The following is a 48,065-nucleotide window of genomic DNA, read 5'->3' on the forward strand; positions in this document are numbered from 1 at the left end:
TAACTGATAACTGATAACTGATAACTGATAACTGATAACTGATAACTGATAACTGATAACTGATAACTGATAACTGATAACTGATAACTGATAACTGATAACTGATAACTGATAACTGATAACTGATCAATGACTTCACAGGAACTTACCGAACAAATTTTCAAGAAAAAGTCATTTTTATGTATAGGCCTGGATACAGACCTGGAGAAAATTCCAACCTACCTATTAACTGAAGAAAATCCTATCTTCAGTTTTAATAAAGCAATTATTGATGCTACGCATGAATTTTGCGTTGCCTATAAACCCAATATCGCCTTTTACGAAGCGGCTGGGGAAAAAGGCTGGACGGCCCTTCGCAAAACTATCCAGTATTTACATGAGAAACATCCGGATATTTATACGATTGCCGATGCCAAACGCGGCGATATTGGCAATACTTCCCGTATGTATGCGAAAGCGTTTTTTGAAGATCTGGGCTTTGATAGTATAACGGTTGCGCCATATATGGGTAAAGACAGCGTAGAGCCCTTTCTGGAATTTGAAAACAGGCACACGATTTTACTGGCTTTAACATCTAATGAAGGAGCATTTGACTTTCAGACTTTAAAGTCTAACGGAGAGGATATTTATAAAAAAGTAATTAAAACTTCCCGAAAATGGAAAAATTCTGAGAACCTGATGTATGTAATTGGTGCCACTAAGGCAGAATATCTTCAGGAAATTAGAAAAATTATTCCCGATAGTTTTCTTTTGGTGCCTGGAGTAGGTGCGCAGGGAGGAAGTCTTGAAGATGTTTGCAAATACGGAATGACTAAAAATGTTGGTTTGCTGGTGAATTCTTCCAGGAAAATAATCTATGCTTCCCAATCTTCAAATTTTGCTGAAATTGCCGCGGCTAAGGCATCTTCCATACAGGCTTTAATGCAACAGGAACTGGAGAAAATCCAATAAAGAGTATGATTATTCAGGACCAGTTAGGTAGGAAGGTTGAACTGGATAAAGTTCCTGAACGGATTATTTCCCTCGTTCCCAGCCAGACTGAACTCTTAGTGGATCTGGGATTAATAGATCAAATCGTTGGGATTACAAATTTTTGTGTTCATCCTAAAGAGTTGAAAAATATAAAAACTTCAGTAGGGGGTACAAAAAAAGTCAATTTTCGAAAAATACGAGATCTAAAGCCCGATATCTTTTTTTGTAATAAGGAGGAAAACACTCCTGAAATGATTGAGGAATTACAAAAAATCGCCCCGGTTCATATTTCAGATGTATCTAATCTTAAAGAAGCCTATAAAATGATTTCCCAGTATGGACATATATTTTCCAGGGAACTGGCGGCGCAGGAAATTATTGATACAATTGAGAAAAAGGTTCTAAAAATGAAAGAATTGAAAAGGCCAAGAAAACGAGTAGCCTATTTTATCTGGAAAAAGCCTTTTATGGTTGCCGGCAGAAATAATTTTATCGATGCAATGTTGGCATTAAATAATTTGGAAAACGTGATACAGAAATCCAGATATCCGGTGGTAGATCTCAAAGAATTGCCGCAAATAGATCTTTGCCTCCTTTCTACAGAACCATTTCCATTTTCAGAAAAGGACAAAAAAAATTTCAACTCGCTAAATTGTCAAATTGAAATTGTAAATGGGGAATATTTTAGTTGGTACGGCAGTCGTCTAATAAAGGCGATGGATTATTTCAAAAATTTAAATATCCATTAAACTGCACTGCATCCTCTGAAGTTCCTGTTTAATTTTGCAAGCTCTTTCATGCAATTTTTCACTCTCCTCTTTATTCAATAAAGCTGCTTTATATGATCTAAACATCAAACGCGAATATTTTTCGCATAATAACTCCTCGCGGCTTTTATTCTCAAAAATTCTAAACATTTGTGTATTTATTATTCTCACTTCATTTTCCTACAACTACAAATGTATATTGTAATTGTGGAACTAAAGTTTAAAATCAAGTTAACACTTACTTAAAAAACACTGTTTTTTAAGTAAAAACGTTAAAAAAACGGGTTTATTAATATTCGTACTAATTAATCCTGCAATGAAAAGACCCGCTTTAGTAGATCTGTAGTTCGGGCTACTATGTTATTTCGGATCTCCTTTTCCTCTTCAGCGATCATAAAATAAACCCCCTTTAGGGCTTCATTTGTGACATAATCTGGTAAATCTGGATTTACCTTAGAAGTTAAGGGAAGTGTATTATATTTAGCAATAATATTGCTCCAAACCTCGGTGGCTCCCACTTTATTCAATGAATTGGTGATAATGGGATTGAATTTTTGATAAAGTGGTTGTTCCGTTTTTCCGGTTAAGTAAACAGTTGCCGAGTTATCTCCACCCAGTAGAATATTACGGGCATCAGTAAAAGTTATTCCCTTAACCGCATCGGTAAAAATGGGTATAGCTTCCTGCACAGCGTCTTCGGCAGCACGGTTTAAAACTTTTAAACCTTCATCTGCCAGGGAACTTAAACCAACATCCCTTAAAGTTTTATCTACTTTTTGCAGTTCCGGTGGAAGGCCTATTCGAATCAATTCATTTTTAAAAAATCCATCCTGTTCAGCCAGTTTGGTGACTTCTTTTTCTATCCCGAATTGTAAAGCCTGGCGTAATCCACTCCCAATTTCAGCATCGGTCACTCCGTAGGTTTGGGGCAGCTGTCCGGCGATGGTTTGTAATTCGGCACAGGAGGACATGAGTAAAATGAGCCCAAGGGCGATGAACTTTTTCATAATGAGTATTTTTCAAATATAAAGACTGAAAGTCTAAACATCCATTGCTAAAAGTTATATTAATACTAAAACAATCAGTTTTAATCAAAAGAATTCCCGGAGGCTCTGCCTCGGGTGTCGCGTAAAGATATGTAGATTTGTGGATATGAGTGAGCATCTCCATAAGAGTCATAATAAAAGCTTGTTGTTGTACCATTTTGTTTGTCCAATAAAATATAGGCGTAGTGTTCTAACCGAATCGGTTTCAAAAACTTTCAAAGAGGTGTGTTTGGAGATAGAACAACGATATGAGATGAACTTTTTGGAAATAGGTCTTGATGGAAATCACGTACATTTTTTGATTCAAGGCGTTCCAAATGATGCTCCGAAACAAATTATCAGTGCAGTAAAAAGCATCACGGCAAAAGAAATTTTCAGGCTTCACCCTGAGGTAAAACAACAGCTTTGGGGCGGAAAATTTTGGACAAGTGGGTATTATGTCAATACTGTTGGACAATATGCCAATGAGGATGTCATAAAGAAGTATTTACAGAATCAGGGGAAATCGGATTACGAAAAGTTGCATTCAGGTCAACTACGGTTGTTCTGATTGGGATACCCCGATGGCTCTGCCTCGGGGTAGTTCATTTATAGGTTGTTAGTATACTTTCCCCGAACAACCCCCGGGAAATTATATATGCCGATTAGATAAAAACGATCGTTTTATTATTATAAACCAGCGTTTTGCGATCCAGATGAAGTTTAATTCCCCTGGCTAGTACGATCTTTTCCAGATCCCGGCCTTTTAAGATAAGGTCTTTTACTGAATGGCTATGCGAAATTCGGGTAATGTCCTGTTCAATAATAGGTCCGGCATCAAGCTCTTCGGTTACATAATGACAGGTTGCTCCGATAATTTTCACGCCTCTTTTGTAAGCAAAATGATAAGGTTTTGCTCCCGCGAAGGCCGGTAGAAAGGAATGGTGAATATTGATAATTCCGTTAGGAAAGGTTTTGATCAGTCTTTCGGAAATAATTTGCATATAGCGAGCCAGAACAATAACGTCTATTTGATTTTCTTTTAGCAGCTCCAGTTGCTGGGCTTCGGCTTCTTCCTTTTTACCTTTAATAACAGGAATATGATAAAATGGGATATCAAAACTTTTGGCAATTGGTTCTAGATCCGGATGGTTGCTTATGATCAATGGGATTTCTACATTTAACTCACCAGACCTGTACCTTCCCAGAATGTCATAGAGGCAATGCTCATACTTTGAAACGAAAACTGCCATTTTTAGCTTCGCTTTGGCTGGGAATAAATGCCAGGACATGTGATAAGGATCACCAATCCTATTCCTGAATTCATTTTTAAAACTATCAGAATTTATTAGATTTTTGAATTCACATTCCAGCCGCATAAAAAAGATCTTATTTTCTACATCTACATATTGATCGATATAGATTATATTACCTTTATTTTCATAAAAAAAAGAAGTGACTGCAGCTATAATCCCCGAGGTATCCGGGCAATGGATAAGCAATGTAATTTTAGACATGCAATGTGTTTTGCAGCCTAAAATTAAACATTTTCAGGTATTTGTGTAAGCCAGTGATTAATATTATACTATTCCTAAAGAAGACTGCTAACTTTTACAATTTTCGTAAATTGCAGCTCCAAAATTTAGACTCTATTAAAAATGGAACAACAAACTCCCTATAAACCTAAAAATAAAATAAGAATTGTAACTGCAGCTTCCCTTTTTGACGGACATGATGCAGCAATCAATATCATGCGGCGAATCATTCAGGCTACAGGCGTTGAGGTAATTCATTTAGGTCATGACCGCGGCGTGGAAGAAGTGGTGAATTGCGCTATCCAGGAAGATGCCCAGGCGATCGCGATGACTTCCTATCAGGGCGGCCATAATGAGTATTTTAAATATATGTATGACCTGTTACATGAAAAAGGAGCGGGCCACATCAAAATCTTTGGAGGTGGGGGCGGAGTGATCCTTCCTGAAGAGATCCAGAAATTGATGGATTATGGAATTAATCGTATTTATGCTCCAGATGATGGTAGGGAAATGGGGCTGCAGGGCATGATCAATGATATGATTAAAAGAGTGGATACTGAAGTTCCACCTCTTCAGGAACCAGATAAGGTTTCAGAAAATCTCAAAAATAAAAATGTAAATACCATTTCCAGACTTATTTCCCTGGCTGAAAACAGGCATGAAGAATTTTTAGAGTTTTTTCCCAAATTGGAAGAAACGAAAAAGGGGGAAACTCCTGTTCTGGGGATTACCGGAACCGGCGGGTCTGGAAAGTCAAGTCTGGTAGATGAGTTGGTGCGAAGATTTTTGGTAGATTTTCCTGAAAAGCATATTGGGATAGTTTCCGTAGATCCTTCTAAGAAAAAGACCGGTGGGGCCCTGTTAGGTGACAGGATTCGTATGAATTCTATCAATCACGAGCGGGTTTATATGCGTTCTCTGGCTACAAGACAGGCGAATCTGGCCCTGTCTAAATATGTAGCGGAAGCCGTTGATGTTTTAAAAGCTTCAGGATTTGATCTTATTATTTTGGAAACTTCCGGAATTGGTCAAAGCGATACCGAAATTTTAGATCATTCAGATGTATCATTATACGTAATGACCCCGGAATTTGGTGCAGCCACTCAATTGGAAAAGATTGATATGCTTGATTTTGCAGATCTGGTAGCGATCAATAAATTCGACAAACGAGGGGCACAGGACGCATTGCGCGACGTGAAAAAGCAATACCAGCGCAACCACCAGTTATGGCATACCGATGCTAAGACACTTCCGGTTTTTGGGACTATTGCTTCCCAATTCAACGATCCCGGGATGAATACGCTTTATAAGCATTTGATTGATGCGGTTGAAGAAAAAACAAAATCTGGCCTTTCTTCCACTTTCGAGATTTCGAAAGAAATGAGTGAAAAGATCTTTGTGATCCCGCCAAAACGTACGCGTTATCTTTCAGAAATAGCTGAAAATAACCGGAGCTATGATGAAAAAGCGAATACTCAGGTTGAAGTTGCGCAACGACTTTATGGAATTTATAAAACCATACTTTCTGTAGCTAATGTCACGTCAAGCGCAGTCGAGACGTCCCATCTTGAAAAAAATGGCCTGAATGCAGATGAAATTCTGAAACAGGTTCAGAATGATGAGAATGATGATTTTTTAAAGCTTCTTTTTGCTGAATTTGATAAAACCAAAATGGATCTTGACCCCTATAACTGGGAAATAATTATTGGCTGGCAGGAAAAAGTGACTAAATACAGGGAGCCAGTCTATAGTTTTAAAGTACGCGATAAAGAGATCAAAATAAAAACGCATACCGAGTCTCTTTCCCATTCACAAATTCCCAAGGTAGCGCTGCCAAAATATAAAGCCTGGGGAGATATTCTTTTATGGTGCCTTCAGGAAAATGTACCGGGAGAATTTCCATATACCGCCGGTCTTTATCCTTTTAAAAGAACCGGCGAAGATCCCACCAGGATGTTTGCCGGCGAAGGCGGACCCGAACGTACGAACAGGCGCTTTCATTATGTAAGCCAGGGATTGCCTGCAAAACGTTTGTCTACGGCTTTTGATTCGGTGACGCTCTACGGAAACGATCCCGATCACCGCCCGGATATTTATGGTAAAATTGGTAATTCCGGAGTATCTATTTGCTGCCTGGATGATGCCAAGAAATTGTATTCCGGTTTTGACCTTGCCGATACGATGACTTCTGTGAGTATGACCATAAATGGTCCTGCACCCATGTTGCTGGGATTCTTTATGAATGCAGCGATAGACCAGAACTGCGAAAAATATATCAAAGAAAACGGTCTTGAAGATAAAGTTGAAGCAAAGCTGAAGGAACTTTATGATGATAACGATATAGATCGTCCATCTTATAAAGGCGATCTTCCCGAAGGAAATAACGGTCTTGGGCTCATGCTCTTAGGATTGACCGGTGACCAAATCCTGCCGGAAGATGTTTATAAAAATATCAAAACGGAAACCATCAACGTAGTTCGGGGTACGGTTCAGGCTGATATTCTAAAAGAAGATCAGGCGCAAAATACCTGTATTTTCTCTACTGAATTTGCCCTGAGATTAATGGGTGATGTTCAGGAATATTTTATTGAAGAAAAGGTAAGGAACTTTTATTCGGTTTCCATTTCAGGATATCATATTGCGGAAGCAGGGGCGAACCCAATTACCCAGCTGGCGTTTACGCTGGCGAACGGATTCACTTACGTGGAATATTACCTGAGCCGGGGGATGGATATCAATAAATTCGGACCCAATTTATCCTTCTTCTTTTCTAACGGGGTAGATCCCGAATACGCGGTAATTGGTCGTGTGGCCAGACGGATCTGGTCCAAGGCTTTAAAATATAAATATGGGGCGAATTCACGTGCTCAAATGCTGAAATATCATATTCAGACTTCTGGTAGATCGCTCCATGCCCAAGAGATCGATTTTAATGATATTAGAACAACGCTTCAGGCGCTCTACGCGATTTACGACAACTGTAATTCATTGCACACCAATGCGTATGATGAAGCGATCACCACTCCAACAGAAGCTTCCGTAAGAAGGGCTATGGCCATTCAACTGATCATCAATAAAGAATTGGGTCTTACCAAAAATGAAAACCCGATCCAGGGATCATTCATCATTGAAGAGCTTACAGATCTTGTGGAAGATGCTGTACTTACCGAATTTGATAGGATTACGGAAAGAGGCGGGGTTCTTGGGGCGATGGAAACCATGTATCAGCGGGGGAAGATCCAGGAAGAAAGCCTTTATTATGAAACATTGAAACATAATGGTGATTATCCTATTATTGGAGTAAATACGTTCTTAAGTTCTACCGGTTCTCCAACCGTGACGCCCGGAGAAGTAATCAGGGCTACAGAAGAAGAAAAAGAAGCTCAAATTAAAACGCTGGAAACCTTACATAAAGCGAAAGAATCAAAAGCCGAAGCGACTCTTGAGAAGATCAAGAAAGCAGCGGTGAATAATGAAAATCTTTTTGAGCAACTTATGGAAGCCACTAAAGTTTGTTCCCTGGGACAGATAACGCATGCCTTGTTTGAAGTAGGAGGGCAGTACAGAAGAAATATGTAAGCAGAGAGCCAACTTTTTCTGCTTAAGCGGAAAAAGTTGTGCGAATCGCTTATCCCGATAAGCGTAGCGATATCGGGATCTCTTTTTAATCAAGTATATGATAAGAAGTTGTGAGCAAAAAAATCCGCCCTGAACGAAGTCGAAGGGTTTATCTCGATAAGCGCAGTGATATCGAAGTTAATTTATAAGACCTTGCAGGTTTTAAAAACCTGTAAGGTCTTTTTTTAGTTTTATTTATAGTCTTTAATCTTCCGCTTAAGACGTTGCACCGCCCGGAAAACCGTCATGTCTGAAACTTTATAATTCTCTGCGATTTTTGATATAGGAATTCCTTTTCTTTGACTAACTAATGCAGAATAGGTTTGATCTTTGGTAAGTTTACTCAACTTCAAGTCATTTTCGAACTTTCTTTCCGGTGAGATTAGATGCTTTTTGCTCCAATAAAGATTGTTTGGATGGAGGTTTTCTATATTGCCGTCTTTGTAAGTGGCATAGTGCCGTCCTTCCGGAATGGGGCCTCCATAGGTTTCCAGTATTAATTTGGGCACCGAATATTGGGAATGATTGAAATAAACAATCTTCAGTATTTTTCCTGTTTTTCCCCTGTGATCCTTAATATTTAATGATTTTTCGTTGTACTTAACTTCAGATCCGTCTGCCTTGATCTGTAAATCACGGAATTTAGGGTGTCGCTTCCATTGGTTGCTCATTCTTCATCAATTAAAGTAAACTTCAGTTTATTAGGGGGTTGGTAAAACTAAGCAAAGATAAGTAATGAGTTTTAAATATTATTTCACGAATTTTCAAAGGCTAAATCCTCTCGTGCAAAGGATTTCAGTATTCAATCATTTTCTGTATTGAAAGGTTATGTAATCGCTATCATTTCCACTGACCTTTTACTAGATGGGCATTTTTTAGGAGCAAAATTTTTTAATAATCTGAAGTTATTAAGGGCAAAGAAAATAAGAAGCACCAATTATTAAATAGCTACCGATAAATTTGTGCGGAGAATTAGCAGAATGTTATAAGGATTTATAAACTAAGTTTCCAAACATATTGCAATTTTCTAAATTTTTTCAACTCTCTACGCAAAAGTTTTACGAAATCGGTTCCATTGCAACTGGAAAGCTCTAATCTTTCACAGTTCTTGTATAGGATATCTGTAAGCCGACCAACTGTTGCGGCGTAATTCAATTTAGAATCAGATAGATTTGCTTTCTCTGCATTTTCAATATTAGGTATAAGGGAAAGTGACTGGCGAATGATATCGCCGGTAAAATAAATTTTAGAATCTTCGGTTTCCCTTTCATTCAAAACTGCCATTTCAGGAATAAGATAATCAGAAATATTTCGGGTAAGATGAATTATTTCCTTTGCTTTTCTGTACAATGGTGAATAATAAAGCTCCGAACTGGAAAATTTATAGGCCATAGCTTTAATTTTTATTTAAAAGTAATTGTAATTCAATAAACTTGAATTTAAATAATAAGGAAGAATCGAATATTTTATTTTAAATTTAAAGAATAATAGATTTAATACTTTAATATGCAAATTGATTCCATTAATTGGGCGATACTCGAATCACTTCAGAAAAATGCACGGGAGTCTTTTTCAGAAATTGGAAGAAAAGTAGGATTGTCTTCTCCTGCAGTAGCAGAAAGGGTGAAAAAGATGGAAGATGCCGGGGTGATTTTATCCTATCGAACCAAAGTTTCTGCACATAAGACGGGATATCAACTTAGGGCAGTAATTACGTTAAAAGCCTTTACGGGTAGATTAAAGGCTTTTCTGGAAAACATTAAAAACTTTAAAGAGGTAAGAAATTGTTATCGAATCACCGGTAATGAAAATATAATTATGGAAGTAGTACTTCATGACCAACTTCATTTAGAAAGGCTTATTGATAAGCTTATTACCTATGGGGAAACGAGGACTAATATTGTTTTGTCGAATGTCATTGAAGATCAGCCTATTCAGCAAAGAATATTATAAATATGAAAAGTCTCTTTGCTAGTTTTTACATAGTTTTAAGGTTAAACAATTCTTTCAATTTTTAACGAATGCTTACCTACAAATTATTTTTTAGTTAAATCAACTCTAATTGTAATTTTTTTAAGATGTACACGACAATTACTGAAGTACATTTGTACCATAAAAGAATTTAAAAATTATTATGAAAAAGAAAACTCTGTTATTTTTTATTTTAACGTTGATATCAGGATTGATTGGATTTACAGGATTGTCTTTTTCAGGAATCGAAGTTATAAGAGTATTATTCCTTGTTTTTGCTGATTTATTGATTATTTCATTAATCTCAAAATGGTTCTTTCCTGAAAAACCAAAAGTGAAATTGCAAACAATTCAAAAATAAAATATCGAAAAAATTAGAAAAAGAAAAAGATTAAACCCTGTATGCTAGCCATACAGGTTTTTTTTTGGAATAATTAATGATTCAATTCTTATATTTAGAAAACAACTTATTTCCATGAAAAACTTTCTGCTAAGCATTTTTGTGATTTCTTCTTTCCTTGCCAATGCCCAGGACTTTCGATTTATAAAAGGATCGGTTACAGATTCCCTTCCTATAAATCTTGAAAAAAGCGCAACTTTTGCACTATTTGCACCCTCAAATTATACTTCAGAAAAAGAATGGCCGGTACTATTTGTTTTTGATCCTTTGGGAAGAGGTAAGTCAAGTGCTAATCTTTTTAGGAACGTAGCAGAAAATCAGGGTTACCTAATAATTTCTTCAAATATCAACATTAAAGAAAAACCACTAGATAGCGTAGTAAATATGGCTACCACGATGTTTAATACCGTTTTTAAAAGTCTCCCTGTTAATAAGCAAATGGTCTATTCTGCTGGTTTGAGCGAGGGGGCACAAATAGCTTCAAGCCTTCCTATATTCTATCCAGATGTTTCAGGGGTATTAGCGATTGGGAATTCACTTTTAGATAGAAAATCCATAAATAAGAAGAAACCTTTTATGTTTATTGCGATGGGGGGGAAAAGGGATTATATGATCTATGAAATGGAACTTTATCTAAAGTTTTTTGATGATATCGATTTTCCAACCGATGTTTATTATTACGATGGGAAGGAAGATGAATGGCCTGATCCTCAAATTTTGGAGAATGCAGTATCGTCTTTCAGTTTACAGGCGGTGAAAGATGGCCATAGAACAAAAGATGAAAACTTCGTGGCAATCCTTTACAAATCTCAGGTAGACTATGCCGAAAGATTAAGAAGGCAGCTCAATTATTATGATTCTTATGAGGTTTTGGAAAGAATTGAAAAAAGGTTTGAAGATTTTGGCTACGAAGATCAAACTGAAGATATGCTTAAGGAATTAAAGCGGAGTGACGGTTTTAAAAAGCAACGCAACAACTTCAGGCAAATCACCTCTTATGAAAGAACGCAACAGGATGAATACGAATATCTTTTGAAAAATGATATTTATAATGCCGATTTTCAAAATATTGGATGGTGGGCTTATCAAATTGATGAGATTGATAAAATTATAGATAATTCCGATGCCTTAAAGTCGAATATGGCTTCCCGTTTAAAAGGATATTTGGATTTTATAACTAAAAAGAATTTCGACCAGATAATAGCCAGCAATGCAGGCATAGATTATAAGATATATATAAGTGTTCTTAGAACAGCCATCAATAAAAGTGATCCTGAAGCTTACTTAAAAATTATTTCCCTTGCGGGTGCAGATGGCGATGATCAAACTGCTTTATTATATCTGGAGGACCTCTTAAAAACCGGGTTTTCAGATATAGAAGCACTTTACAATATCCCGGGGGCATTGAATCTCACTTTTACAAAAGAATACAATGCACTGATCAAGCAATATTTGGGAGAGTCAAAATACTTTAACGACTAATCTCGATAGTTTCTTTTTCCAACTTCTTCCGAAGAATTAAAAGCAACAATATCCCAATAATTGCTAATCCTAACATGATATACCAGGTGAAGGCAAATCCAAAATTACCTATTAAGTGCATTCCTGAATTATGCCCAAAGATATGGCTTATAGAAAATGCAATACTATATAAAGCCATATAGGAACCTTTCTTCTTCCCATCAGACCTGCTCAGGGCAAAAGTGTTTGAAAAGGGAAATGCGATCATTTCTCCGATAGTCAGGAAGAGCATTCCAACGATTAAAATTCCTATCCAACCGGTTAAATTTAGGAGCAAAAAGCTGATTCCGCAGAGAAGAAAGCCTAAAATCACATTCATTAACGCTGATAATTTTGTGTTTTCCAGATATTTGATCAAAGGCATTTCGAAAAGGAAAATGATAAGACCATTTAAACCCATTAATAATCCAATATGAAATTCATCTAATTGATGGACTTCAGCATAAAATAATGGCATTGTTGAAAAATACTGCACGAAAATAAAACCGAAGAGGATCATCGTGAAAATGAACAATAAATAAGATCTATCTGAAAATGCGGATTGACTGCTGGTAATAGGTGCCTCTACCTCCTCTACAGATTTTTTAGGATGCAAAAGTTTAAGCAATAATAATCCTGCGATAAGACAGGTGATCCCATCTACCCAGAATAATCCCCCATAACCAATATGGGCAATAATCAATCCGCCAACGGCAGGACCTGCGGAAAAACCAAGATTAATGGCAAGTCGAATTAAAGTGACAGATCTTGTCCTATTTTGAGGTTTGCTATATGCGCTAATCGCCACGAATACTGCGGGTCGAAACATATCTGCGACGCACATTACCAGGTATATCCCCAGGCAAATCGTCCAGAAAGTATCCGGAACCTGAAGCAAAACGAAAAAAAGCGACGAACCAATCAAACTTATCGCCATAGTGCGATAATGGCCAATTTTGTCGGTTAGCCACCCGCCAATCCAGGAACCGGTAACCGAGCCAAGTCCAAAAAAGCTTAAAATCCAACCTACCTGTTCCAGGCTAAAATCCAGGCTTTTGGTTAGATAAAGGGATAAAAAAGGAATTACCATAGTTCCTGCCCTGTTGATCAAAGTAATCAAAGAGAGCAGCCAAATTTCCTTGCGGAGTCCTGTGAATGAACCCAGATAGGATTGGTAAAGTTTATTCATGAATGCCGTTATACCCCAAAATTAGATTAATTTTGAACTTTATGATGACTATTTTTAAACACTTTCTAAAAAATTGCCATGAGACATTATAAGCTTCAGGTATTTATCACTTTACTTTTTATGGGAACCTTGGTTTATGCCCAGCATTCTGACTATACTCTTTCTTCGGAAGAATTTCAGAAGCAATTAAATGAATCCTATTATGATGCGGAAGAATCTCCTTTAGAGCCCGAAGACCTGAAGAATTTTGAAGGTCTTGAATTTTTTGAAATCGACGAAAAGTATAAAGTGAAAGCCAAATTTGTAAGAACCCCTGCGGAACCTCCTTTTGTCATGAAAACGAGTACAGATAGACTGCCGATCTATGTGAAATATGGAGAGCTTTATTTCAGCTTAAACGGAAAGGATCTAAAACTAAATGTTTATCAAAGTCAGGATTTGGGCAGAGATCCAGAATATGCCAATTATTTGTTTATTCCCTTCACCGATCTGTCGAATGGGGATCTCACTTATGATAATGGCAGATATCTGGACTTTCAAATTCCGGAAGGAGAAGATATCACTTTAGATTTTAACAAGGCTTATAATCCTTATTGCGCCTATAGCGGCAGGTATTCCTGTCCCGTTCCCCCGAAGGAAAATTTTCTTGAAACAGAAATACTTGCCGGCGTAAAGGCTTATAAAGAGCATTAAAAGGCGTAAATAGCAGCTACCAGAAAGGAAGCAAGATTGCTATCCGGATTTAAATCATTATCCAAAAATGCAGGAAAATCATCAGAAACACTATCAAGTCTTAACTCGGGTTTGATCATCAAACTTCCCACGGTGTAATTTCCGGTTAAGGTAAACGCGGTAATGCTGGTATTAGCGTCATAGATAACCGCGCCATCTTCCAATCCTTTAAAATATTCCGCTCTTAGGCCCAGCCCAAAACTATCTGTAAGGGAAACCTGGGGATATAGGGCAGCTCCATAAAAACCAGTCCCATCTGTGGTTTGGTAGGTTGTATTTAAGCCAAGATAGAAAGCATCAGTTAAATTCCATCCCGTGGTTAGATCTACCTGGAATAACGCATCGTCTGAAAGGCTTTGTTCCCCGTATAATAAATTCAGATAAGCACTACCACCATCATTACTGTATCCCAATTGTCCTCCAAAAGAATATTTTCCAATGGGATTATATTCAGTATAATCTGTTGGGTTCATCACGGCCAGCATCCCCGTCCAGTTATCATCAAAACTGAAATCAGCTTTTAATCCCGTATGGGAAAAAGGTCCGTAAGAGAACATATAAGAAGTAGAATAATTAAAATTCCCCACGGGTGAAATCACTTCGTATCCCAAAAATGTATTCCAGTTTCCCAGGGTAAATTTCAAGGCATCGTTCACTTTATAATATACATACAACTGGTTTACAATATTGGTTGAGGGAGCTGAAAGGAATACGGCATCTTCACCGCGAGGCCCAAAAACAAGGTCGGCCACAAAACCAACTTTATCGTTTTCATAGCCAAGTATAACATTGGCCATTCCAAAGGAGAAGCCGGGATCATTGGCGAATGATGTGGCTGGTGCTTCTGGTGAGGCAACGAGTAAGCTAGGTTCAGCAGGATTATATACATCTTCATTTAAACCATTGAAATTGGTTCGGAAATAAGCATCCACACTACCGTTAATACTAAATTTTGGTGTGTCCTCTTCAGGTGTTTCCTGAGAGAGGGCATTGGTACAAAGGGTAAATAGACCCGAAAAAACGATAAATTTCCCTAATTTTGAAAAGTTAATTGCTTTCATAATTCAATTGGTTAATTGTTATTTATTTGTTTAGAAGCGAATGATTAATTGTAGTTAATCAAATTTGGAAGTAGTTAATAAAACGGAGCGTTCTGCAAAACGCTCCGTTGTCATTTTAAGAATTCCTAAAATTTATTGCTGATTTAAGCCAAAATCAGGATACGCATCCATTCCATGTTCATGAATATCAAGGCCTTCAGTTTCTTCCTTCGCTGAAACCCTGAGGCCAATAGTAATTTTTAATATGTAGAAAATGAGGAAGGAACTTACCACGCATATAGCGGCATAGCATCCAACTCCAATAAGTTGGGTTACAAATTGATCTACTCCTGCAAGATTTCCGAAGATTCCAACGGCGAGGGTTCCCCATATTCCGCAAATAAGGTGAACGGCCACAGCTCCCACAGGATCATCTAATCTTAATCTATCAACAAGGGCAACTCCAAGTACAATAATCACCCCTGCGATCACCCCGATAAGAATGGCATCTGTAGGAGACATTTGATCTGCTCCTGCAGTAATACCAACCAAACCACCAAGAATTCCATTTAAATACATGGTGATATCATAATTTTTATAAAGTAAAGAAGAGAAAATAAAGGAAGAAACACCTCCTGCTGCTGCTGCCAGGCAAGTTGTTACCAGGGTTAATGAGGTTAATCCTGGATCTGCTGAAAGTACAGAACCCCCGTTAAATCCAAACCATCCCAACCAAAGGATGATCACACCTGCAGTGGCCATGGGCATACTATGCCCCGGGAAAGCACCAATTTTACCATCCTTGAATTTTCCAATTCTTGCCCCAAGTAACCAGATTGCAATTAATGCTCCCCAACCTCCAACGGAGTGTACCAGCGTTGAGCCCGCGAAGTCATAGAATCCCATTTCATCCAGGAATCCACCACCCCATTTCCATGATCCCGCAATAGGATAAACTAGTCCTACATAGATGACCACAAAGATCATAAAAGAATTGATCTTGATCCTTTCAGCCACTGCACCAGAAACTATGGTGGCGGCTGTTGCAGCAAACATTCCCTGGAAAAGGAAATCTGTCCAGTAGGTATAACCTTCGCTGTAGGCCAGATCCAAGGCCCCGTCAACTAATGGAGCACTTAGGCCAAAACCGGCAAAGCCCAAATAACCATTAAAATCACCGGGATACATGAGGTTAAAACCAAGCAATCCATAAAGCAATAGCCCCATGGTAATGATAAAAACGTTTTTGAATAAAATATTGATTGTATTTTTTTGTCTGGTCAATCCAATTTCAAGAAATGCAAACCCAAGGTGCATAAAGAATACGAGTGCCGTACAGATCATCATCCATACGTTATTGATAGTTAATAGTCCTTCCATAATTTTTAGTTAATAGTTTTTAATTCTGCTCAACGCTTATTTTAAAGAATCTTCGTCTTCTTCTTTTGTTCTGATACGATAAGCTTTATCAATGCTTGAAACAAAGATTTTTCCGTCCCCAACCTGTCCCGTATAGGCTGCTTTAAACAAGGTGTCTACGGTTTTCTCCGCAAAATCATCAGAAACGATAATAGATAAATATCTGCGCTGAATATCTGTGGTGCTATAGCTTACACCTCTGTATACATGCCCCACTTTTTCATTACCAACCCCGGTAACGTCCCAGTAGCTAAAAAAAGTAACCCCAATGGCATGCAACGCCTCTTTGGTTTCGTCGAATTCCGACTTCCTAATGATTGCTTCAATTTTTTTCATATGTAAATATTTATTGTTTTTTAATGGTCATATGCAATTCGCATATCTTTATTGGTATTTGTATCGTATTCCCGTTATGCTCATTTCATAATATAGTGTTAAGAATTGGACAAATTTATAAATTATTATTAAGTACCCTAAAAAAATAAGGGCTATAGGTTAATTTTTATTATAAAAATAAAAATAACCCCCAAAAATTTAGGGGTTGATATTTATAAAGCATTATAATTTTGAATATGCTATATAAAATACTAAAGCGAACGGGCTAGAAAGATTCCGAAAACGATAGAGAGAATTCCAAGAAAGATGCTTCCGGTAAGATAAAGGACGAAATAGGCGTAATCCCCTGATTTTATGAGATTAAGATTTTCCAGAGAGAATGTGGAAAAGGTGGTAAAGCCACCACAAAATCCAATGATGATCAAATAGCTAACTGGATGGGAAAGTGTATTGTTTTTTAAAGCCCAGCCAATAAAAAATCCCAGGATCAAACTTCCCAGGATATTTACTGTAAAGGTTCCCAGAGGAACCGCATGAAATTGATTAAAATATTTGCTGATGAGGTAGCGGGCACAACTTCCCAGACCACCTCCAAGAAAGATCAACAAGAGATTTTTAATCATTTTCGACTTCTTGTGGTTGTTTGATAGGTATGAAAATTTCAGTCACCCATTCTGAAGGATTGGCATTGTCATTAGGACCGGTGATATAAACTTCGAAAGGTTTTAGGGTTTCATCGGTTTCTAAATTGTTTTCAGCTAAATAGGCAAAAGCTTTATCCCAGGCTTCCTGCAAATTATCATAATTTCCCTTCAAAGTAGTTTTTAGTACTTGCTGGTTGGGAATAAAGGACGTCAAAATTTCACTTTCTGCGGGGGTGATTACTTCACTCGGTGTAAAATAACCCGCTGAAAAAATGGTATTGCCCCGTTCTTCATTCCATTCATTATAGATCACCAGGGGATCACCGGAAATTTGAATATTATTGTTCCTCATGTAATTTCCCACATCAGTGAACATCGTCATCATCTTATCACGTATCTGGCTAATTCTGCTGGAAGTTGCCGTATACATATAAAAGCCTCCACCATGTTGGGTTAAACCATCTACATTTATGGAATAGGTACTCATTTTTTTAGTCAATACGCGATCCAGATTATTCAAACCTTTTTTGAACATGGGGTTCATCATTTCGGTGATACTTTCGTCCTGGAAGGAGAAATACAATTTTTCCATAAAAGATTGATCGCCTTTCATTCCCCAGGTTACCCGAGTGCTGTCTTCAACTTTATCAAATTTCCAATAAACTATGCTTTCTGATTCTCCAAAAGGTGTTTTCATGACCATCTTTTGTTGTAAGCTGTTATGGGGATTGGCTTTTATAGTTTCCATTTCGCCATCACCCATATTCTCGCTTTTCCAGGAATAACTGGCGCCTTCGCCCGAGGTTTTTCTTCCGTAGTTAATAATCATATCATCAGAATCTTCACTCCAGGGCTCCCATTCTTTCCACGTGGTATAATCATTTACTTCATTAAAGACCAGTTCCTGAGGTGCTGCGATCATTTTGGAATCTTCTACCTGAAAATCTCCTTTTTTCGTGGCCACATAAACAGATGCTCCAATGATAAAGATGAGTAGGAGAAAGAAGATGTATTTTAAAATTTTCATAGGTTTTGGGTGTATTGGTAGCGCTAAGATAAATAAAATTGAAAACTGACTTTTCTCAGTCCTAGTTCCTAATTAATCTTTCAACTGGATTTTGATGATAAAAAGAAGGGCAATAAATAATAGAAAGCCTATCAGAATAAATGTACTGCCTTTATAATACTTCTTATGTAGCTTGAGATCTTTGCGATAGCTGTAAATCATTAAGATGATAAAGGCGATCATGAAAAAGCCAGCAAATATCCATTGTGCTTTCGAAAACATTTTCTGTATTTTTATGCAAAGGTAAACTTAAAGCTTTAAAAATTATGAAGAAAAGAATAGCTGCTGTTAAAGAATTTCATTCCGCATTTGGATTGGGCAGCAATGAAAAGCCTGTTGCCGATCTGGGGGAAAGAAAAAATTTACTTCGCTTTAATTTGATGAAAGAAGAAAATGAAGAATATCTGGAAGCAGCCAATAATAATGATCTTATTGAAGTTGTCGATGCTCTGGGGGATATGCTTTATATTTTATGCGGAACCATTATTGAACACGGGATGCAATACAAAATTGAACAGGTTTTTGATGAAATTCAGTCCAGTAATATGAGTAAACTGGGAGCAGATGGAAAACCTATTTATCGCGAAGATGGAAAGGTGATGAAGGGGCCAAATTATTTTAAACCTGATTTTTCGAAGATATTGAAATAAAAAAAATCCCGGTTTTTGCCGGGATTTCCTTCTATTCTTTCACTTCATACCGCCATCCAAAGGGATCCTCAGCTTCGTTATATTGAATCTTCATCAGTGTATCCTTAAAAGCATGAGCATAGGAATCTTCTAATTTTGGCAGATCATAATTCTTGCCTTTATTACCGAAACCTGTAATTGGGTTGATTACCGTGGCAGTTCCCGAGCCAAACATTTCTTTTAGATTTCCGCTATCAGCGGCTTCCAGAATTTCCTGAACGGTCACTTTTCTAACTTCCATTGGAATATTCATTCTTTCCGCTAATGCGATCACACTTTTCCGGGTAACTCCATCTAAAATCCTATCACTTATAGGAGCGGTGATTAATTTATCGCCAATTCTGAAGAAAATATTCATAGTGCCCGCTTCTTCCAGGTATTCATGCGAATTTGCATCGGTCCATACGATTTGTTGATAACCTTCCTCTTTCGCAAGGTTGGTAGGATAAAATTGTGCTCCGTAATTTCCTGCAGCTTTGGCAAATCCAACCCCACCATCAGCAGCACGACTGAACTTGTCTGAAAATTTTACACGTACTTCTCCGCTGTAATATGATTGTGCCGGAGAACAAATGATCATAAATTTATATTCTTTTGCCGGGGAGGCAGAAACTCCTGCTTCCGTAGCAATGACAAAAGGCCTAATATATAAACTGTTTCCAAAGCCTTGTTTGATCCAGTCTTTTTCAAGTTTTAATAATGTTTCCAGGCCATTAAAAAAGAAGTCTTTAGGGAATTCAGGAATGGCAAGCCGCTTACTCGAAGCGTTGATCCTTTCAAAATTTTGTTCAGGCCTAAACATCCAGATCTTTTCATCTTTATCTTTATAGGCCTTCATTCCTTCAAATACTGCCTGACCATAGTGAAAAACCCTGGCTGATGGGTCTATTGAAAGTGGGCCATAAGGTTTTATTACAGGTTCGTGCCATTCTCCATCCTTAAAATCGCTAATCATCATATGGTCTGTAAAAACCTGCCCAAAAGTAAGATTATCAAAATCAGTCTTATCAATTTTGGTTTGGGAAGATTTTTCTATTGATATCATATATAGTTGTTTTATTTGCTTAGGTTGCTTCAAATTTACCTATTTAAAAGCAGAATCAAAATCTAAAGTTTTGGTAAATTTGGAAATAGTCAAAATTGAATGTTCATGAAAAGCATCTTATATTTCGCCTTGATCTTTTTTGCCATCTCCTGTAATCAAAATACGGAAAGTGATAAGAAGGATCCCGCTATTGAAGAAAAAGTGCAGGATGGATATGAGTCGTTTGGTGCGAAAATTAGCCCTGAGGGTAGCTTTTCATCGTCTATCATGTTAGAGAAATATGGAAACTTGCGAAGTGGGGATACTATTGATGAGAAGTTCACAACCACGGTGAACAGTGTTTGCCAAATGAAAGGCTGCTGGATGGTTTTGGAGCTGCCTGGGGTAGATGATGCTATGGTGAAATTTCTTGATTACGGTTTTTTTGTTCCGAAAGATATTGTGGGAAAAGAGATCATCGTTCGCGGGAGAGCGTTTGTTGAAGAAGTTTCCGTAGAAGATCAAAGGCATTTTGCTGAAGACGCGGGAAAATCTATAGACGAAATAGTCGCTATAAGAGAGCCTAAGACAAGTTTTGGTTTTATAGCAGACGGCGTGTTAATAAAAAAATAATTGGAACGGAAGATCATAAAAACCGCAGATGGTTCTGTAACCATTCATTTACCGGAGTGGAATGAGCAGTACCACTCAAAACACGGGGCTATTCAGGAAGCGCAGCATGTTTTTATAAAAAGCGGACTTTATTATTATCTCGAGAATTTCCATAAAACTGAAATTTCTGTCCTGGAAATTGGTTTTGGAACCGGTTTAAATGCATTTCTCACCGCTTTGGAAGCAGCTAAACTTGCGATCAAAATTAACTACACGGGTGTTGAAGCTTATCCTGTTAAAAAAGATGAGATTGAAAAACTAAACTATCCTGAAGCTGCTAAGGCTTTAAATCATAAGGAACTTTTTCAAAATTTACATAAAACTTCCTGGGAAAAGGAAGTGGTGATCTCACCAAATTTTGAACTTTTAAAACAGAATAAGACTTTTGATCAAATTGATGATCAGGATAAATTCGACCTTATTTATTTTGATGCTTTTGGTGCGCGTGTACAACCGGAACTTTGGACAGAAGAAATCTTTCATAAAATGTTTTCCGCCTTAAAACAAAATGGAACCCTCGTTACGTATGCTGCAAAAGGCAGTGTAAGAAGGGCAATGATCGCGTGTGGATTTAAAGTTGAGAAGATTCCGGGGCCTCCGGGAAAGCGGGAAATGTTAAGAGCCGTTAAATATGTACCACTTTCACGTTAAACCTATTTCCTGCTATTCCTAGCTGAAATTCCTTGTGTATCTTAAAAGAAAAAATGAGGATATTAATCACAGGAGCCACTGGGCTGATAGGATCGGAACTCTCGAAGTTATGTTTGAAAGAAGATATCCAGGTAAATTACCTTACCACGAGTAAAGAAAAGATCAAAAACAAGAAAAATTATACAGGCTATTTCTGGAACCCCAAAAGTGGGGATTTTGATATGAAATGTCTGGAGGGAGTCACTACCATAGTTCATTTGGCGGGATCTAGTATTGCTGAGCCCTGGTCCCGGGAAAACAAGAAAAAAATAATCGAAAGCCGAACAGAAACTGCGGCATTTCTTCAGGAAAAATTAGAAAAGACTACACACACTGTTCAAAACTTTGTTTCAGCAAGTGCTATAGGGGTATATCCAAGTTCATATAATAAACTTTACCATGAAGACGATGAGGAAGTTGCCGATGATTTTCTTGGAGAAGTAGTAGAGAAATGGGAAGCTGCCGCAGATAATTTTGAAAAAGAAGGATTGGATGTAGCTAAGATAAGGGTAGGGCTAGTTCTGGCAAAAGATGGTGGTATGTTGAGTCAGGTGAAAAAACCGGTAAAACTGAATTTAGGGGCGCCTTTAGGGAATGGAAAGCAGTGGCAGTCATGGATTCATATTAGCGACCTTGCCTGCATTTTCTTATTTGCCATAAAAAAAGAACTTAGTGGGGTATATAATGCGGTCTCACCAAATCCCGTAACAAACAGGGAGCTTACTATGGAAATTGCCAAACAATTAAATAAAAGTATCTGGTTGCCGAATGTTCCAGGATTTGTTTTAAAAGTAATTTTGGGGGAGATGGCTACAATTGTACTGTCGAGTCAGTTGGTTAGTTCTAAAAAAATTGCTTCTGCAGGGTATAATTTTGAGTATGTGAATATGCCTAATGCACTTTCAAATTTATTAAAATAAAAAAAGGCTGCCCATTGGCAGCCTTTGCTATCTTCAAAAGATCAAATTAAGCTTTCTTAGCCTTAAGATCGATTTTCAGGCTAATATCATCATTGATGAATTTATCCCCAAGACCATCAAATACAGATTTTGATCCGTAATTCACATTCCAGTTGGTTCTATCAATAGTAAATTCCTCACTTGTGATCGTATACGTTTCACCGTTCTTAGAAATACTTACCGGGAAAGAAATATTCTTGGTTTCTTCTTTTAAAGTAAGGTTTCCCTGCATCATGGTTTGTCCATCAGCTTCAGTAAACCCGGTTACTTCAAATTTAGCCTGTGGAAATTCATTAACATTAAAGAAATCCCCTTCTTTACCTTCAACAGTACCCATCAAGTGAGCTTCAAGGTTTGCTTTTTCATCACCTTCAAGATCATGAACTTCGATAGATTTCATGTTGATCACGAAAGATCCACTTTCCACTAAGCTATCGTTAGCCATAAAAGAACCTTCAGCTATTTTAATAATACCATTATGGGTTCCCGTAGGTTTTTCACCTTTCCACTCGATAACCGAAGAAGTAGTATCTACCATGAATTCCATAGCAGCATTCTCAGCAGTTGCAGCATCCTTAGCCTCAGCTACTTCCGCCTCATTGCCCTTATTGTCTTTGCATCCAACCATTGCCATTCCAAGACCTGCAATAACAAATGCGTTTAAGATTACTTTTTTCATTTTCAAAAAATTTTTGTGTTTAGGCTGCAAAAGTACTCCGTCCATCAAAGCATGAATCATAAAATTATCTTAAAATAATTCTGTGACATTTTGACATTTGAATTGAATTGGCAACGAATTTGTCTTTAATAGCTGAAAGAAAAAAAAATTAAGTAATGAGTCAGAAAAATCATAAAGCTGAAGACGATAGAGATATAAAGGACCGCGTAGAAGAAATACTTGATGATGCGATCGAAGAAATAGAGGAAATAGACGGTGATGAAGTTGATAGCGAAGAAATTAACGATGAAGATTTAAGCCAGGAAGAACTTTTAAAAGAAGATCTTCAAAAGGAAAAAGATAAATTCTTAAGGCTTTTTGCGGAGTTTGAAAATTATAAGCGCAGAACTTCCAAAGAACGTATAGAATTATTTAAAACTGCCAACCAGGAAGTAATGACCGCCATGTTGCCGGTTATGGACGATTTTGATCGCGCCATGAATGAATTAAGAAAAAGTGACGATGAAAACCTGATCAAAGGTGTTGAGCTTATACATAATAAATTTAAAGAAACGCTTCGATCTAAAGGTTTGGAAAGAATGCAAATTGAAGAAGGAGCCGATTTTGATGCTGAAGTTCATGAGGCCATTACACAAATCCCGGCACCATCAGAAGATTTAAAAGGAAAGATCATAGATGTAGTTGAACCGGGTTATAAACTCGGTGAGCGAATTATCCGTTACCCCAAAGTAGTAACTGGAAGATAATTAGTGCCTTAGCATACCCTAAAAACCAGAGATGAAAGAAGATTATTACGAAATATTAGACGTTAGCAAAAGCGCTTCAGCTGCAGAAATCAAAAAAGCCTACCGGAAAAAAGCTTTAAAATATCATCCCGATAAAAATCCCGGGGATACCAAAGCTGAAGATATGTTTAAAAAATCTGCTGAAGCTTATGAAGTTCTGGGGAACCAGGATAAGAGGGCCAAATATGACCGTTTTGGTCACCAGGCATTTGAAGGCGGTGGCTTTGGAGGAGGCGGGATGAACATGGACGATATTTTCAGCCAGTTCGGTGATATTTTCGGCGGAGGTTTTAGTGGCGGAGGTTTCTCAGGTTTTGGCGGCTTTGGTGGAGGCCAGCGCCGTATGAAGGGAAGTAATCTAAGGATAAGGGTTAGTCTTAATCTTGAGGAGATTGCCAATGGCTGTGAAAAGAAGATCAAGGTTAAAAGGAAAGTTCAGGCTCCGGGAACATCGTATAAAACCTGTTCTACCTGTAATGGTAGCGGGCAGGTAACCAGAATCACCAATACGATATTGGGAAGGATGCAAACTGCTTCTCCATGTACAACCTGCGGAGGAAGCGGACAGATCATTGACAAAAAGTCTGAAGATGCCGATGTAAATGGAATGATTACCAGGGAAGAAACTGTTTCTATAAAAATTCCGGCAGGTGTTGAAGATGGAATGCAATTGAAAGTTACTGGAAAAGGTAATGATGCCCCGGGGAGTGGTATACCCGGTGATCTATTGGTAGCCATAGAAGAAAAGGCACATGAAAGCCTTCAACGGGAAGGGGATAATTTGCATTACGATCTTTACATCAGTTATTCTGAAGCTGCTTTAGGGACTTCAAAAGAGATTGATACGGTAACCGGCAAAGTTCGTATCAAAATTGAAGAAGGAGTACAATCTGGAAAAATATTAAGGTTAAGGGGGAAAGGTATTTCGAGTATTAATGGATATGGAAAAGGAGATCTTTTAGTACATGTGAATGTTTGGACGCCAAAAACTTTGTCCAGAGAACAAAAAGAATTTTTCGAAAAAATGGCAGAAGATGATAACTTCAGACCAAATCCAGAAAAAAGCGATAAATCCTTCTTTGAAAAAGTAAAAGATATGTTTTCATAAAAAGTAAATTTTAAGAAAATTTTTATATATTTGAATATCACTAATTCTTTTAGTGATATTTTTCTTTTTCATAGCAATTTTTTTCCCATCCTTAATTTTTTTAAGGGTGGGTTTTGTTTTTCACATCAATTTTTAGATTATAAATTCTTCTTAATCGCCTTTGGGCTCTTGCCGATTTATATATCTTTAACATTCTATTAAAAACCGTATGGATCATCTTTTGGTTGCCGAAAACGTCTCCAAACAATTCGGAAATTTTACCGCTTTAAATAATATTTCAATTAGTATTCCCAGGCAAAGTATCTTTGGCCTGCTGGGTCCTAATGGAGCCGGTAAAACCACTTTTTTAAGAATTGTCAATCAAATTACTATGCCAGATACTGGCAAAGTATACTTAGATGGTAAACCATTGCATCCAGATGATATAGCGCATATTGGTTATCTTCCGGAAGAACGCGGGCTTTATAAATCGATGAAAGTTGGAGAGCAGGCTTTGTACCTGGCCAGGCTGAAGGGTTTGAGCAAAGCAGAAGCAAAAGAACGTTTAAATTACTGGTTTAAGCGTTTGGAAATTGAAGGTTGGTGGGATAAAAGGATTCAGGAACTTTCTAAGGGAATGGCGCAAAAAGTACAATTTGTAATCACTGTTTTGCACAATCCAAAATTGCTCATTTTTGATGAACCTTTTAGCGGATTCGATCCCGTGAATGCAAATTTAATCAAAGACGAAATATTACATTTAAAAGAAGAAGGGGCAACCATCCTTTTTTCTACGCATCGAATGGAAAGTGTTGAAGAACTATGTGATTATATCGCTTTAATCCACAAGTCGAATAAATTAATTGATGGTAAGCTTACCGATATCAAAAAAGAATATAAATCAAATACTTTCGAGGTGGGTTTGGATGCGATAGATGAAGTGACTTTAAAACGGGAGCTAGAAGATCGATATAGCATTGGAGTCGCAAAATTCAAAAGTATCAATGAAGACCTTAAACTGAGTATCAAGTTAAAAGATGAAGAAACTTCAAATGAACTAATTCAGTTCTTGTTGAGTAGAGGAAAAATCAATCACTTTGTAGAGGTGATCCCCTCCGTAAACGATATATTCATTAAAACGGTGACTCAAAATGCGTAATCTTAGATTAATCATCAACCGGGAATATTCAGCCAGGGTTCGAAATAAAACCTTTATTGTAATGACTTTTTTGAGCCCGATTATCTTTGTGGTAATGGTTTTATTGATCGCCTATTTAAGTATGCTGAATAGTACAGATCAAAAAATTATTGGAATTTTTGATGAAACCGGGATCTTTACTAATGAGTTTAAGGATGGAGAACAGGTTCAATATATCTACTTTAATAATTCAAATCTGGAAAATGCCCGACAAAAGGTGCTGGATAATGAATACTTCGGATTAATTCATATCGCCAAAATTGGAGATGGCCCCAATAGCTCTACCGAAGTTGGATTTTTAGGAAACGACACTCCGGGATTCGGTACGATTGAAAGTATAGAAAAGACGATTTCTGATAAACTTACCCGTCAGCAATTAATAAATAAAGGAATAGATGTTTCTGAAATTGACGCAGCGAGGGCGAAAGTAAATGTTGAAATTCAAAATTTTTCAGGGGAACGCAGTTCTAAAATGTCCAATTACATCAAAATGTTTTTTGGAGGTGCTGCGGGCTATCTTCTCATGATGTTCATTATTATTTATGGAAATATGGTCATGCGTAGTGTGATCGAGGAAAAGACCAACCGTATTATAGAAATTATTGTTTCTTCAGTAAAACCTTTTCAGCTCTTATTGGGCAAAATACTTGGAACTTCTCTTGCGGGAATAACACAATTTACGGTTTGGGTAATTTTAGGGACAGTTCTTTTATGGAGCGTTTCCAGTTTTTTAGGTATTGATCCCCTGGCAGCGCAAACGCCTTCTACAGAAATGATAAATGAGATGGCAAGACCGGAATTAAATCAGCTGGTTGTTGATATTCTGAAATTACCTTATGCAAGTTTACTTGTATTCTTTTTGATCTATTTTATAGGTGGATATTTTCTGTATAGTGCCATTTACGCGGCAATTGGGGCAGCGGTTGATAGTGAAACCGATACCCAACAATTTATGTTTCCTATCATTATCCCTTTGATATTAGGGATTTATGTGGGCTTCTTTTCTGTGGTTGAAAATCCACACGGAACGGTTTCCACCATTTTTTCAATGATTCCCTTAACTTCACCTATTGTGATGCTCATGCGTATTCCATTTGGAGTGCCGTGGTATGAAATTAGCATTTCAATTATTATCTTAATTGCTACAAACTTTGCAATTTTATGGCTTTCAGCAAAAATTTACCGCGTGGGAATTTTGATGTATGGGAAGAAACCGAGTTATAAGGAACTGTATAAATGGTTGAAATATTAATGTTACAGGAAGATCAATCTGCCAAGGAAAAAGTAACCGAAGTTATCGAGCAGGATATCTGGGGAACTATTGTGGATTTTTGGAACCTTGGCTGGAGTTATAAATTAGGTGATGAACCGGTGACCATTACCGTTGGGTTGATCATTCTGGTCGTCCTCTCCTTTGTAATTACCAGTATAGTGCTCAGGATGTTGCGATCTTTTATCACTTCTAAATTATTGGAGGAGGATAAGCTCAAGTTCATCAGCATCTTCAAATTTGTAAAATATATTGTTTACGTAGTGGTGGTGCTTATTACGTTAAGTTCCTTTGGGATTAATGTAACCGTGGTACTGGCTGCTTCCGCAGCACTTTTTGTTGGTCTTGGTTTAGCTTTGCAAGAGTTGTTTCAGGATGTAATTGGCGGCATTTTTATAATTCTGGATAAATCTTTGATGGTTGGAGATGTGATAGAAATGGATGACCGCGTAGCCAGGGTCTTTGAAATTAAGCTAAGAACTACCCGTGCCCTTACCAGGGATGATAAGGTAATGATCATTCCCAACCATAAATTTATTAGTGAAACCGTATATAATTATACCCAAAATCACAAAACCACAAGAGAAGCGGTAAAGGTTGGTGTGGCCTATGGGAGTGATGTGGAACAGGTAAGGGAAGTACTTTTAGACTGTGCCAGTGAACAGAAAGGCATACTTAAAAAACCGGAACCCTTTGTTCTTTTTGAAGATTTTGGGGATTCTGCGCTCATGTTTGGCTTACATTTTTATATTTCCGATAGTTTTGTAGACCCAAAAGTGAAAAGTGAGTTGCGATTTAGGATCAATAATATGTTTAAACTGAACAATATTACCATTCCTTTCCCGCAGCGGGATGTGCATATGTTCTATCCACAAAACATGCCCCCAAAGGAGGGAATAAAGCCTGGTGAAAATGATTAAAATTTAAAGTATTTAAAATGGCAAAAATATTATTGATAGAGGATGAAGCTTCCATTAGAAGAGTCTTAAATAAAATCCTTTCTGAAGAAAATAAAGATTATAAAGTAACTGAAGCTGAAGATGGCCTCGCCGGAATGGAGATCGTGAAAAATGAAGATTTTGATCTTATACTTTGCGATATCAAAATGCCAAAAATGGATGGGGTTGAGGTGCTGGAAGCTGTACAAAAAATTAAACCTGAAATTCCTGTAGTGATGATTTCCGGTCATGGTGATCTTGATACTGCAGTGAACACCATGAAAATGGGGGCTTTTGATTATATCTCAAAACCACCTGATCTCAACAGACTTCTAAACACGGTTCGACATGCCCTGGACCGCAAAGAACTAGTTATCGAGAATACGCGCCTTAAGAAAAAGGTAAGTAAAAACTACCAAATGATTGGGGAAAGTGAGGCTATTGTGAATATCAAAGATATGATCGAAAAAGTAGCGCATACCGATGCCCGGGTTTTGATCACCGGCCCAAATGGTACCGGGAAAGAACTGGTTGCGCACTGGTTACACGAAAAAAGTGATCGTAGCAAAGGGCCCATGATCGAAGTGAATTGTGCCGCAATCCCTTCAGAATTAATTGAAAGTGAATTGTTTGGGCATGTAAAGGGTGCTTTTACATCAGCTAATAAAGATCGTGCCGGTAGATTTGAAGCTGCGAACAAGGGCACAATTTTCCTGGATGAAATTGGTGATATGAGCTTAAGCGCTCAGGCCAAAGTTTTAAGGGCGCTCCAGGAGAATAAAATATCCAGGGTGGGAAGTGATAAGGATATTAAAGTTGATGTTCGGGTGATAGCTGCGACCAATAAAGACCTTAAGAAGGAAATTGAAGAAAATAATTTTCGGGAGGATCTTTATCACCGGCTTGCAGTAATCTTAATTGAAGTTCCTGCTTTAAAAGAAAGAAAAGATGATATCCCATTATTGATAGAGTATTTCAGCGAAAAGATCGCACAGGAGCAGGGAACTAATCAGAAAAATTTCACCAGTGGTGCAATTTCGGCACTAAAGGAAAGCCATTGGAGGGGAAATGTTCGGGAGCTTCGAAACGTGGTGGAACGTTTGATCATTCTTGGTGGTAACGAGATTACCGATGAAGATGTTAAACTCTTTGGTAGCCGATTCTAAGGTCGCTTATTTCTGGGTTTTTTCGGATCGTATTTAAGAAAATACATCGTATCCCCACTGGGATGCGCCCATTCATGAAAAAGATCGAAACCAACTCGTTGATAAACTAGGGCATTGGTACGTCCCCTCGTTTCGGCATATAATTCGAGGCCGGTATCATGAGCCGTCCTGAAAAATACATCCTTCATCTCTTTTCCCACCTGCGTATCAGCTCCACGGGATTCTTTTAAAATTCCCCAAAACCAGCAATAAAGATACTCTCCGGTTTTTGGCCGTTGATCTTTAATATATTTCTGGGTTTTTAAAATTTTGATCGCGTTTTTGACCCCTGTTACATTTATTAAAAGGCCTATTTGTGTCCAGAGATCTTTCCAGATACTGTTATCTTTTGCACTGGTTCTAAAAAGAATGGCAATTCCATCCTTTTTTCTTGAAAGAATAAGCGCATCTTTTTGAAGTGCTTTTTCCACCATATGCCTGGCGAGATAATCAAAACGTTCTTCCAGCTTTCCATCCTTTTTTACAATATCGCGGGAAGTAGGGGTTTCCTTTAAAAGAATAGAAACCTTATTGATGATGTCTTCTTTTTCTGTTTGGTCCAATGCAAAAATCTTTACCGCGAAGATAAAAAAATTAAAAGTCTTAAAGATTGTATATTTAAATCAAAGAATGATGATATGAAATCTATAAATGAAGCAGATTTTCGAGTGAAATCTGAAATAAAACTAAAAAATCTCGACACCAGTTTCGATCTAAAAGAAGATAAAAAGAAAATAGAAAAAGAACTGGAAGATGTTCGGGAAGATCTGGGCGACTGGCAGGATAAATTGTACGCGCACGGGAAATATGCCGTCCTGATTTGTTTACAGGGAATGGATACCGCCGGAAAAGATAGTTTGATTCGCGAAGTTTTTAAGGATTTTAATAGTCGGGGAGTGGTAGTACACAGTTTTAAAACACCTTCTTCTATAGAGCTGAAACATGATTATTTATGGAGGCATTATATCGCCTTACCTGCCCGCGGAAAATTTGGAGTTTTCAATCGCACGCATTATGAAAATGTTCTGGTTACCAGAGTTCATCCTGAATATATTTTGAATGAAAATATTCCTGAAATACAGGGAGTAGAGGATATTAATGAGAATTTCTGGCTGAAGCGTTTTGAACAAATCAGAAATTTTGAGGATCATATTGCAGAAAATGGTACGATCATTTTTAAATTCTTTCTGAACATTTCTAAGGTTGAGCAAAAAGACCGCTTATTAAGAAGACTGGAAAAGCCGAATAAAAACTGGAAATTTTCCCCCGGTGATTTAAAAGAAAGGAAGCTTTGGGACAAATATCAGGAATGCTATGAAGATGCTATCAATAATACATCTTCTGAAAAGGCTCCGTGGTATATAATTCCTTCAGATGATAAACCCACCGCGAGATATTTGGTGGCAAAAATTTTATACGATGTGCTCAAAGAATATCAGGATGTAAAAGAACCGGCATTAGATGCTAAGATTAAAGACAATTTAGAGCAATATAAGGAACAGTTAAGGAAAGAATAATAACAATCAATGCCGCAAAGGTTCTCAGTTTTTAGTTTATTTGATCTTTCAAACTTCAACTATTCAACTTCATGAATATAAAGTTTTGTCTTCTCATCCTTTCTGTGAACAAGCGGGAACTTGAACTTGGAACTGCGACTATGGCAAGTTTGATGTATTTAGCAGGATAAATATGATCTTGAAACCGTTGAAACTTCATCCCAAATAACCGATTAAAAAGATCGCATTTTTTTGGTTTTTTCAGAAAATTAAAGCCGTTACCTTTGCAATCCAAAAAAAGGTTTTTGCAACTTTCAGATTACACAAAAGAATTTAGCCGAAATTTAAACATTGCCTTTCCGGTCATGCTTGGCCAGTTAGGTCATGTGATGGTGGGATTGGTGGATAACCTGATGATTGGTCAATTAGGCGCTGCACCACTGGCGGCAGTATCCTTGGGAAATGCCCTGGTTTTTATCGCCATGTCCCTGGGGATAGGATTTTCCTTTGCAATTACACCCTTAATTGCCGAAGCTGATGGCGCCGGAGATCTCGAAAGCGGAAGAAGTTATTTTCATCATGGTTTGATCATGAGTAGCATTAATGGGATCTTCCTTTTTCTCCTGTTATTGCTTTCCAAACCCATTCTATATTATCTGGATCAGCCGGAAGAAGTGGTCGTGCTGGCGATACCTTATATGAATATCGTGGCGCTGTCTATGGTGCCTTTAATGGCTTTCCAGGCCTTTAAACAATTCGCCGATGGGCTTTCGCAAACCAAATATGCCATGTATGCCACCTTGCTGGCGAATGTCGTGAATGTCATTTTTAATTATCTGCTTATCTACGGTTTCTGGATCTTCCCAAGGCTGGAACTTGAAGGCGCTGCCTGGGGAACGCTTATTTCGAGATTTTTTATGCTTTGGTTTATTTGGGAAATTTTAAAGCGAAAATCAAAATTTGCCGCTTATTTTAAATGGTCGAAAAAAGAAGCAATACACTGGAATATTTTCAAGAAAATATTTTCCCTGGGATTTCCTACGGCCTTACAGATGCTATTTGAAGTAGCGATCTTTACGGCGACTATATTTCTGGCCGGAAACCTGGGCACGAATCCGCAGGCGGCGAATCAAATTGCGCTTAATCTTGCATCTATGACCTTTATGATTGCAGTGGGCCTGGGTGTGACCGCAACCATACGCGTGGGGAATCAGGTAGGTACCAGGAAATACAAAGATTTGAGAAGGATTGCTTTATCTATTTTCCTACTGGTATTTCTTATTGAAGCAGTCTTTGCACTACTCTTTATTTTGCTGAAGGATATCATGCCCACTTTTTATATCGATAATGCTGAAGTGATCATGCTGGCTTCGCAATTGCTTATCGTAGCGGCATTATTTCAGTTGAGCGATGGTGTGCAGGTAGTTATTCTGGGCGCTTTAAGAGGTTTGCAGGATGTGAAGATACCCACGGGAATATGTTTTATTGCTTACTGGATCATTGGTTTTCCCGTAAGCTTTTATTTCGGGCAAAAAGAACAATTTGGAAGTATGGGGATTTGGTTTGGTTTGCTGGCCGGGTTAACATCTTCAGCATTATTATTGTATTTTAGGTTCAATTATTTAAGTAAAAAATTAATCCGCACCAAAGAAAAAGTGGTGCAACAAGTGTAAGATATGGAACTCCCAAAATTTATATTAGGCGATAATACCGATTTTCCCGATTCAATCTTTGTGGTGCATACGGAATATCCCCGTTTTATCATCAATCTTGAAAATGATGAGGTAGAATGGCTGGAAGATTTCGATAAAAGTGATGAAGATGAGCTTTCCAGTGAAGCTGAAAACCTGATCACCGAAGCCAATGAATTCTACGACCGCGAGGTGAGCCGTTACGAAAAAGATTAGATGGAAAAACTGGCAGAATTAGATAAAGAGTTGTTCCTTTTTCTGAATAATCTGGGTTCTGAAAAATGGGATTGGCTCTGGATCGCTATAAGCGATAAATGGATGGCCATTCCGCTTTATGCTATTCTTTTATTTCTCGTTTTTAAAAATTTCGGCTGGAAATCTACTTTGCTGGTCATGGTGGTGGTAAGCTTATTAATTACGGCTACAGATCAACTTGCCAATGTCTTTAAACATTATTTTGAAAGGCCCAGGCCATGCCGCCAGGAAGGCGTTATGGAATTTGCCAGATATGTCGCCGAAAGATGTGGCCGTTTTGGCTATTTTTCTGCGCATGCTGCTAATTCTACAGGTGTAGCGGTATTTTTAAGTTTACTTCTTAAACCGGTCTATAAAAAATTATGGATTTTTCTGATGATCTGGGCTTTGGTTGTTTCTTATAGCCGAATCTATCTGGGCGTGCATTATCCTGGCGACGTGCTTACCGGAATTTTAATAGGAGCTATTTTCGGATCCTTATTTTATATGTTAGCGCAGTGGTTGCTGAAAATGTTTAAACTTCAGCATTAATCCAGTTCCAGTAAATATTTTGCGGCAGCGTATGCCGTGGTTTTATTTTCTTCGATCAGCTTTAATTGTTTCTCTAAAGCAGGTTTTATTTTCTTATTCTGATAAAATCTTGATTTTAAATGATCATTGATGGTTTGATAAAGCCAGAATTTATTTTGCTCAATCCGCTTTTTCTCAAAATGGCCGTTTTCCTTCGTTTGTGTTTCAAATTCAGAAATTAATTCCCATATTTCAGCAATACCTATGTCATACAAAGCACTGCAAAGGCTTACTTTTGGCTTCCAGTTATTTTCTTTGATGGGATATAAATGAAGCGCGCGCTTAAATTCCAGTTTCGCATGTTGTGCCGCTTTCATATTGTCGCCATCGGCTTTATTAATAACAATCGCATCAGCCATTTCAATAATGCCCCTTTTAATTCCCTGTAGTTCATCGCCGGCGCCAGCAAGTTTGAGTAGCAGGAAGAAATCGGTCATGCTATGCACCGTTGTTTCGCTCTGTCCCACTCCCACGGTTTCAATTAAGATCACCTCAAAACCGGCCGCTTCACATAATAAAATACTTTCCCGGGTTTTTTTAGCAACGCCCCCAAGTGAATCTCCGCTGGGTGAAGGCCTTATAAAGGCATTTTTATCTTTTACCAGATCTTCCATGCGGGTTTTGTCCCCCAGGATACTTCCCCGAGTAAGACTGCTACTGGGATCTACGGCAAGAACGGCTACTTTTCTCCCCATCTTGGTAAGATATGTTCCAAAACTTTCTATGAAGGTGCTTTTGCCCACACCCGGTACGCCGGTAATTCCAATGCGAATAGATTTTTTTGTATACGGTAAAGCTCCTTCAATTATTTTCTGAGAAATCTGCTGATGTTTGATCTGGTTACTTTCGATCATGGTGATCGCTTTTCCTAAAGCTGTTTTATTACCTTTCAGAAGATCTTTTAGAAGTTCTTCTACGGATAAATTTTGCTTTCGGAAATTTTTAATTTTTTCCGCAGAAGTGGCGCTGAAATTTTTAGAATCAGGACTGCTATTTGATTCATGCAAGGCAGATTTTTCAGTGTTTTCAGACAATGGACGGAATATTATTTAGCACAAATTTATGAAATGCAACTTTATGCATCCTTAACTTGTTGGTATATTGAATCCAACTTAACTAATAAAATTATTTTTAGCAATGAAAAACTTATATAAAACAAGTGTTACGACAACCGGAGGAAGAACCACCGGTCACACCACAAGTGAGGATGGCGTTCTCGATTTAAAACAAACAATGCCTAAAAGTATGGGCGGCGAAGGAGGTGATTACACAAATCCTGAGCAATTATTTGGTGCGGCATATTCCGCTTGTTTTGGACATGCATTGGTGCAGGTAGCGGAAAAACATAAAATTGACCTGGGCGAATACAGCGTGACCGCAACGGTAAAATTGGGAAAGACAGATGAGGACGATCTACAGTTGGGAGTGATCCTGGATGCATACATGCCAAAAGTAACCGATATTAAGACAGGGGAAAAACTGGTAAATGAAGCCCATGAAGTTTGTCCTTATTCCCGGGCAACAAGAGATAACATCACCGTAACATTAAATATTCTTTTAGACGAATAGAATATTAAAAAATGTTGACAAACCGCAGAATTTTGATCTAATAATTCCCCGACGGCTTTGCCTCGGGGTTTCCGCTTCACTTCTCCCTTGGGAGAGGTCAGGACTGCATTTTCGCAGTTCTGGGTGAGGGGAAAATATAATCCCGAAAGCTTTCGGGACGGTTCTTGGTCCAGAAGCCAATATGAAATCGGTAAAATATCCTTGCGGCTTAGCTTTGGGATAGTCGATTTCAAGAAATTTTTTATTCTTGCGGTTTTTTATTTTTCTGAAGGTGCCACCATAACCTGTGCTTTATTGGTAATGGGCACTACGATACTGGTGCGATCCCACGCAATGACCATATGTACAAATTCCCCGGTATCACCAAATGAAATAGTAAACTGCTCCAGGGGTTCTGAAAGTGGTATCACCGGTAATTCTAAAACCAATGCATCATACTGGGCATCGCGGTAAGCCTGTTTATCCAGATTGATTCCCCAGGGATACATGTGGTCGTTAAAAATAAGTTTCCAGCTCTCTGCATTCGGAATGGTCCATAGGGTATATTTTCCTTTCTTCAGAAGGCTTCCGTCTACAAAAATATCTTCATTGGTTTCAAATGTTGTCGCTTCATTGGCACCGGTTCTCCAAACGGTATCATAGGGTACAAGACCTCCGAATATTTCCCTATCCTTTTTATAAGGTCGGTTATAAACAACTTCTATTTTAAAATCACCTTTGGTAAAAATTGCGGTATCCAGGGGACTGTGCGCTTTGGTATTATATCTCATGACCAAAAGAATGATCACACCTAAACCAAGTATGCCCACGAAGATTTTGAGAAAGATTTTCAAAATAGAAATAGATTAAGTTCAATAAAACTACATTGTAAAAAGCTAAAAACAAGAAATTTGTCCAAAATTTAAAATTTTTATAAGATTTTGCAACGCGGCGGTTTTTAGATCGTCTTTAAAGTGAACTAACCCATCAAACCAAAGTTACATTGACACAACATAGGCTTATAGAGGCTTGTAGAGATAATGATCGTAGGGCACAGTTGCAACTATATAATAAATATTGTGACGGGATGTATTATGTGGCGCTGAGGTTTATGAAAGACACCATGGAAGCCGAAGATGCCATGCAGGAAGCATTCATTAAAGCCTTTAAAAAACTTCACCAGTTTAACGGGGAAGTGACATTTGGGGCGTGGCTTAAAAAAATTGTGGTCAATAAATGCATTGATAAGCTGAAGGCCAAAAAACTGGAATTAGTAGCTATCAACGAGCAAATTTTGGGAACTGCTGATGAGGAGGAAAACTGGCAAATTGAAGATGGGATCACCATTGAGGAGGTGAAAAATGAAATTAATGCTTTACCTGAAAAATATAAATATCCTCTGATGCTTTATCTGGTAGAAGGTTATGATCATGAAGAGATAAGCGAAATTTTGAATATTACGCAGGTTGCTTCAAGAACATTGGTGCACAGAGGAAAGAAAAAATTGCAAAATGAACTTAAAATACTAAGAAATGGGACAGGACATTAGAGAGATGTTCCGCAATCAGGAACCGGATACAAGAGATCAGCTTAGGGCAGGTCATACTAAAAGATTCGAACAGAAATTAAAAAGGGATTTACCTAAAACCTCTACTTCAGGAAATAGGTTTTTCTTCCTCAAAATCGCAGCGATACTAATTGTTGCTTTGGGAGTAGGCTTCTTTTTCCTGAACAATCAGGCTGAAGTTGCCCCACCGGAAATTCAGGTAACCGAAACCCCGGTAGAAGCCAATAATTTCAAGGAGGAGACTGTTGCTGCTACCAATTACAGGCTTAGTAATGTTTCTCCTGAATTTAAAAAAGTAGAGGATTACTATCTGGCAAGTCTTAATATTCAGTTAGCCGGCTTGGAGTTAACGCCAAAAAATAAGGAACTGGTAGATGTTTTTATGTTGAAACTGGAAACCCTGGATAAAGAATATATCGCCCTAAATGCGGAAATAGAACAAAATGGATTAAACGATGAAACATTGACGGCCATGATTTCTAACCTTCAGATTCGTTTGGATTTACTCAAAAAGTTGAAATCAAAATTAAATGAACTTAAACAATCAAATAACAACAGTCATGAAAACTATCAGGCTTAATTACGCGATCTTAATGCTGCTTTTCATCAGTGCAGCAGGATTCGCGCAAACTAAAAAATTCAACAAAACTTATTCTACCAATGCTGAAGTGAACGTCGAAATCGATTCCAAGCATACGAATGTTATTATCGAAAACTGGGATAAAGATGAAGTTTCAGTAGAAGCCTATCTCGAAGGCGATACCGGCAATAAAGAACAAACGAAAGAATTGCTGGATAGCTGGAACCTGGAAACGATCTCTTCTAAAAACAAGATCATTGTAAAATCTGGTGCCGGCGATATGAATCTTAACTTTAATATGGATCTAAGCGGACTTCAGGAACCTTTGGCGCATTTGCCTGCAATAATGGAGCCTTTGATGAATAACCTGGTGGGGCCACTTTTACAAAGTTTCGCTGAAAATCCACTTCCGCCGGAATTTGCTGAAAATATGGACGCATTTGAATTTGATTATCAGGCTTATAAAAAAGACGGGGACAAATACATGGAGAAATGGGAAAAGAACATCGAAAAGAAATTCGGAAAAAATTTCGAAGTGAAGATGGAGAAATGGGCGGAAAACGTTGAGAAGAATTCTGAAAAATTCGAAAAGGAATACGAAGCGAAAATGGAAGTTTGGAGCAAGGATTTCGAAAAGGATATGGAAGCCTGGGGAGAAGAATTTGGTAAAAAAATGGAAGTCTGGGGTGAAAACTTTGGAAAACAAATGGAAGCTCAATTCGAATCTGGAGAAAATTTTGAATATCTTGGAGATAATAGCAAAGTGAGAAGGGTGATCAGGATCAAAGCGCCCAAGAATGCAAAATTAAAACTGAACGTTCGCCACGGCGAAGTGAAACTGGGCAGTGCCATGAAAAACCTAAAAGCCGACTTATCCCATAGTCGGTTTTCTGCCAATAGAATTTACGGAGAAGATACCAATATCAAAGTTGCCTATTCCCCGGTAAAGATTGCAAACTGGGAATATGGGATCCTTTCGACAGATTTTGTGGAGAATTGTAATATAGACAAAGTGGTGAGTATAAAGTTGAATTCAAATTCAAGCGATATCACTATTAATGAACTTCAGAAAACCGGTGTTTTAACCGGTTCTTTTGGAGAGCTTACGATCAAAAACCTGGGGACTTCTTTCAGTAACTTAAATATTACACTCGAGAATAGCGACCTTAAACTGGATATTCCGGAAACCGCTTTCAATTTCACCTATAACGGTACCCAGAGCAACATCAAATATCCAACAGCTATGAAACTGAAAGCCTCAAAATCTTATGATAACGAGACTTTGAACGGGTATTATAAAGCAAATTCAGGCACGGGAAATATAACAATCAAAGCTAATTTTAGCGATGTGTTGGTAAATTAATTTACGACTCTTACATTTGGCAAATAAGCCGAATGCATATGCAATCATTTTCTGAATTTATTATATCCCTTACCCCGGGATTTACCCCCATAATCGGGAACAATTTTACCCATCAGGATTATACCCCAGTAGATCTTTCCGAAAAAAATCCTGAACTGCTCAAACTGGAAGCCGCTTCATCTGAAGCTTTTTCTGTTTTTATAAATGAGTATCTCAAGAATAAGAATAGTCGCGTCGCATTTGGTGGTTATAATGAACTACGCACCCTGTACAATCGCAGCGAACTCTTTAACAACCCCGAAAATAATCGTAATATCCATATTGGCCTGGACATCTGGGCACCTGCGGGCACAGAAATTCTTGCACCCTTAGACGGAGCAGTTTATGGAGTCAAAGACAATTCCAATTTTGGCGATTATGGACCTACAATCATTCTAAAGCACCATTTAAAAAACAGGACTTTCTACTCACTTTATGGGCATCTAAGCCGAAAGTCAATTGAAAATCTTGAGATTGGGAAAGCAATAAAGCAAAATGACAAAATTGCTGAATTAGGTGATTTTTATGAAAATGGCGATTACGCGCCACATTTACATTTTCAGATCATGGAAAGACTGGAACAAAAATGTGACGATTATCCGGGAGTGGTGAAAAAGCAGGATCTGGACCATTATCTTTCCAATTGTCCCGATCCTAATTTACTGCTGAAGATATAACGGAATGTCATTTCAAAGAAGTCCCGATAGCTCTCAGGACGACTGAGAAATTATTTTAAACATAAGATTTCTCCCTTCGGCTGAAGATGACAAAAAATTAAAATATATTCAATAATTGCTTTTCGAAATAAAATCATATCTAAAGTTTTTGCGCAATTCACAAAACCAGCATGGAGTGCACTCTCCTTTTGTGTATGATTTAGTAACTAATTGTTTCTATGATAAAACAAACTATCCCGAATATGATCTTATTCGGAAATATAGGAATGAACTTTTAAGCGATAAAAGTGAAATCACTATTAAGGATTTTGGGGCGGGAAGTAAAGTCTTCAGTTCGAACAAAAGACCAATTTTTTCCATTGCAAAAAATTCCGGGATCACTTATTATCGGGCAAAACTGCTATACAGGCTTGTCAATTTTCTGAATATCGAAAACGCACTTGAATTAGGCACCTCTCTGGGTATCGCTTCCGCAGCAATATCTGTAAACCAAAAAACGAAACTGGTTACTTTGGAAGGTTGCCCCAATATCGCAACTATCGCCGCGAAGCAATTCGAGAAATTTGCTCTTCAGAATATTGATTTGAGAGTAGATACTTTTGCCAATACTATTCCGGAAATTTTGGAAAATCATTTAAATTTTGACCTGATCTATTTTGACGGAAATCATCAAAAACAGGCTACCCTGGATTACTTTGAACAATTATTGCCCTTGGCGCATAATAATTCTGTTTTTATTTTTGATGATATTCATTGGTCTGCTGAAATGGAAGAAGCCTGGGAAATCATCAAATCCCATCCTAAAATTAGCGTAAGTATTGATACATATCAATGGGGGTTGGTTTTCTTCAGAAAAGAACAGCTCAAGCAGCATTTTTCGATACGGGTATAAGTTGATGCTTTTTAGCCATTTCATAGGCCGCTGCACATATTAATAAAAGTTCCAATCCAATTTGTGGCATTCTAAACCTAAAACCGGAGTAAATAGCTATGGCTATTAAAGCCGTAGAACATACAATTGAAAATGCAAAAGAACGCATCAATGCATTTCTACTAAAGGCAATAATATAAATTATTGCGAGCAAACTCAATATTTGGAATAATATCCGTCCAATTTCCAGTATTCCCGGTCTCGGGGTTTCAGGAAAAGGATTAAATGCACTCCTAAGTTTTACCAGGATTATGGGTACGATCATTTGCTGATTGGTTTTAATGAAATGCATCGTAGCATCTTTATATAGATTCATTTGATCTACCTCTGTTTTTATTTCACGTTCAGCAAAATTAAAATCCTGGAGCACTAAAGTTTCATCTGCCAAATCGCCCCTCGTGTTGGTGTGTTTTTGGGGCACATCCTTATTCCATCCCTTGGCAAACGCCGCTCCCGAAGATGTTGTTAGTATAGGCTGTTTAATATCCAATACTATAGCATTTCTTACCAGCCAAACGGAAATTACTGCCATACCAATGAATATGGAATAAATTGAAGACCGATAAGCATTTTGTTTCAGAGTAAAAACCCACAAAATAAATGGAAAGAAAATATAATAGGGATGCGTGAGTACTAATATCCCTCCACATATAGCTTGGGGCCAAAGCAGACTTCTCCCCAAATAATACCTAATAAAAAAGTATAGAAATAACACGAAGAAAAATAATGTCACTGGTTCTGATAGAAAAGTCCTGGTATATAATTGGGCTGCAGGATGGACGGCCATTAAAAAAGTACCCACTAACTTTATCCAAAATGGGAATTCTAATAGGTTTAATATTTTATAGAATACGAATATTGTACTTAGATAAAAAACACATTTTAATAGTACTAATAAACCAAGACTGTAACCCAAAGTTTTAAACATGATTCCAATGATAATGGGCCACACAGGTGGGCGCCACGTGGCATACGAAAGGAACTCATAATCTGTAGAAGCAACATTATGCTCTTTATATTGCTGAATGAGATCTTGGCCATTCAAATCAAGATGTCCAAACTTACCGGTTTTTGCAATACTTGTTCCTAAATGCACAAAATCTGCAGCATCATTATATGACTCAAATTTTAATTGGTTACCTACATAAAAATTGTAACCTATTATAAAAACCGAAAATAATACACAGAAGAATATGCTAAGTTTTTTAAATTTTGACATTCATAATAATTTAAGAACTACTAATTACGAGTAAATACTTTGTAACAAAAAATCTAACTTCACGTCTTACAAAGTGTAAAATCAGTCTTTATGAGCAAAGTTATTGAGATTCGCAATATTACCCGAGATTTTCCATTGGGACAGGAAATTGTAAAAGTTCTCAAAGGCATCGATCTGGATATAGACCGGGGAGAATATGTAGCCTTCATGGGACCTTCGGGATCTGGAAAATCTACACTGATGAATCTGTTAGGTTGCCTGGACACTCCTACTTCGGGTTCTTATATCCTAAACGGTAAAGATGCCAGTAAAATGAGCGATGATGAACTGGCTGAAATTCGGAATAAAGAAATCGGCTTTGTATTTCAAACTTTTAACCTGCTTCCAAGAACTACGGCATTGGAAAATGTGGCCTTGCCCATGATCTATGCCGGCGCTTCAAAAACCCAGCGTACCGAAAGGGCGGAAGAAGTCCTGCGAAGTGTTGGTTTAGGTGATCGTATGGACCACCAGCCCAACCAGCTTTCTGGCGGACAGCGACAAAGGGTGGCCGTGGGTCGCGCCCTCGTGAATAAGCCATCTATCATTTTAGCCGATGAGCCTACCGGAAACCTTGACTCAAAAACTTCCGTGGAGATCATGAACCTTTTTGATGATATACATGCCGCGGGAAATACCGTGATCCTGGTCACCCATGAAGAAGAAATTGCAGAACATGCCCATCGCATTATCAGGCTGAAGGATGGAATGGTTGAAAGTGATGAACGGAAAACAGTTCTCAGTTCGTAGTTATCAGTACAAACAAAAATTTAGTTTGTATTTTTAAAAGGCATTTTGAAACCTGATAACAATTCCGATCTTCGATCTTCGAACTTTGCACCCTGAACTAAAAACTATGAACTCCGAACTATTTAATTTCGACCGGGAAACGTGGATCTATTTTATTCTCATTGCTTTGTTCCTCATTTTCTTCATCTGGAATTCCAGAAGGGCTAAAAAAATAAACCGCGAGCGAAAAAGTAAAAATTTCAGAAGAAGATATTTAGAGCGGAAAAAGGAAAACTTGCCTGATTAGCTATAAATATTACGTCCGGTCACTTAAACCCTTCTTCATAATTTGTAACTTGTGAGCCTAAATCTGGCTTATGAAAATATATACCAAAACCGGAGATAAGGGTAAAACTTCCCTTTTCGGCGGGACCAGAGTGCCCAAACATCATATTAGAATTGAAAGTTATGGTACTGTTGATGAACTTAATTCGCACATTGGTTTATTAAAGGACCAACCCATAGATAATAAAACGAAAGAATTTCTTATAAAAATACAGGATAGACTTTTTACTATTGGAGCCATTCTCGCAACCGATCCCCAAAAAGCCCAGCTAAAAAATGGAAAAGACCGCCTGAATATTCCAAAAATTTCCAGCATGGATATTCAGGATTTAGAAAAAGCCATGGATGAGATGAATGAAATCTTACCCGAGATGACTCATTTTATATTGCCCGGCGGAAATCAAAGCGTGTCATTTTGTCACATAGCACGCTGTGTTTGTCGTAGAGCTGAGCGAATTTCAACGGCCTTATATGACATTGAAGCCTTTGATGACGAGGTTTTGATGTATCTCAACCGCTTATCAGATTATCTCTTTGTGCTGGCACGAAAGTTGTCCAAAGATTTAGCAGCTGAAGAAATAGAATGGATCCCAAAAAAATCCTGATCTCTCCAACCAGAACGAAAATTCATTGCGGATTCCGCATCAATTATTAGCTTTCGTTATGTTCTTAACAATATTGAGTAAATAATAGATTTTTTTCTTGGCTATTAAGGCAAAAAAATTATTTTTGCCAAAATTTAAAAACCGATTAGTCAATGTATTGGACTTTAGAATTAGCATCCTATTTAAGTGATGCCCCTTGGCCAGCCACGAAGGATGAATTAATAGATTATGCAATTAGAACCGGTGCTCCTTTGGAAGTAGTGGAAAATTTGCAGGCGATTGAAGATGAAGGAGATTCATATGATTCAATCGAAGAAATCTGGCCAGATTATCCAACAGATGATGATTACCTCTGGAACGAGGATGAATATTAATAACATCGCACAATAATTAAGGAAAAGTCTCAGTAATGGGGCTTTTTTTTTGTGTAAATTTGAACCCCCTTATTAAACAAAAAAACCAATATGAGTTTTTTAGATTCCGTATTAAAAGTATTCGTTGGCGATAAATCCAAAAAGGATGTAAAAGAAATACAGCCTATCGTGGAAAAGATAAAGGCTTTAGAATCCACTATAGAAAAGCTAAGCCTGGATGAGCTGCGCGAAAAGACTTCAGAATTTAAATTAAAAATTTCTGAAGCGACCAAAGAAGTAAAAGATAAAATCGAAGCACTTAATAAAGAGGCAGACGAAATTGACGATATCACCCGAAAGGAGGATATTTATGCTGAAATCGATGCACTCAAAGATAAGATCTACGAATTATCTGAAGCAGTACTAAATGAAATTTTACCTGAAGCCTTTGCGGTAGTAAAAGAAACGGCTAAACGCTTTTTTCATAACGAGCAGCTTAAGGTTACCGCCTCTGCCTACGACAGGGAAATGTCTGCAGAGAAAGATTATGTAAACCTTGATGGAGATTATGCCATCTGGAACAATTCCTGGGATGCGGCGGGTAAGCCCATCACCTGGGATATGATTCATTACGATGTTCAGCTAATTGGTGGGGTGGCCATGCACCAGGGAAAAATTGCCGAGATGCAAACCGGTGAAGGTAAAACCCTTGTAGCAACCCTTCCCATGTACCTTAATGCCCTTACGGGAAATGGCGTGCATTTGGTTACCGTGAATGATTACCTGGCCAAAAGGGATAGCGCCTGGATGGCACCCCTTTTCCAGTTTCATGGATTGAGTGTAGATTGTATCGATTATCACCGTCCTAATTCCGCAGAAAGAAGAAAAGCTTATAATGCTGATATCACTTACGGGACCAATAACGAATTTGGTTTCGATTATCTGCGGGATAATATGTCACATGCACCTGATGATCTTGTGCAACGCCCGCATAATTATGCGATCGTTGATGAGGTTGATTCCGTATTGGTGGATGATGCACGTACACCTTTAATTATTTCCGGACCTGTTCCTAAAGGAGATGATCACGAATTTTTAGAATTAAAACCGGCGGTTGAAAATATTGTTGATATTCAACGTAAATATTTAGTTAAGGTACTGGCCGATGCTAAAAAACTCATCAAAGAGGGAAATTCTAAAGAAGGTGGTTTTCAATTATTACGGGTATATCGCGGACTCCCAAAAAATAAAGCGCTTATTAAATTCCTTAGTGAGGATGGTGTGAAGCAATTGCTTCAGAAAACTGAAAATCACTATATGCAGGATAATAACCGCGAAATGCCTAAGGTGGATGAGGAGTTGTATTTCACTATTGATGAAAAGACAAACCAGATAGACCTTACCGATAAAGGGATTGAGTTACTTTCCGGGAAAGACAATCCAGACTTTTTTGTAATGCCTGAAATTGGGATGGAAATCGTCAAGATTGAAGACGAAGGCCTTTCCAAAGAAGAAGAAGCTGAGAAGAAAGAAGAACTCTTCCGTGATTACAGCGTTAAAAGTGAAAGGATTCACACAATGCGCCAGTTATTAAAATCTTATACCCTCTTCGAAAAAGACACGGAATATGTGGTGATCGAAAATAAGGTGAAGATTGTTGATGAGCAAACCGGCCGTATCATGGAAGGTAGGCGCTATAGCGATGGCTTACACCAGGCGATAGAAGCGAAGGAAAACGTGAATATTGAAGATGCCACGCAAACTTTTGCCACGGTTACCCTTCAGAATTACTTTAGAATGTACCGTAAACTTTCGGGTATGACGGGTACTGCGGTAACTGAAGCTGGCGAACTTTGGGAAATCTACAAATTGGATGTAGTTGAAATTCCAACGAATCGCCCCATTGCCAGAAATGACAAAGAAGATTTAGTATATAAAACGAAGCGCGAAAAGTACAATGCGGTAATCGATCACGTTTCCGATCTTTCCAATGCCGGAAGACCGGTTCTTATTGGTACCACTTCCGTAGAAATTTCAGAATTATTAAGCAGAATGCTGAAATTAAGGAATGTTCCCCATAATGTACTGAACGCGAAATTGCATAAAAAAGAAGCCGATATTGTTGCAGAAGCGGGTAAATCTGGTATTGTAACCATTGCCACTAACATGGCGGGTCGTGGTACCGATATTAAGCTGAGTAAAGAAGTTAAAGAAGCAGGCGGTCTTGCCATTGTAGGTACAGAGCGTCATGATTCCCGTAGGGTGGACCGCCAGTTAAGAGGTCGTGCAGGCCGCCAGGGGGATCCGGGGAGCTCTCAGTTCTATGTTTCGCTGGAAGACAACCTGATGCGTTTATTTGGTTCTGAACGAATCGCCAAATTAATGGATAGAATGGGTCTGGAAGAAGGCGAAGTGATTCAGCATTCCATGATCTCCAAGTCTATTGAACGGGCTCAGAAAAAAGTGGAGGAAAATAACTTTGGGGTACGTAAACGTCTTCTGGAATATGATGATGTGATGAACGCGCAAAGAGAAGTGATCTATAAGCGTAGATATCACGCCCTATTTGGAGACAGATTGCGTGTGGATCTTGCGAATATGATCTTTGATATTTCTGAATTGATCGTGGAGACAAATCAGGCTGCAGATGATTTTAAAAATTTCGAATTTGAACTAATCAGAAACTTTTCCATGAGTTCTCCTGTTTCTGAAGCCGACTTCAGAAGTATGAATTCACAGAAATTAGCCGGAGAAATCTATAAAGCAGCTTACAAACATTATGACGCGAAAATGGGCCATAATGCGGAACGTGCTTTCCCGGTAATCAAACAGGTTTACGAAGACGATAATAACAATTTTGAGCGGATTGCCGTACCATTTAGCGATGGAACAAAAACCCTTCAGGTAGTTACCAATCTTGAAAAAGCTTATGCAACTGAAGGGAAGCAGCTGGTAAAGGATTTTGAGAAAAATATCACCCTCGCCATTATTGATGATGCCTGGAAAACGCATTTGAGAAAAATGGATGAATTAAAGCAAAGCGTTCAGCTGGCTGTCCACGAACAAAAAGATCCATTACTAATCTACAAATTTGAGGCTTTCGAATTGTTTAAAGCGATGCTGGACAATGTGAACCGCGATGTAATCTCATTCCTTTTTAAAGGCGAGATTCCACAAACTGGCGCGCCAAGTATTCACGAGGCGAGACAAACCAGGAAGCGCGAGAACGTAGAAACCAAGAAAGAGGAAATCCCCAATATGGACGAAAGGGCTGCCCAAAGCAGGGCTGCGGGACAAACCCAGCAACGACGCCCTCAGGTAACCGAAACTATTGTTAGGGATCGCCCCAAAATTGGCCGTAATGATAAAGTGACCCTGAAAAATGTGCTAAGTGGTGAGAATAAAAGTATGAAGTTCAAGCAGGCTATTCCGCTACTTGATAAAGGCGATTGGGTCCTTGTCGATGAATAGATGTTAGATAAAATTAAAAATCCCGGAAGTAATTTTCGGGATTTTTTTTCATAAAATCTTTAATTTTTTTGCTGATTTTCTGCAAGTATCATAAACCGATGAAAGCCGTGATTCTGTCCCGAGTTATCGGGATATTTCAGAATCTTATAACACATTTTATTACCCCACTAAATTGAGATCCTAAAATTGAAGATTCGACAGAGTCACATAAATTTAGGGTGACGAAATAACTAGTAGGACGAAAAAAGGATATCCATAATTTTTTCTATTTTTAAAACCTAACCAAAACCCAACCATTAAATGAAAAATTATTCCATTGAAATCAAATGGGGCGTTATTTTTACTGTGGTCACCCTGCTTTGGATGCTGCTTGAAAAAGCCTTGGGCTGGCATGATGAATTGATTGCAGAACAGGCCATTTATACCAATTTATTTGGCCTCGTTGCCATTGCTCTATACGTTTTCGCCCTTTTAGATAAACGTAAAAACTTTTTTCACGGTGAGATGAGCTGGACACAGGGATTCATTTCCGGAGTGATTCTGAGTATTATTGTAGCCATCCTCTCTCCAATCGCTCAATATATTTCTCTTGAAATAATTTCTCCAGAGTATTTTAATAATATTATTGATTATAGCGTTGAGGAGGGTCGTATGTCCCGTGAAAATGCCGAGGATTATTTTAATCTTACTTCTTATATTATTCAATCCTTCTTCTTCGCGATCGCCGTGGGTATTATTACTTCCGCAATCGTTGCATTGATCCTGAGAAAAAAGTAATTATCATTTTACCTGCCAGTCATTTCGACCGTAGGGAGAAAGATGGAAGTTGAAAGTTGGAAGTTGAAAGTTGGAATGTATATCAATTTGAAAATGTAATAATTTGAAAATTTAAAAAATACCTTTAATGAAAATCTGAAATCCGGAACCTGGTTTCACTGTCACTGCGAAGGAGCATAGCGACTGAAGCAGTCTCATGATTGAAGGGAGGAAGAGATTGCTTCGCTTCGCTCGCAATGACGTACTGGATTCAAGGTTCGAAATTCCAAATTCAAAGTTTTAAGTTGAAAAGTATTCAAAAATCTTTGTAGGGTATTTTTTAAATTTTTATTTTCTGATAACTGATAACTGATAACTGATAACTGATAACTGATAACTGATAACTGATAACTGATAACTG

Annotated in this window: 51 protein-coding genes; 33 read left to right on the forward strand and 18 right to left on the reverse strand. The window is 38.0% G+C overall.

Annotated features, from left to right (window positions below; genetic code table 11):
- Positions 1-129 precede the first annotated feature (129 nt).
- Entirely contained in the window at positions 130-951 is an 822-nt protein-coding gene (gene pyrF / locus DHD80_RS18655; RefSeq protein WP_251742984.1) for an orotidine-5'-phosphate decarboxylase, read from the forward strand.
- Between the two features lie 5 nt (positions 952-956).
- Positions 957-1,721: a helical backbone metal receptor gene (locus DHD80_RS18660; protein ID WP_251742985.1), complete on the forward strand. Its 765-nt coding sequence runs from the start codon at positions 957-959 to the stop codon at positions 1,719-1,721.
- Here DHD80_RS18660 and DHD80_RS18665 read toward each other — a convergent pair.
- A complete protein-coding gene (locus tag DHD80_RS18665) occupies positions 1,707-1,889 on the reverse strand; it encodes a Lacal_2735 family protein (RefSeq protein WP_251742986.1) in 183 nt (60 codons plus the stop codon). The two genes, DHD80_RS18660 and DHD80_RS18665, sit on opposite strands and share 15 nt — an antisense overlap.
- A 155-nt stretch (positions 1,890-2,044) precedes the next feature.
- Complete coding sequence (locus DHD80_RS18670) at positions 2,045-2,746, reverse strand: DUF4197 domain-containing protein (protein WP_251742987.1); 702 nt, start codon at positions 2,744-2,746, stop codon at positions 2,045-2,047.
- Positions 2,747-2,891: 145 nt separating this feature from the next.
- On the opposite strand from DHD80_RS18670, the gene tnpA reads away from it, so the two are divergent.
- Positions 2,892-3,335, forward strand: a complete 444-nt coding sequence (tnpA, locus tag DHD80_RS18675) for an IS200/IS605 family transposase (RefSeq protein WP_251742988.1) — start codon at positions 2,892-2,894, stop codon at positions 3,333-3,335.
- 94 nt (positions 3,336-3,429) lie between these two features.
- Here the strand turns inward: tnpA and purU are convergent, their stop codons facing one another.
- A complete protein-coding gene (gene purU / locus DHD80_RS18680; RefSeq protein WP_251742989.1) occupies positions 3,430-4,281 on the reverse strand; it encodes a formyltetrahydrofolate deformylase in 852 nt (283 codons plus the stop codon).
- A 141-nt stretch (positions 4,282-4,422) separates the two neighbouring features.
- Between purU and DHD80_RS18685 the strand changes: the two genes are divergently transcribed.
- A complete protein-coding gene (locus DHD80_RS18685; protein WP_251742990.1) occupies positions 4,423-7,878 on the forward strand; it encodes a methylmalonyl-CoA mutase family protein in 3,456 nt (1,151 codons plus the stop codon).
- Between the two features lie 230 nt (positions 7,879-8,108).
- On the opposite strand, the gene DHD80_RS18690 is transcribed toward DHD80_RS18685, so the two are convergent.
- Both DHD80_RS18690 and DHD80_RS18695 read right to left on the reverse strand, forming a co-directional pair.
- Entirely contained in the window at positions 8,109-8,588 is a 480-nt protein-coding gene (locus tag DHD80_RS18690) for a hypothetical protein (RefSeq protein WP_251742991.1), read from the reverse strand.
- 322 nt (positions 8,589-8,910) lie between these two features.
- Positions 8,911-9,309 carry a hypothetical protein gene (locus tag DHD80_RS18695; RefSeq protein ID WP_251742992.1) on the reverse strand — a complete coding sequence of 133 codons (399 nt, stop codon included), beginning with the start codon at positions 9,307-9,309 and terminating at the stop codon, positions 8,911-8,913.
- Positions 9,310-9,423: 114 nt separating this feature from the next.
- Between DHD80_RS18695 and DHD80_RS18700 the strand changes: the two genes are divergently transcribed.
- The 3 genes from DHD80_RS18700 (at position 9,424) to DHD80_RS18710 (ending at position 11,770) form a co-directional block, all read left to right on the forward strand.
- Positions 9,424-9,870 carry an Lrp/AsnC family transcriptional regulator gene (locus DHD80_RS18700; protein WP_251742993.1) on the forward strand — a complete coding sequence of 149 codons (447 nt, stop codon included), beginning with the start codon at positions 9,424-9,426 and terminating at the stop codon, positions 9,868-9,870.
- Positions 9,871-10,051: 181 nt separating this feature from the next.
- A complete protein-coding gene (locus tag DHD80_RS18705) occupies positions 10,052-10,249 on the forward strand; it encodes a DUF1328 domain-containing protein (protein WP_251742994.1) in 198 nt (65 codons plus the stop codon).
- Between the two features lie 114 nt (positions 10,250-10,363).
- Positions 10,364-11,770, forward strand: coding sequence for a hypothetical protein (locus DHD80_RS18710; protein ID WP_251742995.1), 1,407 nt, complete (start codon positions 10,364-10,366; stop codon positions 11,768-11,770).
- Here the strand turns inward: DHD80_RS18710 and DHD80_RS18715 are convergent.
- Positions 11,760-12,977 (reverse strand): MFS transporter, encoded by a 1,218-nt coding sequence (locus DHD80_RS18715; RefSeq protein WP_251742996.1) that lies wholly within the window; start codon positions 12,975-12,977, stop codon positions 11,760-11,762. The two genes, DHD80_RS18710 and DHD80_RS18715, sit on opposite strands and share 11 nt — an antisense overlap.
- 78 nt (positions 12,978-13,055) lie before the next feature.
- Between DHD80_RS18715 and DHD80_RS18720 the strand changes: the two genes are divergently transcribed.
- Positions 13,056-13,670, forward strand: coding sequence for a DUF1684 domain-containing protein (locus DHD80_RS18720; RefSeq protein ID WP_251742997.1), 615 nt, complete (start codon positions 13,056-13,058; stop codon positions 13,668-13,670).
- Here DHD80_RS18720 and DHD80_RS18725 read toward each other — a convergent pair.
- The 5 genes from DHD80_RS18725 to DHD80_RS18745 form a co-directional block, all read right to left on the reverse strand.
- A complete protein-coding gene (locus DHD80_RS18725) occupies positions 13,667-14,770 on the reverse strand; it encodes an outer membrane beta-barrel protein (protein WP_251742998.1) in 1,104 nt (367 codons plus the stop codon). The two genes, DHD80_RS18720 and DHD80_RS18725, sit on opposite strands and share 4 nt — an antisense overlap.
- Positions 14,771-14,902: 132 nt before the next feature.
- The gene (gene amt / locus DHD80_RS18730; protein ID WP_251742999.1) at positions 14,903-16,129 is read right to left on the reverse strand and encodes an ammonium transporter; all 1,227 of its coding nucleotides are present in this window, start codon (positions 16,127-16,129) and stop codon (positions 14,903-14,905) included.
- 36 nt (positions 16,130-16,165) lie between these two features.
- Positions 16,166-16,504, reverse strand: coding sequence for a P-II family nitrogen regulator (locus tag DHD80_RS18735; protein WP_251743000.1), 339 nt, complete (start codon positions 16,502-16,504; stop codon positions 16,166-16,168).
- 251 nt (positions 16,505-16,755) lie between these two features.
- On the reverse strand, positions 16,756-17,127 hold the full coding sequence (crcB, locus tag DHD80_RS18740) for a fluoride efflux transporter CrcB (RefSeq protein ID WP_279347071.1): 372 nt from the start codon (positions 17,125-17,127) through the stop codon (positions 16,756-16,758).
- Entirely contained in the window at positions 17,120-18,175 is a 1,056-nt protein-coding gene (locus tag DHD80_RS18745) for an effector binding domain-containing protein (protein ID WP_251743001.1), read from the reverse strand. The genes crcB and DHD80_RS18745 overlap by 8 nt, the downstream gene beginning before the upstream one ends.
- 305 nt (positions 18,176-18,480) lie before the next feature.
- Between DHD80_RS18745 and DHD80_RS18755 the strand changes: the two genes are divergently transcribed.
- Positions 18,481-18,864 (forward strand): nucleoside triphosphate pyrophosphohydrolase family protein, encoded by a 384-nt coding sequence (locus DHD80_RS18755; RefSeq protein ID WP_251743003.1) that lies wholly within the window; start codon positions 18,481-18,483, stop codon positions 18,862-18,864.
- A 31-nt stretch (positions 18,865-18,895) separates the two neighbouring features.
- Here DHD80_RS18755 and DHD80_RS18760 read toward each other — a convergent pair whose 3' ends face one another.
- The gene (locus tag DHD80_RS18760) at positions 18,896-19,948 is read right to left on the reverse strand and encodes a branched-chain amino acid aminotransferase (protein ID WP_251743004.1); all 1,053 of its coding nucleotides are present in this window, start codon (positions 19,946-19,948) and stop codon (positions 18,896-18,898) included.
- Positions 19,949-20,053: 105 nt separating this feature from the next.
- Here DHD80_RS18760 and DHD80_RS18765 point away from each other — a divergent pair, with 105 nt between their 5' ends.
- The 3 genes from DHD80_RS18765 to DHD80_RS18775 are packed head-to-tail and all read left to right on the forward strand — an operon-like array spanning position 20,054 to position 22,209.
- Positions 20,054-20,560 carry a DUF4920 domain-containing protein gene (locus DHD80_RS18765; protein ID WP_251743005.1) on the forward strand — a complete coding sequence of 169 codons (507 nt, stop codon included), beginning with the start codon at positions 20,054-20,056 and terminating at the stop codon, positions 20,558-20,560.
- A complete protein-coding gene (gene mnmD / locus DHD80_RS18770; protein ID WP_251743006.1) occupies positions 20,561-21,250 on the forward strand; it encodes a tRNA (5-methylaminomethyl-2-thiouridine)(34)-methyltransferase MnmD in 690 nt (229 codons plus the stop codon). It begins immediately after the preceding gene.
- A 53-nt stretch (positions 21,251-21,303) separates the two neighbouring features.
- Entirely contained in the window at positions 21,304-22,209 is a 906-nt protein-coding gene (locus tag DHD80_RS18775) for a TIGR01777 family oxidoreductase (RefSeq protein ID WP_251743007.1), read from the forward strand.
- Positions 22,210-22,255: 46 nt separating this feature from the next.
- Here the strand turns inward: DHD80_RS18775 and DHD80_RS18780 are convergent, their stop codons facing one another.
- On the reverse strand, positions 22,256-22,927 hold the full coding sequence (locus DHD80_RS18780) for a YceI family protein (protein WP_251743008.1): 672 nt from the start codon (positions 22,925-22,927) through the stop codon (positions 22,256-22,258).
- Positions 22,928-23,082: 155 nt separating this feature from the next.
- Here DHD80_RS18780 and DHD80_RS18785 point away from each other — a divergent pair, with 155 nt between their 5' ends.
- The 6 genes from DHD80_RS18785 (at position 23,083) to DHD80_RS18810 (ending at position 29,371) form a co-directional block, all read left to right on the forward strand.
- Complete coding sequence (locus DHD80_RS18785) at positions 23,083-23,673, forward strand: nucleotide exchange factor GrpE (protein WP_251743009.1); 591 nt, start codon at positions 23,083-23,085, stop codon at positions 23,671-23,673.
- 31 nt (positions 23,674-23,704) lie between these two features.
- Positions 23,705-24,820, forward strand: a complete 1,116-nt coding sequence (dnaJ, locus tag DHD80_RS18790; protein ID WP_251743010.1) for a molecular chaperone DnaJ — start codon at positions 23,705-23,707, stop codon at positions 24,818-24,820.
- Positions 24,821-25,028: 208 nt separating this feature from the next.
- Entirely contained in the window at positions 25,029-25,958 is a 930-nt protein-coding gene (locus DHD80_RS18795; RefSeq protein WP_251743011.1) for an ATP-binding cassette domain-containing protein, read from the forward strand.
- Complete coding sequence (locus DHD80_RS18800) at positions 25,951-27,249, forward strand: ABC transporter permease (protein ID WP_251743012.1); 1,299 nt, start codon at positions 25,951-25,953, stop codon at positions 27,247-27,249. Before DHD80_RS18795 ends, DHD80_RS18800 begins: the two co-directional genes overlap by 8 nt.
- Positions 27,234-28,187 carry a mechanosensitive ion channel domain-containing protein gene (locus DHD80_RS18805; RefSeq protein ID WP_251743013.1) on the forward strand — a complete coding sequence of 318 codons (954 nt, stop codon included), beginning with the start codon at positions 27,234-27,236 and terminating at the stop codon, positions 28,185-28,187. Before DHD80_RS18800 ends, DHD80_RS18805 begins: the two co-directional genes overlap by 16 nt.
- Before the next feature lie 17 nt (positions 28,188-28,204).
- Complete coding sequence (locus tag DHD80_RS18810; protein WP_251743014.1) at positions 28,205-29,371, forward strand: sigma-54 dependent transcriptional regulator; 1,167 nt, start codon at positions 28,205-28,207, stop codon at positions 29,369-29,371.
- On the opposite strand, the gene DHD80_RS18815 is transcribed toward DHD80_RS18810, so the two are convergent.
- Positions 29,368-29,973 carry a hypothetical protein gene (locus DHD80_RS18815; RefSeq protein WP_251743015.1) on the reverse strand — a complete coding sequence of 202 codons (606 nt, stop codon included), beginning with the start codon at positions 29,971-29,973 and terminating at the stop codon, positions 29,368-29,370. The genes DHD80_RS18810 and DHD80_RS18815 overlap by 4 nt on opposite strands.
- Positions 29,974-30,048: 75 nt before the next feature.
- Between DHD80_RS18815 and DHD80_RS18820 the strand changes: the two genes are divergently transcribed.
- From DHD80_RS18820 to DHD80_RS18835, 4 genes are all read left to right on the forward strand, one after another.
- A complete protein-coding gene (locus DHD80_RS18820; protein WP_251743016.1) occupies positions 30,049-30,927 on the forward strand; it encodes a PPK2 family polyphosphate kinase in 879 nt (292 codons plus the stop codon).
- 284 nt (positions 30,928-31,211) lie between these two features.
- Complete coding sequence (locus tag DHD80_RS18825) at positions 31,212-32,579, forward strand: MATE family efflux transporter (protein WP_251743017.1); 1,368 nt, start codon at positions 31,212-31,214, stop codon at positions 32,577-32,579.
- Between the two features lie 3 nt (positions 32,580-32,582).
- Positions 32,583-32,813 carry a hypothetical protein gene (locus DHD80_RS18830; protein WP_251743018.1) on the forward strand — a complete coding sequence of 77 codons (231 nt, stop codon included), beginning with the start codon at positions 32,583-32,585 and terminating at the stop codon, positions 32,811-32,813.
- Positions 32,814-33,383, forward strand: a complete 570-nt coding sequence (locus DHD80_RS18835; protein WP_251743019.1) for a phosphatase PAP2 family protein — start codon at positions 32,814-32,816, stop codon at positions 33,381-33,383.
- Here DHD80_RS18835 and meaB read toward each other — a convergent pair.
- Positions 33,380-34,456, reverse strand: a complete 1,077-nt coding sequence (gene meaB / locus DHD80_RS18840) for a methylmalonyl Co-A mutase-associated GTPase MeaB (RefSeq protein ID WP_251743020.1) — start codon at positions 34,454-34,456, stop codon at positions 33,380-33,382. The two genes, DHD80_RS18835 and meaB, sit on opposite strands and share 4 nt — an antisense overlap.
- A gap of 103 nt (positions 34,457-34,559) precedes the next feature.
- Here meaB and DHD80_RS18845 point away from each other — a divergent pair, with 103 nt between their 5' ends.
- A complete protein-coding gene (locus tag DHD80_RS18845; RefSeq protein ID WP_251743021.1) occupies positions 34,560-34,991 on the forward strand; it encodes an Ohr family peroxiredoxin in 432 nt (143 codons plus the stop codon).
- A 257-nt stretch (positions 34,992-35,248) separates the two neighbouring features.
- Here DHD80_RS18845 and DHD80_RS18850 read toward each other — a convergent pair whose 3' ends face one another.
- On the reverse strand, positions 35,249-35,824 hold the full coding sequence (locus DHD80_RS18850) for a DUF2911 domain-containing protein (protein WP_251743022.1): 576 nt from the start codon (positions 35,822-35,824) through the stop codon (positions 35,249-35,251).
- A gap of 149 nt (positions 35,825-35,973) precedes the next feature.
- Between DHD80_RS18850 and DHD80_RS18855 the strand changes: the two genes are divergently transcribed.
- The 5 genes from DHD80_RS18855 (at position 35,974) to DHD80_RS18875 (ending at position 40,088) form a co-directional block, all read left to right on the forward strand.
- Positions 35,974-36,519 carry a sigma-70 family RNA polymerase sigma factor gene (locus DHD80_RS18855; RefSeq protein ID WP_251743023.1) on the forward strand — a complete coding sequence of 182 codons (546 nt, stop codon included), beginning with the start codon at positions 35,974-35,976 and terminating at the stop codon, positions 36,517-36,519.
- On the forward strand, positions 36,503-37,117 hold the full coding sequence (locus DHD80_RS18860; RefSeq protein WP_251743024.1) for a hypothetical protein: 615 nt from the start codon (positions 36,503-36,505) through the stop codon (positions 37,115-37,117). Before DHD80_RS18855 ends, DHD80_RS18860 begins: the two co-directional genes overlap by 17 nt.
- Positions 37,098-38,480 carry a DUF4097 domain-containing protein gene (locus tag DHD80_RS18865; protein WP_251743025.1) on the forward strand — a complete coding sequence of 461 codons (1,383 nt, stop codon included), beginning with the start codon at positions 37,098-37,100 and terminating at the stop codon, positions 38,478-38,480. The genes DHD80_RS18860 and DHD80_RS18865 overlap by 20 nt, the downstream gene beginning before the upstream one ends.
- Before the next feature lie 38 nt (positions 38,481-38,518).
- Positions 38,519-39,196, forward strand: coding sequence for a peptidoglycan DD-metalloendopeptidase family protein (locus tag DHD80_RS18870; RefSeq protein WP_251743026.1), 678 nt, complete (start codon positions 38,519-38,521; stop codon positions 39,194-39,196).
- 148 nt (positions 39,197-39,344) lie between these two features.
- Entirely contained in the window at positions 39,345-40,088 is a 744-nt protein-coding gene (locus DHD80_RS18875; protein ID WP_347709986.1) for a class I SAM-dependent methyltransferase, read from the forward strand.
- On the opposite strand, the gene DHD80_RS18880 is transcribed toward DHD80_RS18875, so the two are convergent.
- The gene (locus DHD80_RS18880; protein ID WP_251743028.1) at positions 40,060-41,346 is read right to left on the reverse strand and encodes a hypothetical protein; all 1,287 of its coding nucleotides are present in this window, start codon (positions 41,344-41,346) and stop codon (positions 40,060-40,062) included. The genes DHD80_RS18875 and DHD80_RS18880 overlap by 29 nt on opposite strands.
- Positions 41,347-41,436: 90 nt before the next feature.
- Between DHD80_RS18880 and DHD80_RS18885 the strand changes: the two genes are divergently transcribed.
- From DHD80_RS18885 to DHD80_RS18905, 5 genes are all read left to right on the forward strand, one after another.
- The gene (locus tag DHD80_RS18885) at positions 41,437-42,135 is read left to right on the forward strand and encodes an ABC transporter ATP-binding protein (RefSeq protein ID WP_251743029.1); all 699 of its coding nucleotides are present in this window, start codon (positions 41,437-41,439) and stop codon (positions 42,133-42,135) included.
- Between the two features lie 356 nt (positions 42,136-42,491).
- On the forward strand, positions 42,492-43,064 hold the full coding sequence (locus DHD80_RS18890) for a cob(I)yrinic acid a,c-diamide adenosyltransferase (protein WP_251743030.1): 573 nt from the start codon (positions 42,492-42,494) through the stop codon (positions 43,062-43,064).
- Between the two features lie 152 nt (positions 43,065-43,216).
- Positions 43,217-43,438: a DUF2795 domain-containing protein gene (locus DHD80_RS18895; RefSeq protein ID WP_013070580.1), complete on the forward strand. Its 222-nt coding sequence runs from the start codon at positions 43,217-43,219 to the stop codon at positions 43,436-43,438.
- Between the two features lie 90 nt (positions 43,439-43,528).
- Positions 43,529-46,888, forward strand: a complete 3,360-nt coding sequence (gene secA / locus DHD80_RS18900; RefSeq protein ID WP_251743031.1) for a preprotein translocase subunit SecA — start codon at positions 43,529-43,531, stop codon at positions 46,886-46,888.
- 300 nt (positions 46,889-47,188) lie between these two features.
- Entirely contained in the window at positions 47,189-47,665 is a 477-nt protein-coding gene (locus DHD80_RS18905; RefSeq protein WP_251743032.1) for a DUF4199 domain-containing protein, read from the forward strand.
- 194 nt (positions 47,666-47,859) lie between these two features.
- Here DHD80_RS18905 and DHD80_RS18910 read toward each other — a convergent pair.
- A partial coding sequence (locus DHD80_RS18910) for a hypothetical protein (RefSeq protein WP_251743033.1) occupies positions 47,860-48,065 on the reverse strand: 206 nt, incomplete at its 5' end.

Source organism: Gramella sp. AN32 (genome assembly GCF_023718305.1).
GTDB lineage: Bacteria > Bacteroidota > Bacteroidia > Flavobacteriales > Flavobacteriaceae > Christiangramia > Christiangramia antarctica.

Excerpts from the sequence above, each read along its gene's own strand:
- pyrF (WP_251742984.1), top strand. The coding sequence starts at position 130 with ATGACTTCACAGGAACTTACCGAACAAATTTTCAAGAAAAAGTCATTT.
- DHD80_RS18660 (WP_251742985.1), top strand. The coding sequence starts at position 957 with ATGATTATTCAGGACCAGTTAGGTAGGAAGGTTGAACTGGATAAAGTT.
- DHD80_RS18665 (WP_251742986.1), bottom strand. The coding sequence starts at position 1,889 with ATGTTTAGAATTTTTGAGAATAAAAGCCGCGAGGAGTTATTATGCGAA.
- DHD80_RS18670 (WP_251742987.1), bottom strand. The coding sequence starts at position 2,746 with ATGAAAAAGTTCATCGCCCTTGGGCTCATTTTACTCATGTCCTCCTGT.
- tnpA (WP_251742988.1), top strand. The coding sequence starts at position 2,892 with ATGAGTGAGCATCTCCATAAGAGTCATAATAAAAGCTTGTTGTTGTAC.
- purU (WP_251742989.1), bottom strand. The coding sequence starts at position 4,281 with ATGTCTAAAATTACATTGCTTATCCATTGCCCGGATACCTCGGGGATT.
- DHD80_RS18685 (WP_251742990.1), top strand. The coding sequence starts at position 4,423 with ATGGAACAACAAACTCCCTATAAACCTAAAAATAAAATAAGAATTGTA.
- DHD80_RS18690 (WP_251742991.1), bottom strand. The coding sequence starts at position 8,588 with ATGAGCAACCAATGGAAGCGACACCCTAAATTCCGTGATTTACAGATC.
- DHD80_RS18695 (WP_251742992.1), bottom strand. The coding sequence starts at position 9,309 with ATGGCCTATAAATTTTCCAGTTCGGAGCTTTATTATTCACCATTGTAC.
- DHD80_RS18700 (WP_251742993.1), top strand. The coding sequence starts at position 9,424 with ATGCAAATTGATTCCATTAATTGGGCGATACTCGAATCACTTCAGAAA.
- DHD80_RS18705 (WP_251742994.1), top strand. The coding sequence starts at position 10,052 with ATGAAAAAGAAAACTCTGTTATTTTTTATTTTAACGTTGATATCAGGA.
- DHD80_RS18710 (WP_251742995.1), top strand. The coding sequence starts at position 10,364 with ATGAAAAACTTTCTGCTAAGCATTTTTGTGATTTCTTCTTTCCTTGCC.
- DHD80_RS18715 (WP_251742996.1), bottom strand. The coding sequence starts at position 12,977 with ATGAATAAACTTTACCAATCCTATCTGGGTTCATTCACAGGACTCCGC.
- DHD80_RS18720 (WP_251742997.1), top strand. The coding sequence starts at position 13,056 with ATGAGACATTATAAGCTTCAGGTATTTATCACTTTACTTTTTATGGGA.
- DHD80_RS18725 (WP_251742998.1), bottom strand. The coding sequence starts at position 14,770 with ATGAAAGCAATTAACTTTTCAAAATTAGGGAAATTTATCGTTTTTTCG.
- amt (WP_251742999.1), bottom strand. The coding sequence starts at position 16,129 with ATGGAAGGACTATTAACTATCAATAACGTATGGATGATGATCTGTACG.
- DHD80_RS18735 (WP_251743000.1), bottom strand. The coding sequence starts at position 16,504 with ATGAAAAAAATTGAAGCAATCATTAGGAAGTCGGAATTCGACGAAACC.
- crcB (WP_279347071.1), bottom strand. The coding sequence starts at position 17,127 with ATGATTAAAAATCTCTTGTTGATCTTTCTTGGAGGTGGTCTGGGAAGT.
- DHD80_RS18745 (WP_251743001.1), bottom strand. The coding sequence starts at position 18,175 with ATGAAAATTTTAAAATACATCTTCTTTCTCCTACTCATCTTTATCATT.
- DHD80_RS18755 (WP_251743003.1), top strand. The coding sequence starts at position 18,481 with ATGAAGAAAAGAATAGCTGCTGTTAAAGAATTTCATTCCGCATTTGGA.
- DHD80_RS18760 (WP_251743004.1), bottom strand. The coding sequence starts at position 19,948 with ATGATATCAATAGAAAAATCTTCCCAAACCAAAATTGATAAGACTGAT.
- DHD80_RS18765 (WP_251743005.1), top strand. The coding sequence starts at position 20,054 with ATGAAAAGCATCTTATATTTCGCCTTGATCTTTTTTGCCATCTCCTGT.
- DHD80_RS18775 (WP_251743007.1), top strand. The coding sequence starts at position 21,304 with ATGAGGATATTAATCACAGGAGCCACTGGGCTGATAGGATCGGAACTC.
- DHD80_RS18780 (WP_251743008.1), bottom strand. The coding sequence starts at position 22,927 with ATGAAAAAAGTAATCTTAAACGCATTTGTTATTGCAGGTCTTGGAATG.
- DHD80_RS18785 (WP_251743009.1), top strand. The coding sequence starts at position 23,083 with ATGAGTCAGAAAAATCATAAAGCTGAAGACGATAGAGATATAAAGGAC.
- dnaJ (WP_251743010.1), top strand. The coding sequence starts at position 23,705 with ATGAAAGAAGATTATTACGAAATATTAGACGTTAGCAAAAGCGCTTCA.
- DHD80_RS18795 (WP_251743011.1), top strand. The coding sequence starts at position 25,029 with ATGGATCATCTTTTGGTTGCCGAAAACGTCTCCAAACAATTCGGAAAT.
- DHD80_RS18800 (WP_251743012.1), top strand. The coding sequence starts at position 25,951 with ATGCGTAATCTTAGATTAATCATCAACCGGGAATATTCAGCCAGGGTT.
- DHD80_RS18805 (WP_251743013.1), top strand. The coding sequence starts at position 27,234 with ATGGTTGAAATATTAATGTTACAGGAAGATCAATCTGCCAAGGAAAAA.
- DHD80_RS18810 (WP_251743014.1), top strand. The coding sequence starts at position 28,205 with ATGGCAAAAATATTATTGATAGAGGATGAAGCTTCCATTAGAAGAGTC.
- DHD80_RS18820 (WP_251743016.1), top strand. The coding sequence starts at position 30,049 with ATGAAATCTATAAATGAAGCAGATTTTCGAGTGAAATCTGAAATAAAA.
- DHD80_RS18830 (WP_251743018.1), top strand. The coding sequence starts at position 32,583 with ATGGAACTCCCAAAATTTATATTAGGCGATAATACCGATTTTCCCGAT.
- DHD80_RS18835 (WP_251743019.1), top strand. The coding sequence starts at position 32,814 with ATGGAAAAACTGGCAGAATTAGATAAAGAGTTGTTCCTTTTTCTGAAT.
- DHD80_RS18845 (WP_251743021.1), top strand. The coding sequence starts at position 34,560 with ATGAAAAACTTATATAAAACAAGTGTTACGACAACCGGAGGAAGAACC.
- DHD80_RS18860 (WP_251743024.1), top strand. The coding sequence starts at position 36,503 with ATGGGACAGGACATTAGAGAGATGTTCCGCAATCAGGAACCGGATACA.
- DHD80_RS18865 (WP_251743025.1), top strand. The coding sequence starts at position 37,098 with ATGAAAACTATCAGGCTTAATTACGCGATCTTAATGCTGCTTTTCATC.
- DHD80_RS18870 (WP_251743026.1), top strand. The coding sequence starts at position 38,519 with ATGCAATCATTTTCTGAATTTATTATATCCCTTACCCCGGGATTTACC.
- DHD80_RS18880 (WP_251743028.1), bottom strand. The coding sequence starts at position 41,346 with ATGTCAAAATTTAAAAAACTTAGCATATTCTTCTGTGTATTATTTTCG.
- DHD80_RS18885 (WP_251743029.1), top strand. The coding sequence starts at position 41,437 with ATGAGCAAAGTTATTGAGATTCGCAATATTACCCGAGATTTTCCATTG.
- DHD80_RS18890 (WP_251743030.1), top strand. The coding sequence starts at position 42,492 with ATGAAAATATATACCAAAACCGGAGATAAGGGTAAAACTTCCCTTTTC.
- DHD80_RS18895 (WP_013070580.1), top strand. The coding sequence starts at position 43,217 with ATGTATTGGACTTTAGAATTAGCATCCTATTTAAGTGATGCCCCTTGG.
- secA (WP_251743031.1), top strand. The coding sequence starts at position 43,529 with ATGAGTTTTTTAGATTCCGTATTAAAAGTATTCGTTGGCGATAAATCC.
- DHD80_RS18905 (WP_251743032.1), top strand. The coding sequence starts at position 47,189 with ATGAAAAATTATTCCATTGAAATCAAATGGGGCGTTATTTTTACTGTG.